Here is a 56,383-nt window from a genome sequence, read left to right as displayed (position 1 = left end):
GTGGGCGCCGGTCAAGCGGTGATGGCACTCAACAACGCCAGCATGATGATTCTGGATGGCGAGCGTGGCCGAGTGACGTCGCAACCTTCCGAGGAGCGCCTACAGCGTGCCGAGCAGCAGTTACTAGACCTCCAGCAGCGCGAAGCCGATGCCTGGGAAAGCCGCTTCGAGGTCGCCCAAACTCACGATGGGCACCGTGTCGAAGTTGCCGCCAACCTGGGCAACACTGCCCACGCCGCTGATGCAGTAGAGCGTGGCGCTGAGGCCGTTGGCCTGCTGCGTACTGAATTCCTGTTCATGGCCCACGCCAGCGCACCAGACTTAGCCACTCAGATTAGCGAGTACCGTCAGGCAATTGACGCCCTGGATGGCCGCCCGCTGGTAGCGCGCACATTAGATGTCGGCGGCGACAAGCCACTCCCCTACTGGCCGGTACCCCAAGAAGACAACCCCTTCCTGGGCCTACGCGGTATTCGCTTAGCGCTGACACAACCCGAAGTGCTCGAGACCCAATTGCGTGCGTTATTGATGGCAGGTAAGGATAGTCCCCTGCGGATTATGCTGCCGATGGTCAAAGATATCGCTGAGTTCCGCGCTGTAAAAGCCATCTACGATCGCCTACTCAAAGAGGTCCCTACTTCCCAGCGCGCCACCGATGTGCAGTTGGGGGTGATGATTGAAATACCCTCTAGCGCGCTGCTGGCACCCAGCCTCGCCGCCGAGGTGGATTTTTTCTCAGTAGGCACTAATGACTTAACCCAGTACACCCTGGCTATCGACCGCGGCCACCCAGAGCTCTCTGCTCAAGCCGATGGCTTACACCCTGCTGTGCTGCGTTTGATTCAGATGACCGTGGCGGCTGCCCATACCCAAGGCAAATGGGTCGGTGTGTGCGGCGAATTGGCTTCAGACGCCGTGGCCATTCCGGTACTGGTAGGCCTTGGCGTGGACGAGCTCTCCGTCAGCGCGCGGCAGATCCCGCTGGTCAAAGCCCGCCTGCGCGAGTTTGACTTCGCTGATGCCCAAGCCAGCGCTCAGTTAGCGCTGAATCAGGCGACTAGCGATGAAGTGCGCGATGCACTGGAGGCGCGCTAATGGCCCGCGTGCTATGCATTACCCTGAACCCGGCACTGGATTTGGCGTTTACTCTTGACGCCTTGGTGCTAGGCAGCGTCAACCGTCCCACCAGCGCGCAGTTAGAAGCGGCAGGCAAAGGCGTTAACGTTGCCCGCGTATTGGCAGGCCTTGGCCACGACGTCACCGTCAGCGGCTTTTTAGGTGCCGATAACGACGCTCCCTTTCAATTGGCATTTACCCAGTACTCCCTGACCGACGCCTTTGTGCGCGTGCCGGGAGAAACCCGTATTAATGCCAAAATTGCGGAACAAAGCGGCCGCGTTACCGATATTAATGGCCCCGGCATGCCCATTGACGCCACGCATTTGCAGGCGCTGATCGACACGCTAAATACCGAGCTTTCCAGCGCGACGCCCCCCCAGGCGGTCGTCGTGGCGGGCAGCCTGCCCCCCGGGCTGTCACTGGTCGATTTCAGCGCGCTGTTAAACCACTTAAACGCCAGCGGCGTACCGCTCTGGGTAGATACCAGTGGCCCGGCACTCAATGCGGCCATAGCGACTCACCCCGCCGGTGTTAAGCCTAATGAAAACGAACTGGCAGAGTGGGCGAGCGAAGATATGACCTCTTCTGATGCTCGCTTGAATGCGGCTAAACGGCTGCATAAAAGCGGCATCGCTCATGCACTGATTTCAGCGGGTGCCGAAGGGGTGCTGTGGGTTAACGCTCAAGGTGCCTGGCACGCTACACCCCCTAAGGTCACCGCGACGAATACCGTTTGCGCCGGCGATACCTTCGTCGCGGGCATGCTCCACGGCCTGCTGACTCATCAGAACGGCCAGCAAGACGCTGAACAGACGCTGCGCTTTGCCACCGCGCTCTCGGCCGAGGCCGTGCGCCACGTTGGCGTGGGCAACCCCCACGCTGCCGATTTCGATTCACTCCAACAACACACCCGGATACGGCGTCTTGACGACACCATCACCGAGGGAGCCACGCTATGAATATTATTCTGATTACCGCCTGCCCCAGCGGCATGGCGACCACCTTCCTCGCGGCTAAGCGCCTGGAACAAGCCGCCCAGCGCCAAGGCTGGTCGGCGCATGTGGAAATGCACGGCGAAGTCGCGCCGCTCCAGGCCGCTACTGCCGAGCAGATCGCCAATGCCGATTTGATCGTGGTCGCCGCCGATCACGTGCCTGCCCCAGAGCGCTTTGAAGGCAAGCGGCTATTCCAAGCGCCGATTGCCAGCGCACTCCCCGACCCCAGCGCTTTTCTAGCCCAGGCTAAGCGTGAAGCGCCGATTTATAGCGCACCTGCCGCCTCTACTACTAGCACATCTACCGCTGCAAACAGCGCGGGTGGCAAGAAAATCGTTGCTGTCACTGCCTGCCCCACCGGCGTGGCGCATACCTTTATGGCCGCCGAAGCACTCGCAGAGGCGGGCAAAGCCATGGGCCACGCCATTCGCGTGGAAACCCAAGGCTCGGTGGGCGCACAAGATAAATTGACCGAAGAAGAGATCGCCGACGCCGACATAGTCGTATTGGCCTGCGATATCGACGTTGATCCGTCGCGGTTCGCTGGTAAGCGCATCTACCGCACTTCTACTGGCAACGCGCTAAAAAAACCACGCCCCACCCTTGAAGCTGCGCTCAGCGAGGCCGCCATAGAGAACGGCAGCAGCAATGCGGGCACAGCAAATAAGAGCGTCAAAGAGAAAGGCGTTTATAAGCACCTGCTCACCGGCGTTTCCTTTATGTTGCCGATGGTCGTAGCGGGCGGCCTGCTAATTGCGCTCTCCTTTGTGTTCGGTATTGAGGCCTTTGAGCAGGAAGGCACCCTGGCCGCCGCGCTGATGCAGATCGGTGGCGGCACCGCCTTTGCACTGATGATTCCAGTGCTGGCAGGTTATATTGCCTACTCCATCGCCGACCGCCCCGGCATCGCACCGGGTATGATTGGTGGCATGCTGGCGGCCAATATCGGCTCCGGCTTTATCGGCGGTATTTTGGCGGGTTTCCTGGCGGGCTACGTGGCGCTGGCGGTTACTCGCTACGTCAAACTGCCCTCTAGCGTTGAATCCCTGAAGCCAATTCTGATCATTCCGCTAGTCGCCAGTTTGGTCACCGGCCTGACCATGATCTATGTGATTGGCGAACCGGTCGCGGCGCTGCTTAATGCTCTGACCAGTTTCCTGGAGTCCATGGGCTCCACTAATGCGGTGCTGCTGGGTATTCTGCTCGGCGCGATGATGTGTTTCGATCTGGGTGGCCCGGTCAACAAAGCGGCTTACACCTTTGGCGTAGGCCTGCTAGCCTCTGAAACTTACGGCCCCATGGCGGCGATTATGGCGGCTGGGATGGTACCTGCCATTGGTATGGGGATTGCCAGCTTTGTAGCGCGCAACAAGTTCTCGGCACCGGAGCGGGAAGCGGGCAAAGCCTCTTTTGTACTGGGTCTCTGTTTTATCAGCGAAGGCGCAATTCCCTTTGCGGCGAAAGATCCCCTACGCGTTATCCCCGCTTGCATGGTGGGCGGCGCACTCACAGGCGCACTCTCGATGCTGGTAGGCGCGCAACTCATGGCTCCTCACGGTGGTATCTTCGTACTGCTGATTCCCAACGCCATTACCCCGGTACTGCTCTACCTTGGCGCTATTGTGGCTGGCTCGTTGGTGACGGGTTTAAGCTATGCGTTTATCAAACGTGATGCGGCCCAGGTAGCACTCGCCACCTAACCGCTGTTACCCAAAAAATGAGGGCAGGCGAACATGCCTGCCCTTTTAAATACGTCGCTTTACGCATTTAATACCTCTTTACGCCACTTATACCCTCTACTCTTTGTCATTTTTTATGTAGTATTTTTACATAACCTACTTTTTGATCACCAATTCACCTATAACAAACGGATCATCCTATGTTTCAGCTCACTCGCAGTGTTACCTGGCAGGCACTTGAACGCTTGCGCGACAAAACCGCAAACGACCGCATTCGTGACTACTTCACCAATGACCCGCAGCGCTTTGAGAAAATGAGTTTACGGGTGGGCGGTCTGTTTCTCGACTACTCCAAGCACCATGTCTCCGATGAAGTGCTTACCAAGCTGATTGAGCTAGCCGACCACTCCGCACTGGTACAGCGCCGGGCACAGATGTTCTCCGGGGATATTATCAACGTTACGGAAAACCGCCCGGTACTGCATACGGCTCTGCGTCACTTAGGCGATGAGCCGGTCTATGTGGACGGCGAAGACGTTATGCCGGAGATAACCCGCACCCGCGAGCAGATCAAGCTGTTCTCGGAAGCGGTGCGCAGCGGTGAATGGAAAGGCTACAACGGCAAACGCATTAAAGATGTGGTCAATATCGGCATTGGTGGCTCGGATCTTGGGCCCAATATGGCGGTTCGCGCGCTGCTCAAATACCGCCACCCGGAGCTCCACTTCCACTTCGTCTCCAATGTGGACGGTACCCATATTCAAAAAGTGCTCTCGCGCCTTGATCCGGCGACTACGCTGTTTATCGTCTCTACCAAGACCTTCTCTACCCAGGAGACACTGCTAAACGCCAAAACCGCGCGGCGCTGGTTCCTGGAGAACGCTGGCGAAGACGCCGACGTAGGCGCGCACTTTATTGCCGCCTCCACCAACCGCAAAGCGGCCATGGAGTTCGGCATTCGCGAAGAGAACGTGTTCGAATTCTGGGCTTGGGTGGGCGGCCGTTACTCCATGTGGTCGTCCATCGGGCTGCCGATTGCGCTGTCGATCGGTTTCGAAGGCTTTATCGAACTGCTGGAAGGTGCTCATGAGATGGATAACCATTTCATCAACGCGCCCTTCTCGCAAAACATGCCCGTGCTAATGGCGCTGATTGGTATTTGGTACATCAACTTTATTGGCGCTGAGACCCAAGCCATCGTGCCTTACGACCAGGCGCTGAACCAACTGCCTTCGTTTTTGCAGCAGCTGGATATGGAGTCAAACGGTAAGTCGGTGGATATTTTCGGCCACCCGGTGAACTATAAAACCGGCCCGATTGTATGGGGCCAAACCGGTTCCAACGGCCAGCACGCCTTCTTTCAGCTACTGCACCAGGGCACCCGCTACGTGCCGATTGATTTTATTGCCTCGCTCAAGCCCGAGCCCGGCGTGGAAGACCACCACTTCGCCCTACTGACCAATATGCTCGCCCAGGCCAACGCCTTTATGGAAGGCAGCCAAGGGGACAGCAAAGAGCTCAGTCAACACGACCCCTACAGTTGCCCCGGCAACCGCCCTTCCAGCACCCTACTGCTGGATGAGCTAACGCCAAAAAACCTGGGCGCGCTAATCGCGCTCTACGAGCACAAGGTGTTTGTGCAAGGGGTGATCTGGAACATCAACTCCTTTGACCAGTGGGGCGTGCAGCTTGGCAAGCGCATCGCCGGTGAAATCAGCGAGCGCATCGACACCAACGCAGCTGACTTCGACACCTCCACTCAAGGTCTGCTGGAACTGGTTCGCGCTCACTTCCCCAATGGCGGCAGCGGCGAAAAGGAAAACGCACCGGACAGTGCCGAGAAGAAGCCATCACGGAAGAAGCGTTGAACGGGTAGGTTAGTAAATCGATAGAAAAGCAATGCCTTGGTTTTAGAGAGCCAAGGCGTTTGTTTTTGCATATTTAGGGCAAGCTACATAACTACAATAAACTAGAGAGTCAGAACGAACTTTTTACCGCTTGTGGTAGACGTACTGATCATTGGATGTCCCAGTACATAATATGCTGAGGCCCCGCAGCCCCTCCCAGGTAGTGCTCACCTGTCTCATGAAAGCCCGCCTTTTGGTAACAGGTGTATGCCGCTGGGTTCTTACAGTTTACGGTTAGATAGATGCGGGGGTAGTTCGCATAGTTTTCTTTTAGATAGGGAAACAGCGCTTTTACCGCCGATGTTCCGAGTCCTCTGCCCTGCTGCTTGGCATCAATGAGAAACGCGCGTAAGCCTATGCTGCCTTCCGTGCAAAAATCATAGTCATCAGCGTAGGCTATATCGATTTTGAAGCACCCTATCACCTGATCATTGTGTTTAATCACATGCAGATGCGTAGATTCATTTTTATCAGCGAGAAAGTCTTTAGCAGTTCCCACAAACTTCACTTGGTCATCGTGCACTGTGATACTGCGCACCATGGCGATATCCGATGCATTAAGTTTTTCTAGCTTGATCATCTAATTATTACAGCCTTACAGGGGGCTTCAGAACGCTCATTTGCATTTTCTTTCGCTAGCTCAATAACCGCATGCCCTAACTGAACCAAGGTGGCGAAATTGGGTGTCGTTTGTGGCTTTAGGGAACGATAGGCGCTGGTACGGCTTTTGATACCTGCTTTGGCAATGACTTGGCTATGCCCAAACTGCCCCACATAAGAGCGAATGGCAGCCTGCAAAATGTCGGGGCGCCCTTCCTGTATAGAGTCCCAAGAAGCTTGCTTAATGACGTCCTCCATTTCCTGCACGTTGAAGCTAAGAGCTGCTGTTTTTTGCACGCCTTTTGTCACTGCACGTAGGGTGCTCGCAGAAAGTTCATTACCGCTCCAGTTGAGAGCCCCATCCGCGGTCAGTGAGGAGTTTTGCTAAAATATGCTGACAAATCAGCAATCCCCTGGAAACCATCGCTAAAAATTAGCTCTAGTTTATATGGCCCAATCAAATCGACATCAATGATCTTTAGCATACGTCACCTAACTTACCTGGGTTTTCACCAGACAAAATAATACTCATCCTTCCACTTCATCCGGAATCAACGCCAGCAGATCGGTGACACCAATATCTACACCGGCTTGGGAGAATAAAGTAGATGCCTGCCCGCGGTGGTGGGTTTGGTGATTGAAGAAGTGAACGATCAGGCTTGAGTAGCGCCGTTTTGAGGCCACTCCTTTTATGTTGTGATAACTCAGCGTGGTACTCAAATCGTCGTCTGTCAGCGCCGATACCCAGTTAATAATCACGGTATCGAGCCATTGGCGATGCGCTTTCAATCCCTTCAAGTCATCAAAGAGAATCTGATCAAGACGCTCTGGCGTAGGTAGTGCCACCATTACTTCAAGCGTCCTTGCGGAAGAAGAGGCGTGTGTTGCAAACCGTTTGAGCCAAATCGTGTCGGCTACCGCGATGTGGTTCAGTGTGCCAAAAATCGAGCCGAAGAACGCGCCACGCTCTTCAGCTAGTTCAGAGGCGCTCAGCTTACCGGCGGCATCATAGAGGTTAGTGTTCATCCACTGGTTATAAGTGGCTAACTGTTCGAAGTGTTGTTGAAGTGTCATGAGTTAAGACCCAAAAGCAGCATCTATTTAGAACGTTTGAAATATGGGGAAGAACAGCATCACCGCCCGCCTGCTACATCAATGAATGACCCCGTTACATAAGAGGCTTCGTCCGAGAGCAACCAAGCGATGGTATTAGCCACTTCTTCAGCGCTACCGCCACGCTGCATAGGAATCTGGGGAGCTAAACGATCAACCCGCCCTGGTTCTCCACCATCGGCATGCATATCAGTGTAGATAAAACCGGGGCGAACGGCGTTAACACGAATCCCCGAGCCAGCAACTTCGCGAGACAACCCCTTGGTTAGGGTATCCATGGCACCTTTCGATGCAGCGTAGTCAACATATTCAAAGGGCGAGCCTGTTTGCGAGGCAAGCGATGAGACATTGACGATTGCACTACCTGCTGGGAAGCGCCTGACGGCTTCTCTGGAGCACAGAAAACAGCTGACCACATTGCTATTAAGCACTTGGTTGAAGCGCTCAAGGTCGATATCGACCAGCTTGGATTGAGTAAACAGAATGCCTGCATTGTTAACCAAATGTGTCACCTTGCCAAAGCGCTCTTCTGCTGCATCAAACAGGCGGATAACGTCAGCTTCACTGCTAACATCCGCTTGACAGGCAAACGCTCGACCACCCGCTCGAATAATGCAATCAGCCACATCATCTGCCAGCTCCCTATTAGCAAGATAGTTCACGCACACTGCATAGCCTTTTGCGCCTAGCAATTTTGCGGTGACCGCTCCGATACCTCGGCTTCCCCCTGTCACGATGACCACTTTCGACATAACGTTTCCTCGCTGGCTCTTTAGTCACAAACCCACCTTGCACATTAAACCCACGATAGTTCTTTGGGTAGCGCCCTTTTAGCTACTGCAAGTTAATTAATTGACTGGCTATTGATTTCTTGCCACCTTACAACTACTGTATATAAAACCATATCAAAAGAGGTGAACCATGACATCTCTTGGAACACCAAGCTCCTATAAGGGTCGCGGGGCAACGTACGATCCGCACAATCGTTTTGCGCCTACCCGCAGCGAGGAGGAAGATGACGGCTGGTGGCGGGAAGAGGCCTCTACGACTATCGCTACCGAAGTGCGTGAGGAGGTGAGCAAAAGTGCTTTGTCGTGGAATCGCTCACCAGATTTACCTTTTGATCGCTCGCTGAACCCATATCGCGGCTGTGAGCACGGCTGCGTTTACTGCTATGCCCGTCCTTCTCACGCCTACTGGGACTTATCCCCAGGGCTGGATTTTGAAACCAAGCTGATTGCCCGCAGCGGCTTGGTAGAGCGGTTATCCGAAGAGCTGTGCCACCCTAATTACGTGTGTCGCCCGATCAACCTTTCCGGCAACACCGACTGTTATCAACCGTTAGAAGCTACCTACAAAACCACTCGCCGCCTGCTGGAGCTGCTACTGGAGTGTCGCCATCCGGTAACGCTGGTGACTAAAAGCACCTTAGTGCTGCGCGATTTGGAACTCCTGGCGGAGATGGCCGAACACCGGCTGGTGCGCGTGTTTGTCAGTTTGACCAGCCTGGATGCCAACTTGAAACGCACATTAGAACCACGGGCGGCATCACCTCAGGCGCGCTTGCGGGCCATTCGTGAACTGAATACCGCAGGTGTTCCAGTTGGTGCGCTCATTTCGCCGGTTATTCCGGGGCTAACCGATCATGAAATCGAAAAGCTCTTGGAAGCCGCCAGCCGTGCAGGGGCGAGAACCGCCGCCTGGATGCTGCTACGTTTACCCTATGAAGTGGCACCGCTGTTTGAAGCGTGGTTAGAAGCGCACTACCCTGAGCGCGCCGCAAAAGTGATGAGCCTAATGCGTCAGTGCCGTGGCGGTAAAGCGTACGATGCCAAGTTTGGTAAGCGCTTTCGCGGTGAAGGGGTATTTGCCGATTTAATTGCACAACGCTTTGCCCGCGCCAGCCGTCAGTGGAACATGCAGGATCGCACCGAGCAGGGCTTGAACACCCGGGATTTTCGCCCACCACGAGCGCAGCAGGATTTATTCATTTAAGCTAAGCAGCACGCGCATAAATCAGCTGCAAAGGAAGCCGAATGCCTGCTCTAAGCAAAACCAAATCGAGTTTTTACCGCCGCTTATACGTCGCCCATTTGATCGAACAAGGTGTCGCCAGTGTGCCGACGTTGATCGAGGCCACCGGTATGCCCCGGCGCACCGCACAGGATACGATTGCATCTCTTGCCGAGCTGGATATCGAGTGCGTATTTACGAAAGATGAGGGCGAGCGTCACAACATCGGCCGCTACCAGATACGTGATTGGGGGGCGATAGATCCACGTTGGGTGGCCACACACGCTGAGCGGCTAAAACAGGCGCTTGGCTATGCTAGTTAGTGTCATTTTCATCCGGTTCTGCCCAGGCCAGTCGTGCAGCGTTGAGGGTAACCGTCAGCGAACTTGCCGCCATGGCGAGTACCGCTACTAGCGGGGGGATCGCCATCAGCACCACCAGCCCGAGTGCCAAGGTATTGTAGAGCGCTGAAAAGAACAGATTCTGAACCATGATGCGTCGCGTACGTTTAGCAATACTGAGCAGTTTCACGACACCACCTATCCCCGGCGTCATTAGCTGCGCGGAAGCGCCCTCCCGGGCAGCTTCGCTGGCACTCAGTGGTGCGATGCCAACATCGGCCGCAGCCAAACTCAAGGTATCGTTTAAGCCATCCCCCACATAGAGCGTTGGCGATGGCAACCCTTGCAAAAGCCGCGCTTTGGCTTCAGGCGAGCGCTGGGCATAGCAAGCTTCACGGGCAAGCCCTATCTGCTCACCTAACCAACTAACTGCCCCCTGCCTATCGCCACTGATCATTGCCACCACACACCCTTCATGCAGCAGGTATTTCATGCTTTTTTCAGCGTCTTCCACCGGCTGATCAGCAAGGTAGAGCGTGGCTAACCAGCCTGTACCATCAGACACCATCACTTGAGAAGCAAAGGCCAGCGTTGTGTCTTCCTCTTGGTCTGGCAGCACAACCTGCTGGTTGGTTAGCCAACTAGCGCTACCGACTATCAGCCACTCACCGCTGTTAAGTTGCACGCGGCGGCCTTCCCCTGGGGTGTCGTTAACCTGCAGACATTTCTCAGGGTGATGATTGTCTTGACGGTTCGACCAGCGCGCTAAAGCTTGTGCCAAGGGATGTTCGCTGCCAGCAACAGCGGCACTGAGCTTGCGCTGCAAAGTGTGCTTATCAATGCCCTCCCTGGCCTGCCAGTACAGCACCGAGTGGCTACCAGTGGTTAAGGTACCGGTTTTATCCAGCGCTACCGAGCGAATGTGTGCCAGGATTTCGAGCGCTGCCGGGTCGCGTAGCGCAACACCCTGCTGCATGGCCTGGCCGCTACCAGCAAGACTTGCCAGCGGCACCGCAAGCCCCACGGCGCAAGGGCAAGCAACCACTAACACCGAAAGTGCGCGCACAAAGGCTTCCTCCCAGCCCAGCCCAAATAGCAACGCAACAGGCAGCGTTAACATCGCTAGCACTAGGGCTAGCGGGCTTAGCCAAGCAGCAAAACGGTCAGCAAGCTTCTGTAATTCGCCTTTTTTAGCCTGATAGCGGCGCATTTCGTCACAAAGCTGATCCAGTCGTCGCTTGCCTACGCCTGCGCTCACCTGCATTACCAGCGGCGTTGTCCCCAGGTAGCGGCAGCCCGCATAGACCTTCTGTCCGGCATAAAAGTGGCGCGGCAGGCTTTCGCCGGTAAGCGAAGCAGTATCGATCCAACCTGAGTCTTCCAGGATCCCATCAAGGGCTATCAACTCACCGGGCGCTAGCTCGACGCGCGTTCCCTTCATCACTTCATCCACAGGAACCGATCCCCAGCGCTCGTTCTGCCAAACGGTTATGTCATCATTTGGAAGCGCCAGAGCATCAAGCGCTTTTAGCCCACGGTGACGGCACAGCGTTTCTACCAGCCGACCAACCAGTAAAAGTACAATCAGCATCACCGCCGTGTCGAAATAGACCTCTGCAGAACCGCGCCATAGTAGCCAAACAGAGACCATCACCGCGCCGATAACACCCAGGCTAACCAAAACATCCATACCGGGGCGCTTGGCGAGCAGCGTTCGCCACCCGGCCCGGTAAAACGGCACGCCTGCGAACAGCACGACAGGTAAGGAGAATGCCCCCGATACCCACGCCACCACCAGTTCAATCCGCTCCGAAGGCAATGCACCCGCATATATCAATAGTGAAGCGAGCATCGTCCACATGCCGAACAGCGAACCGACCATTAACCTCAGCGTCAGGTAGCGGCTCTCCTCTTCTAAACGTCCATGGGCATCTGCCACCGGCTCAAGTTCCGTAAGCCGATAGCCCAAACGTTTAACCTTTGGGGCGAGCGTTGGGAGCTGGACAGCGGCGGGTGTACCGCTGATGCAGAGGGCTGCACTTGGGTAGTGGACGCTAACCTCATGCACGCCTTCGAGCCGCTTTAGAGAGCCCTCCACGGCCAGGGCACAGCTGGTGCACCACATACCGTGGAGGGTATAGAGCTGCTCTTCCTCTTTGTTAAGCGCATCGCTTACAGGCAAGGCGGAATACCAATAATCGGCATTGCAGCAAACACAACGCTTAAGGTAGAGAAAAGATACAGCCCGGCGGAAACAGTGGCATTAAAGCGCAGCCGCCCTTCATGGCGCCTAGCCATGCGGCAACAACCCACTGTTAGCACCGCCAGTAACGCAATCGCCGCGATACTAACCACCAGCAGCATAGCGTTTACCAGGGTGAATACGCCCTGCTCGGGAGCAGGCGGCGCAACTGAGCAGGCTATTGCGTGCCCGCCGTAAACGGCTACGAACCAGATACACCATAGCGTTAAGCCAATGACGAAATGTAAGGGATGGGTAAGATGTAACCGCTGCATCGTGATGGACATTAGCTTAGCTCCCTATCACACGCGGCAACACGGCAAGCGCGCCCACGAGTATCCAGAACGTCACCAGGTTATAGCGCCACCACTGGGCAACCACGGCAGGCTCGAAAGGCGCATGGGCACCCACATAGCCATAACCTACCCGCAGCCCCTGAAGCAGGGTCAGCACCGCGCCTAAACCGCCGTGTAGCAGCGCATAGGCCAGCCCGACCATAATGATCGCATCATGGGAGGTTTCGGTCACCGCCAAGTCTGCACTCAACAGCACCCAAAGCGTTATCGCAACCTGAACAAAGCCTAGGGCACTGATGCAATACATGCCCACAGCCAGCCCCGCATCCTTACCCTGGCGCAAACCGCGCACCAGTTTTTCGAGAATTCCCACGCCAGCAGTTAGCGCCACCCCGGCAAGGATCAGCCCCACCAAGGAGAGCGGTGAGGTCTCAGGCATCCGCCACTCAGGGGACACCGTCCATAGATAGAACCAGCCAAACAGGTAAGAGAGAAAGAACGAACCATTGGCCAGCAGCGTGATCGACATGGCCCATAAGCCTGGACCATCCATGGTGCGCGAGTGCAGCGGTGGATCACCGGGGGCTACCTCTGCATCTGGCGCCGCTTTTGGATGCGCACCATTCTCCCAAGACCAGCGCAGTAGAAATAGTCCGGCCACGACAACGGCTATACCCGCCAGCGGATATAGCCGCGTCAGCAGGCTTAAACACACCACGGCCAATGCCATTGCGGCGAACAGCGGCCACCAGGAGTTACCCGGCAGGTGAATGATTTCACGCACTTTGCCCGTTAATGGGTCGGTGCCCCACATCTCCCGCCGGCCATGGGTAGCCACCGCCAAGCTATGTTGCCCTTCTGCCATGGTGCGCGGTAGATCCGGGTCATCCCATAGTGGGTGGCGCGTATCGATCTTTGGCAGGCTGACAAAGTTATAGGCGCTGGGTGGCATACTGTTGGCCCACTCCAGGGTATCCGCGTTCCAGGGATTATGCTTAGCGGGTTTGCCAAAACGGAAGTGCAGCGCAAAATCCAGCAGCACCATGGCAATCCCCGCCGACATAATAAAGCTACTCATGGATGACAGCAGGTTGAAAATATCCCAGCCCATGCCCGTTTCATAAGAGTAGACCCGCCGCGGCATCCCCAAAAGGCCAGTCCAGTGCATGATCAAGAAAGTGCCATTAAAGCCCAAAAAGGTGAGCCAAAAGCCCCATTTGCCCAGGGTTTCAGAAGGCATTCGCCCTGAAAACAGCGGCAGCCAGTAGTAGAGTCCGGCAATCAGCGGGAAGAACATGCCCCCCACCAACACATAGTGCATATGCGCCACCACAAAGTGGGTATCGTGCACCTGCCAGTTAAAGGGCACCAGCGCCAGCATTACTCCAGTCAAACCTCCACACACGAAGATAATCAGGAAGCCCATGATCCATAGCATTGGAAGCTTCATTTTGGGCTTACCCAGCCATAGCGTAGCCAGCCAGACAAACACCTGAATCGCGGTAGGTACCGCCACCAGCATACTGGCCGCGGAGAAGAATGCTTGAGCCAGTTGCGGAATCCCCACGGTAAACATGTGGTGAACCCATAGTCCGAAACTGATAAAGCCTGTCACGGTAATGGCGAAGACCACCCAGCCGTAACCAACGATCGGACGGCCAGCAAACACTGGTATCAGCGTGGAGACAATGCCCGCCGCAGGCAGGAAAATGATGTAAACCTCGGGATGGCCGAACAGCCAAAATAGGTGCTGCCATAGAATCGGATCACCGCCACCGGTCACTTCAAAAAAGGGCATCCCCACTGCGCGCTCAAGCTCCAGTAGAATACTGCCCAGAATCAGCGGCGGGAAACCGACCACGATCATCAGCGCCATGGCAAGGATATACCAGGCAAACAGCGGCATTTTGTGCAGCGCCATGCCCTGAGTGCGTGTACGCAGTATCGAGACCACCAATTCGACCCCGGCAGACAGCGCGGAGATCTCAACGAAGGTGATCCCTAACAGCCAGAAATCTGAGCCCAAACCCGGTGAATACTCGCTGCCACTAAGCGGGGTATACATAAACCAGCCGCTATTAGGCGCCATCTCCAGAATCAAACTAAACGATAGGATGATACCGCCAAACAGATAGCACCAGTAACCCAGGGATGTTAGCCGTGGGCAGACCAGATCTCGGGCGCCGATCATCTTGGGAATCATATAAATCGCCAACCCTTCCAGCATGGGGATGGCGAACAGAAACATCATCACCGTGCCATGCATGGTGGTGACTTGGCTATAGATATCCGGCGACATAAAGTCTTGATCAGGGAGTGCCAGCTGGGTTCGCACCAGCATGGCTAACAGCCCGCCGAGCAAGAAGAACGCCATCCCGGTCACCATAAAGCGCAGGCCGAGAGTGGTGTGATTCACAATGGTGAGGGCTTTTAAGCCACGCGGATTGCCCCAGATATCGTGCAAGTCACTGTGCAACTGGTTGGGGCCTGCGATGTTATCGCCTTCTGGGGTCGCTTCACGGTTAATGGTGGTCATGGGGTTAGCGTCTCCAGCCAAGCCCCCAGGGACGCCAAGGTGGCCGTCTCAATATCATCGTGGGGCGGCATTTTGTTGCCCGGTTTTAAGCGTTGGTGGTGCTTAAGCCAGTGGGTAACTGCGCCCTCCTTCATGGCTATTATCCCTGCCCCTAGGCTAGTCCGACTGCCAAGATCAGAAAGATCCGGCCCCTCCTCCCCAGAGGATAGTCCCGCTACCCGGTGGCAGCTCGCGCAATGGGTCATAAATGCCTCCCTGGCAGGCTCATGCTGCTGATCGTTTGCAGCTAGCGACGATAATGCTTTCGTTTGACGGGCGGCCAGCCAAGCGTCGTACTCGTCACGCCCGACGGCTTCCACATAGAGTTGCATCTGGGCATGTTGGGCGCCGCAGAACTCTGCGCACTGAGCACCAAATACCGCCGGTTCGTCCGCTTCCAAGCGTATTTTGTTCACTCGCCCTGGGATCATATCGATCTTGCCGCCCAGGCGAGGCACCCAGAAAGCGTGAATAACGTCCGCACCCGTAACGTGAAAATCGACTGGCTCACCAGCGGGCATGATGAGCTGATTTGAAGTCACCACCTCTCCCCCTTCTGCGCCGGGGTAGCGCACTTCCCACCACCACTGGTGGCCAATCACTTCAATTACCTCCGGCGGTTCTGCCAGGGGCAACGGTAAAAGCCGCTGGCCGGTGGGCACACCAAAGGCCAGTAGTGCTGTAATGCTGGCCACCGGCAGCACAATGCCACCGCCAATAATCCAGCGACGCGCTATTTTTCGCTCCTCGGCAGGCGTACGTACGACCTCCTTGCGCTTGAAGGTATACAGCCAAAAAGCAGTCACCAGCACCAATACCACAGTGCCAAAACTCAGCATTACCCACCAAATCATCGCCACGTCTCGCGCGGCTTGGCCTGCCGGGTCTAGAATAGACTTATCCCCCGCGCAACCGGCTAATAGCAGGCTGGCTAGCAGCGCTAGCGGTGTGCCAAGTGAGTTGACCCGCTGCTTGGTTAAGCGTTGAATAATCAGCCTCATCCCTTGAATTCCTTTTTCTGCCCACAGGAAGTGATCATGGCAAAGCCTCGCCAGCGCTCGATTAAAAGCCACGCATCTCTCGCCGGCCATCCGCTTCATCCCGTGATGATTCACTTTCCCGTCGCGGCCCTGATGGCGCTGGTGGCAAGCGATATCGGTTTCCTGCTTAGCGGCGACCCATTCTGGTTGCGCGCCAGCTTGTGGCTGGCCGGTGTCGGCGCATTTGGCGGTTGGATTGCCAGCACGGCAGGCATTATTGACCTGGTCACTGTGCCGCGCATTCGCCGCCTGATTACCGGCTGGAGCCACGCTATCGTCGCGGTGGTGATGCTCTCGTTGGCGTCGCTGAACTGGCTGCTGCGCTTCAACGACCCGAGTGCGATTTTGCCTTGGGGGCTGGCCGTATCGCTGCTCACCGCCGCGTTGATCGCTTTGGCAGGCTGGTTGGGTGGGCAGTTGGTGTATGAGCACGCCGTGGGGGTCGACGTTGAGGATTAAAACTAAGCTGTTAAAAGACACGGCGTTAGCTCCAATCCAGTGGCTTAGCTAACACAAGCCCCAGCACACCTATAATGCCCGCTAACGCAACACATAGCGCCGTCCAGTTGGCGGGTTTTACCCAGCGGTAGTGGCCCATCTCAAGGCGCAAGATTAACCAGCCAAAGCTGCCATGAGCGGCGACCATGGCCACTACGGCACCCAGCTTTAAGATCAGCCAGCCGCCCAACACACCATGGATGAGAAATAGCAGCGTGCCCGAGGCAATAGCCACTAAAGCGGCCGGGGTAGCGACTGAGTTATAAAAAAACCGCGGCATGGGCGGTGTGCCCTGAGCGAAGCCCGCGTCTTTGCGAAGCTGCAGTGCCTGGCTAAGCAAGGCGGGCAGATAAAGCAGTGAGCCGCACCAGATCACTAGCGCGGCAATGTGAAGCAGTTTAAGCCAAGGCATCGGGGCTTCCTTGCGTTGCGTAAGGCGGGGGCAGATCACCCCTAACCTTAGTCAAAGCCCCCCTTTATGGCTAGCCGTTCAACTTACCTGGATCTCATAACCAGTGAATTTGCGGAGATTAATGACCCCACTATCAAGGATCAAATACTGCCCTTTGACGCCTTGCAGCACGCCTTCGACCAGCGGCTGTTTATCAAAGTTATGCGACACCACTTTTTTGGGAAAAACGCTGACGGGGTAGTGAAAATGTTGCGCTGGCTGTTCCAACAAGCGAATGGCGTCCGCACCATGGGTTTCGCGCAGTTGGTGCAACCCATCGGCTAGCAGGGTTAGCAAACGGTCACGCTCGGCACTTAAATCCATGGTTTCGACGTCGCCCTTGAGCATCGCACGCCAATTGGTGCGGTCGGCCACCTGCTCTTTAAACAGCATTTCGACAAAACCGGACTGCTGACGAGTATCCACTTCAAGAATCGGCAGCGCCTGGATCGCGCCTTGATCCAGCCAGCGGGTAGGCATTTGGGTTTTGCGAGTGATGCCGACTTTAAGCCCCGACGAGTTAGCCAAATAGACGATATGGGGCTGGAAGCAGTGCCGCTCGCCCCACTCCGGCTCACGGCAAGTGCCTTGGAAAAAGTGGCAGGTTTCCGGCTTCATAATGCAGGTATCGCACTGGGCTAGCCGCTTGAAGCAGGGGTAACAGTGGCCTTGGGCAAAGCTCTTCTTGGTTGCTCGCCCGCAGTGGGTACAGGCAATTGCTCCCGTCCAACGCAGGCTGAGCGGTTCACCGATACGCTCGTTAAGCGCAACACGGTGCTCACCCGCGCGCAAGTGGTAAACCACCGGTTGCTCTTGGTGGCCAGGTAGCGCTGCCGCCATTTTGCTTAAACAGCCCTGTACTGAAAAGCCCGGTACTGCCGCTTCAATCACGCGTGGCATCCCGTGCCAAACCCGCCATTTCAGGCGTTACGCCAGCACCGCTAGCCGCTGCACCGCAGGTACGCTGCTCTAAATACCCTACGCGACTCTCTTCCGGCACATTGTTCTCCACCTCAAAGCGCATGACGGCTTCCAAGCAGAGTTCGGTCTGTTCCGGCGTTAAGCGGCGACCGTCGGGCCATTTGCGCAGCGATACCGCCTGTTTAAGGCTTTCGTAAATCGCTGGGGTCATCTGGTTGATCATTTTTTCGAACGTCATTTCGCTCATTGCAGGCCTCTTAACGGTTTTTCAAACGGCGGGATGAATAATACCAGCCTGTGACAAGCCCCACGAGTAGACCGCCCAAATGTGCTTCATTAGCGACATTGCCAAAACCAACGCTGCCCGCCATATCAGTCATGGTGAACACCATCCAGCCGAGCATAAAGACCACCAGCATTTGCGGTACAAAGAAGCCGCTTTGGGGCACCCTGCGTGACATCAACCAAACGTGAGCCAGTAAGGCATATACCACCCCGGACATGCCACCGAATAGCACGGTGCCGGTCGCGTACTGCGCCACATTCGCGCCAACGCCCGCCACAATCAGCAGCAGTAACATGGTACGGCTGCCTTGGAGTGCTTCAATCTGACGTCCGAAGTACCACACCCACATCAGGTTAAATATTAAATGCATCCAGCCAAAGTGCAGAAAAGCAGGCGATAAAAAGCGCCATACTTGTCCTGACGTAAGCGTTTGAGACAGATTACCGAAGACCAGCTCACCCCCTGAAATACCTATCGGCACGATGGTTAGAGTGACAATCAACTGGTCACCAAAAACACCAATCAGGGCAAATACCACCAGACTAATGACAATCATCAGCGCCGTTACCGGCACTTGCTTTAGCGATGCCAAGAAGTTGGTCATGGTGCGCGGGCGCTGAGCAGCCTGATGAAGCACCAGGGGTTCGCCCCGCTGCCAGCGCTCTAGCAGTGCTTTAAGTTCGCCAAGCTGGCGTGGGTCGGCTATCCATAGCAGTTGGCCGTCCGCTTCATCGGTAATGCGGTGACCAATGCGGTGGCGCCAGAGTGCTTGGCGAAGTTCACTGGTATCCGCGTGATCGGGCAGAAGCATCACTGGATGCATGACATCCCTCTAATCAAAGCGCTTGCGGCATGCTGACCGCAGCGGGTAGCTATTGAAGACAACTACTGAATGAACCACACGGTTGCCAACAAACAGGCAAAAAAAACCGGCGGTGGGAACCGCCGGAGAATAAAAGCAAGGGATCATTCAAGGGAACACTTACTCAGATGGCCAGCGGCAGGGTTAGTTCAGCCGTTTTGAAAAAAATATGTAATTTTATGTAATAAAATGAAACAACTGTTAATCAAAGTCGATTTCCCAGGGTTTGGGCAGCGCCCTTTCCTCTTTTGGTACCTTAATCCACACAAAATGGTCGGCATTTAATACTCTCTCACCACTCCAGCGATAAGCCACTAAACGCCCATATTTCACGGCACTGTAATCTAGGCAGGCAATATTATGTGTCGGCAGTGCCGGTATGCCTTCACACCAGTAGTGGCCGATAAACAACGGCGGCTGCTCTGGCCCGTAGTAGCTAAGTTTCTGGCGCTCTTCGTGGGTCAATGCGCGCGTTTCAAGGTCGCCGGGCAAGTTATCCGGTTGAAAGACGACATCACCCCACTGCTGAGGTGCCTGGGCCCAAAAGTGGGCGCGAAAGCTTTGTCTTGTAAAGCCATCGCCAGAGTGTATCGCAATACCTTTGGGTAGTGAGACATGAGGGCCCCGGGTGAGGCGGTCTAAAATTCGAAACGCCTGGGTTTGGGAGTTGGTGGACTCAATCAGAAACTGTGTGTCCATGCAGTAATCAGGGCGGCGCTGTTTCAGCTCTTCAATCAGCGCCTCATCCCAGCAGGCATGCACCACGCGGATACCATCGATTTCCAAGCACAAAGGGATGGTTTTAAACCACGCCAGGGTGTCTTCCCACTCGTTGGTGTAGTCGCGATACTGCTCTAGGGTGTCCTGAATAATACGATTATGCCGCGGCGTATGTTCGCGCAACCAGCGTTTGTGGCTACCTGCAGGCCCAGGATGGGTATACGCCAGGGCGTTATACTCGTGATTACCCATGACGATATACGCTTCGCCCTGCTCGACCATTCGCCGGGCAATGGTCACTGCCAGGCGAATTCTCGGGCCACGATCAATCAAATCACCGAGGAAAATCACTTTGCGACGCGGGTGGCGATAGACGCCGTTGCGCTGGTGGTAACCCAATTTTTCCAGTAGTGAGGCCAGCGTAGCACCGCAGCCGTGGACATCGCCAATGAGGTCGTATCCCTCCATACTCAATCCCCCAACCGATGGCTCCAGCCTAATTTGCTGCGCAGCACTTCGTAAAAATTATGCCCGATGGGGTGCACCAGCTGGATACGCTCAGGCTTGCGGGTAATCACCAGCACATCGTTGGGCTTGGCTACCGCTCGAGTTTGTCCATCGCAGCTGATATGCGGGTAGGACTGGTTGGTTTCGCCAATGTGAATACGTATTTCACTAGCGGCATCGATCACAATGGGGCGACTCGACAGCGTATGCGGGAACATCGGCACCAGCGTCACAACATCCAGTTTGGGGTGCATGATCGGCCCGCCGCCAGAGAGCGCATAGGCCGTAGAACCGGTGGGAGTGGCAACGATCAAGCCATCGCTGCGCTGGCTATACACAAACTGACCATCGATAAACAGCTCAAACTCTATCATGCGCACCGCTTTACCGGGGTGCAGCACGACTTCGTTCAAGGCATCGCCATTACCTACGGCAACGCCATTACGGTAGAGCACAGTATCGAGCAAAAAACGCTGTTCAACCTCAAACTCCCCCGCCAGCACTTCACTGACGCGGGTTTCCAACTCATCTGGGGAGATATCGGTAAGAAACCCCAAGCGGCCCCGATTAACGCCTAAAATCAGCGTACCGCTGCGGCATAGCGCACGCGCCGCGCCCAATAGACTGCCATCGCCCCCTACCACAATCACCAAGTCACACAGCTCGCCCAGCATGCGGCGGCTGGCTTCCGGCTGACCATGGTGCGGTATGACAGTAGCGGTGCGATCTTCCACTAATACCGAGTAGTCATGGGCGACTAGGTAGGTTACCAACCGCTGAAGGGAGTCGACCACTTTGTCACTCCCCAGCCGACCAATCAGCCCAATAGTTTTAAAGGTTCTGCTTGATTGATCGCTGGAGGGCGCTGACTTAGCGTCTGCTGATAAGGTGTTGCTCATGGGCCGACTCTCGCTAACATAAGTCGCCATTATGGGGACACCTCAGCTATCGGGCAAATAGGCTTAGCTAACGGCTACCCGACGACGCTGGCACCACCAGTGATTGAGCCATAGGGAGGCGGCCATGATAAGTGCCCCCAACAGCAAACGCGGAATATCCGCATCGCGGTTCCAAATCACTAGATTGACGATTAGCCCCGCCGGCACCAGCGCATTATTCATAATCGCTAAAGTGCCTGCATCTACTTTGGTGGCGCCCTGGTTCCAGGCAAAATAGCCCACGCCAGAAGCCACTAGGCCCAACCATGCGAGCACGCCCCACTGTAGTGACGTGGTAGGCAGTGCTGCGCTGTTACCAAAGAGTAAATAAGCAGGCAGGGCCACGACCATCGCGCCAATAAAGAACCAACCAAACACGTTGTGCCACGCCAGGGTAGGTGGCAAATCAGCGGCTAAACGGCGATAGCCTACCTGACCAAGCGCGAAACAGAGGTTGGCCCCCTGCACAACTAAAAAGCCTGCCCAGAAACCGCTATCAACGCCGTCATAGCGAATCACCCCCGCCCCAACGACGGCGAGCAGTGCAGTCACGATATAAATCGGCGTAAAACGCCCAAACAGCAGATCATCCAGTAGCGCGATATAAATAGGCGTGAAGATAGTAAACAGCAGCACTTCAGGTACCGACAGCAGCAGAAAGGATTGATAGAAGAAGGTGTACATTACTCCCAGCTGTATAGCACCTAAGCCCATAAGCGCCAGCCGGTGCTTACCCCGCAGAAGGCTGGGTCTTAAAAAAGGCAGGAAGACCAGGGTAGCAAGCGTTACCCGCAAAAGTACTGCAAAGTAGCTGTCGACCTGGCCCGCCAAGTAGACGCCTATCAGCGAAAATGAGAACGCCCATAGCGCCGTGACGCCTATCAAATAACCCATCGTAAACCCCGACTTGTAAATTAGTTTACCGGGATTATACGCACCTAGATCAGGCTGCCAAGTAGTTAACGTCTGCAAGGGTCTTTAGTTAACGCTGCTGCAACCACCAAAAAGCATACACGACACCGGGCAGCCAGCCCGCTAGGGTTAGCAACACAGCTACCCCTACTCGCTTACGACCACCATCAGTTAGCCCTACCGCCAGCGGCGGCAATAGTAACGCAAGAGCATAGTAGGCGAATTTTAACGCTCCAGGCTCTGGGACAGTTTGTTCCGCTTGCTCTAAGGGCGTCGCTTTAGGCGGCGTGGCTTTGGCAGACGCGGCTTCGGCAGGCGCTGGATCAACGTTAGGCGTCGGAGTGAAGTGCTCCACTGAGCTGGAGGCTGGTTCAGCCGCGGCCTTAGCTGCCCGCTCCTGGGCAAGTCGGTGGGCTTCTTTATCAATTTTTTGCTCTAGGGTTTCAGCCCCTTCTGCCAGGTCATCGTGATAACGCTCCCAATCCTCCCAGTCGTGAGGCGTCCCCGATTTTGGCCGCTGGTGACCGGAACCCCGCGCACGCTCCCAGGCCTTCTCTTCCAAGGTATTTGGCCGGTCAGGGTCGCGGTCGAGCCCTACCCCTTTGCGGTTTAAGTACTCACGTGCATCCATGAGTAGCTCCTTATTTCGTTAACTTGCAGGTCATTTGAGCAGTTAGAAAATTAACAGCTTAGAAAATTCAGTACTTATAGCGTTGAAAAAACACGGCTTGCAGTTAGAACACAGCGGCTTAAATCGCCTACAGTGAAAGTGTTGAAGCTACTTTAGCACTTAGCGACGACTTATCAGTTCGCATAATTTGCGATACCCGATTTGCCATAGCGCTGAATACGATGAGCGAGGAGCGCCCACCATGAATAGAGCAACCCCTAGCATCGTCCGCGATATCATGTCCCGTGATTGCTACCGCGTTTCACCCAACGCCTCGATAACAACCTTGGCCAAGGGGCTGGCACTGCATCGCCTGCCTGGCGCACCGGTTGTGGATGAGAGTGATCGTTTAATCGGCTTTATTTCGGAGCAGGATGTCATGGGACGTGTGCTGGACAGCATTTATCATGACGATGAAGCGCCCCTGGTGAAAGAGATGATGCGCCACGAAGTGCTCAGCGTCTCTCCCAATAAAAGCATTACCGACCTAGCCCAGGAGATGCTAGGCCCTAAACCCAAAGTCTACCCAGTAGTGGAACAGCAGCGTCTAATAGGAATTGTGACACGACGTGATATCCTGGTAGCGCTGCTGGCTATACGTCGCCACTAGCAGAGTGCTTAACGGTTTCAAATCAGGTGTCGAAGAACAGTTGAGCTTTAGACAAAAAAAAGCCGCTACTCAAGAAGTAGCGGAAGCAAGGGATCAAAACAAAGAGCCAGGACAACAACTTTAGCGACTGCTATCGCGATGCTGCCTGTACATACTCAGACACGCTATGAAGTAAAAGTTCGCAAAAAAGTAAAATTTTCGACCCTAGCGGCGCCAAGCGTATAATAACGTAGCTATTTATTAACGGACGACGCCCAGGAGCAGAGCGAATGGCGCTGTATTTATTAGTGTTTGGAGTCTGCTTACTCGTGATTGGTGCGGTAATGCTGGTGCTGATGACGTCAAGCACCCCACGTTACCGTACTGAGCCTAAAGATTTACTGGCGCTGTTTGATAAAGCGCTCAGCAGCCAAGTGAGCGAAACCGAGTGGAACGCGATAATCGGTTACCCTATTCGGCACAACGAGTACTTGGACGGCATCAGACGCCGTGCCGCACACCTGATGGAACAGCACGGCCGCCGCTGGATGGTTGCCCAGGGCAAGCCGTTGCTCAATCAAGAGGGACAGGCAGAGCTTCAGGCCCTTCGCGACCATTTATCCGCCCACACTGCCCTTCGCCAGCAGTAGCTGTTGTGTTTTGAAGGCGTATTGCGGTTCAGGAGACCTAATGCAATTCAGGAGAACTGCATGCCCAGTACCATTCGACAAATACCTCTAGCTAGCGCTACACATCACCACACACATGATTTTCATCAGATTGTGATTACGCTATGCGGCTCTTCAGAATTTGAAATTGAAGGCTTGGGTGGGCGAGTAAATGCATTCTCGGGCTGTATCGTGCCCGCTAACCACGAGCACTACTACTCAGGTTACGGCCATAACCGGCAGTTAATTTTCGATCTTCCCGAAGACGCCCCTGCGCTAACCGGTGAGAACCGCGAACTGGTAGCACTATTCGATGCCCCACGCTTTTTTGGCCTGGATAACGCACTACGCCACTACCTAGCGTTTATGCAGAGCGAACTTGCTCAAGGGTTGGATACATCGACAAACTCCTTTCAGCAAGACCGTTTAGCCGCCACGCTTTTGGGTTCACTAAAAGCGCGCCTAGGTACTACCGCCAACAGTACGCAGCAGCGCTTGGATTTGACGCGTATTAACCGCTTTATTCGTCAACATCTCGCCGAAGACCTGCGCGTCGCCGATTTAGCGCGGCTAGCTTGTCTAAGCGAAGCGCATTTTTCCGACTGCTTCCGCGCTCAAACGGGGCTTTCGCCCTGGCAGTACGTCAAGCGCCAACGTCTACATGCGGCCCGTCAACTGATCCTGCAAAGCCGCTTGCCCCTCACCGATATTGCGATTCAAACCGGCTTTGCCAACCAAAGCGCGCTCTCTCATGCATTTCGCCGCAGTTACGGATTATCGCCGCGGAAATTACGCCAGACAGATGTACCACCGATCTCGATTAACCCATCAAACGCTGCTTTAGGGTCAGTAGCAGGCCAGTAAAAACTCTACTAAAGTCGTATAAAGGCTACTCTTGCCGCGGAATTGACACGTTTTGCCCTGAAATCAACATACACCAAAGGTAGCTGCACTCTACATTCGCTTATTTGCTTGGGCGAAATGCCCTGTTACCCATTTGTTCTGTTCAGACTTTCGGGGGCTTCAATGCTCAATGCCAACCACATGCGTGACCCTGCCATCTGGCAAACCGATCTCGACACCCTCATGGCGCGCGTTAGCGACCACTACCTAGTGGACGAAAATAGTTACGTCAGTGAACTGATCGAGGTGCTGAATGCCAACCGCGAAGATTTCGCCCGCATTGAAGCCAATACCGCTGCGCTGGTTGAGGACGTCCGTAAGATGGACACGGCTGTCGATACCATCGACGAACTGTTACAGCAGTACAGCCTGGATACCCATGAAGGCCTGATGCTGATGTGCCTTGCGGAAGCTATGCTGCGCATCCCCGATAAAGCCACCGCCGACGCCTTGATCGAGGACAAACTCGGCCCCGCCGATTGGCAGTCTCACCTAGGTAAGAGCGAATCCTGGATGGTCAATGCCTCTACCTGGGGCTTATTGATGACTGGACGTGTGCTGAAAATGGATCACCCCAAAGAGGGTCAGCCCGCCAGCTTTATTAATCGCATGGTCAATCGCATGGGCGAGCCGGTTATTCGCCGCGCCATGTACGAAGCGATGAAGATCATGGGCAAGCAGTTTGTGCTGGGCCGCGATATCAATGAAGCCCTCAAGCGCTCCAAGCCACTGTTCAATAAAGGCTACACCTACTCTTACGATATGCTGGGTGAAGCTGCGCGCACCCAGGACGACGCGCAGCGCTATTTTGACGACTACGCACGCGCGATCGAACAAGTGGGAAAAACCTGCAAAACCTTAAGCGATAAGACCCCGGCGCCGTCGGTCTCCATCAAGCTCTCTGCGCTCCACCCCCGTTATGAGTTTGGCCGCCGCGAGCAGGTGCTAGCCGAGCTGGTCGACACCATTATCAAGCTAGTGAGCAAGGCGCGCGAGCTGGATGTGGCCGTTACGATTGACGCTGAAGAGGTTGATCGCCTTGAGATTTCCCTAGAGGTCTTCCGCGCGGTTTACGAAAGCGCAGCCGCCAAAGGCTGGGGGCACTTTGGCTTGGTCGTCCAGGCTTACTCCAAGCGCGCCCTGCCGGTGCTGCACTACATCAATCGTTTGGCCGACCAGCAGGGGGATGAGATTCCGCTACGCTTGGTCAAAGGCGCCTATTGGGATACTGAAATCAAAGAGTCCCAGCAGCTCGGGGTTGACGGCTACCCAGTGTTTACCCGTAAAGCGGGCACCGATGTTGCCTACCTCGCCTGTGCACAGTTCCTGCTTTCTAACGATACCCGTGGGCGTATTTTCCCTCAGTTCGCGACCCACAACGCTCACACGGTGACGACGATCCTGGAGTTCGCCAACCGCGACAGCCGTCCATTCGAATTTCAACGCCTACACGGCATGGGTGAAGCCCTTTATGACGCCGCGCTTGAGCGCGCACCGAAAGGCACCTACTGCCGCATTTATGCCCCGGTGGGAGCACATAAAGACCTGCTGCCCTACCTGGTTCGTCGCCTGCTTGAGAACGGTGCCAACTCATCGTTTGTTCACCAGTTGGTCGACCCGGATGTACCGGTCAAGTCACTGTGTCAGCACCCGATTGAGACCCTGCGCCAGCAGAAAAACCTGGCCAATGCGAACATTCCACTGCCCAAGGATATTTACGGCCCTAAACGACGCAACTCTCGCGGGGTCAACCTGAACATTCGCAGCCACTACTACCCGCTGATGGAGAAGATGGCCGCGTTTATGGGCAAGCAGTACCCGGCCAAGCCGCTGCTGGCCTTTGAAGTCGCAGACGACACAGCTAATACCCATAGCGTCACCAGCCCTTATGACCGCCGCAAAACTGTGGGCAGCGTGCAGTGGACCAGCAAAGAGCAGGCAACCCAGGCCCTGGATGCTGCCTGGGCCGCCTTCCCCCGCTGGGATGCTACGCCCGTGGCTGAACGTGCCGCTATCGTGCGTCGCTTGGGCGATTTGATGGAAGAGCATATGGCGGAACTAATGGCACTCTGCTCCCGGGAAGGTGGCAAGCTACTTACCGATGGCGTCGATGAGATCAGAGAAGCCGTCGACTTCTGCCGCTTCTATGCCATGCGCGCAGAAGAGGACTTTGGCGAAGCGATTGTGCTGCCCGGCCCCACCGGCGAATCCAACCGCTTGATGATGGGCGGCAAAGGCGTATTCGCGGCGATTAGCCCCTGGAACTTTCCAGTGGCAATTTTCTGTGGCCAGGTAGTGGCCGCGGCAGTGGCGGGTAACACCGTACTGGCCAAACCGGCGGAGCAGACCTCCATTATTGCCCACCGGGTCATAGAGCTGCTCTACGAAGCCGGTATGCCCCGGGATGTGGTTCAGCTACTGCCCGGCGATGGCCCGACGGTAGGCAGCGTGTTGACCTCCGACTCGCGGATTACCGGCGTGGTCTTTACGGGTGGCACTGACACCGCACAAATTATCAACCGCGCCCTGGCGGCAAGGGAGAACGCCCCGCTGCCCACGTTAATCGCCGAAACCGGCGGCATGAACGCCATGATTGTCGACTCCACTGCCCTGCCCGAGCAGGTCGTGGTGGATGTGGTTCAGTCAGCCTTCCAGAGCGCCGGCCAGCGCTGTTCGGCACTGCGCGTACTGTATCTGCAAGACGATGTTGCCGACCGAGTGATCGAGATTCTCAAAGGCGCCATGAACGAGCTACACATTGGCGACCCCCGCGAACTGGGAACCGATGTTGGTCCTGTCATCGACGAAGACGCCCGCAAAGGCCTGCTGGAGCATATCGAAAAACTTAAGGCTGAAAATCGCCTTGTCGCTGAAACGCCAATGGCCGCTGAGCATACCCAGGAGGGTACTTTCGTGGCCCCCGTCGCTTTCATTATCGACAGCATCGATGCGCTGACCCGCGAGCAGTTCGGGCCAATCCTGCATATCGTGCGCTACAAATCTAGCCAGCTTGATAAGGTCATCAACGACATCAACGGTCGCAACTACGGCCTGACGTTTGGCGTGCACAGCCGCAACGAATCGTTTGCCGCTGAAGTCGCCCAGAAAATGCGCGTGGGTAACGTGTACATCAACCGTAATATCATCGGTGCAGTGGTGGGCGTGCAGCCGTTTGGTGGTCAAGGCCTTTCAGGCACTGGCCCAAAAGCCGGTGGCCCTCACTATCTGCAGCGCTTTGTCACCGAGAAAACGATTACGAATAACACCGCCGCCTTAGGCGGGAATGCGTCGCTGTTGGCGCTAGGCGATGAGTGAGCTACTCATCAACATCACTAACCTGAACTCCTGAACAGGAAACTATCTCATGGTCGAAAATAATATAGGGATCGTTACATACAAAGGCACCACAGACCTTTCTGTCTTCATCTATAGCGGGCTCACCAGGGCCAATAACATGGATATGAAAAGGGGCTAACAACAACAAGACTGCGCCACTACCGTACTCTTCTCGGTATGCGCACTAACCTGTCGGAGCTAGCTCCGTCCTGAATAATTGGAGAAGTTACATGGCTATAGGTGTTTGGATCAGTCTCATTGCGTACTTTGCGCTAATGGTTGCCATCGGTATTTATGCGATGCGCAAATCCACCTCTTCCTCTGAAGATTACATGCTGGGTGGTCGTACCCTCAGCCCAAAAGTAGCGGCCCTGTCGGCCGGTGCGTCAGATATGAGCGGCTGGTTGCTGCTGGGCTTGCCCGGTGCAATGTTCGTCTCGGGTTTAGGCTCGGCGTGGATCGGTATTGGTTTGCTCGTGGGGGCGTTATTCAACTGGATTCTAGTCGCCCCTCGTCTACGTGAACAGACGGTTCACTACGGCAACGCGATCACCATTCCGGCTTTCCTGGCAAACCGCTTCCCAACGCGGTCAATGTCACTGCGGACAGTCTCCGCTGTCGTCATCGTGATCTTTTTCGCAGTCTATACCGCGTCAGGCCTAGTGGCAGGCGGCAAGCTGTTTGAAAGCGCGTTTACTGGCATTTACAACTTCGGCGATATGAGCAACTACGCCATGGGGGTCATGATCACCCTGGGCGTGGTGCTTATTTATACGGTTGTCGGCGGCTTCCTGGCAGTGAGCATGACGGACTTCGTGCAAGGCTGCATCATGATGCTAGCGTTGGTGATCATGCCAGCGGTGGTGCTGTTTGGCGAAGGTGGCGGCGGCTTATCGCAGGCAACACAGACCCTGAATGAAGTCGATCCCACCCTGCTTTCCTGGACGTCGGGGCTGACCTTCATCGGGTGGCTGTCGGCTGTGACCTGGGGCCTGGGTTATTTCGGTCAGCCGCACATCATTGTGCGCTTCATGGCGATCCGCACACTCAAGGATGTGCCCATTGCCCGCAACATTGGCATGGGCTGGATGCTCATCTCGCTGATTGGTGCCGTTTCTTTGGGCATCTTCGGCCGGGCCTATGCGATCCGCAACGGTATTGATGTCCAAGATCCGGAAACGATCTTTATCATCCTGGCAGACCTACTGTTCCATCCGTTGATTACCGGCTTCCTCTATGCGGCGTTGCTTGCAGCGGTTATGAGCACCGTTTCAAGCCAGCTTCTGGTGGCCTCTTCGTCACTAACCGAAGACTTCTATCGCCTGTTCCTGCACAAGAACGCAACGGAAGCGCAGTGTGTCGCCGTAGGCCGTGTCTGTGTAGTACTTGTGGGTATTGTGGCAGCGGTTATTGCCTCTGACGAAAACTCCCAGGTTCTGGGGCTGGTCAGTAACGCTTGGGCAGGCTTCGGCGCCGCGTTTGGCCCGTTGATTATCTTGTCGTTGATGTGGTCACGCACCAATGGCAATGGCGCCATCGCAGGCATGGTCGTGGGTGCTCTCACCGTTATGATCTGGATCTCACTGGGCTGGAACGGTGAATTCCTGGGTGGTCCTGGCGTGTACGAGATTATTCCTGGCTTCATCGCGTCCTTCATCGCCATCATCGTAGTCAGCAATGCGACTGACGATGCCGGTGAATATCAGCATATCGAACGCAAGTAAGCGCTCAGCCACATTGAGCGTATCAAGAGGGCTCCCGCGGGAGCCCTCTTTAGGTTAGTTATTTTGTGTTGACTGCAAAAAGTATGACTACACCCTAACCGACGCAGCAACGCCTTAGTGTCGGCTAGCAAGGAGAGACCCTGTATGAACGACCATCTGCATAGCGACGTGAGTGATCTACGCTCACGCATTCGCACCAACTACGACGCCAACGAGGCAGATGTGCTGCACGGGCTGGTCGAGCGTATCAAGCTGTCGGAGGATGACCGCAAGAAGGTCGCCGCCGTTGGCGCCAACTACGTGGAGCGTGTGCGCAAGGAAAGGTCGCCCTCGATGATGGAGGCGTTCCTTGCCGAGTACGGGCTCTCGACCACTGAGGGCGTTGGCCTGATGTGTCTGGCAGAAGCGCTACTGCGCGTGCCCGATGCAGAAACCATCGACGACCTGATCCACGACAAGATCGAGCCCTCCGACTGGGGCGCCCACCTGGGTAAGTCCTCGTCATCAATGGTCAATGCCTCTACCTGGGCACTGCTGCTGACCGGTAAGGTGTTGGAAGAAGACCCCAAGGGCCCGACCCGAGCGCTGCGCGGCCTGGTGCGCCGGATGGGCGAGCCGGTGGTACGCAAGGCGGTTGGCCAGTCGATGAAGATTCTCGGCCGCCAGTTCGTGCTTGGCCAGACCATCGAAGAAGGCATGAAGAATGCCCGCGAACTGGAGAAACAGGGCTATACCTACTCCTACGATATGCTGGGTGAAGCGGCACGCACCGACGAAGATGCCGTCCGCTATCACCAAGCTTATTCAGAGGCGATCACCGCGATTGCCGAGCAGGCCAAGGGCGACGTGCGCGGAAGCCCCGGCATCTCAGTAAAGCTCTCGGCGCTGCACCCGCGCTATGAATACACCCACCGCGACACGGTGATGGCAGAACTGGTACCGCGCGCCAAGGAACTAGTGCAGCAGGCAGCCAAGGCCAATATCGGTTTCAATATCGATGCCGAAGAACAGGATCGGTTGGATCTCTCCCTCGACGTGATTGAGGCTCTAATGGCCGACCCCAGTCTTGATGGATGGGACGGCTTCGGGGTGGTCGTGCAAGCCTACGGGCGCCGCGCCGCGCCGATGATAGAGACACTCTACGAGCTGGCCGAGCGGTTTAACCGCAAGATTATGGTGCGGCTGGTTAAGGGCGCCTACTGGGATACCGAGATCAAGCTCTCCCAGGAGATGGGGGTGAAGACCTTCCCGGTCTTCACCCGCAAGGTCAACACCGATGTCAGCTACATGGCCTGCGCGCAAATGCTGCTCGACCGGCGCGACCGTATTTATCCTCAGTTCGCTACCCACAATGCTCATACCTGTGCCGCTGTAGCGGAGATGGCGGGCGACGATAAGGACAGCTACGAGTTCCAGCGCCTGCATGGCATGGGCGAATCGCTGCACCACATCGTTAAAGAGTCAGAGGGCACGCACTGTCGCATCTACGCCCCGGTCGGCGCGCACCGCGACCTGCTGGCCTATCTGGTACGCCGCCTGCTGGAGAACGGCGCAAACTCCTCGTTCGTCAACCAGGTGGTGGATAGCTCGATTCCGCCCAGCGAGGTCTCAAAAGATCCCATTGAAGGGTTTAAGCAACTCGGCAACGACGTTTCAAGCCCGTTGATCCGCCAGCCCAGCGAGCTGTTTGAGCCCGACCGCAAGAATTCCAAGGGCTACCGCATCAACGAACCCGCTTCGATTTTGCCGCTGCTCAATGCCCGCGAAGCATTTGCCGACGCCACCTGGACCGCAGGCCCCATGCTGGTGGGCAGCCCCGCTCCCCAGGGCCCGGCGCGCGATGCCGTCTCCCCCGCCGACGGCTCTCGGGTGATCGGCAAGGTGCATGAAACCACCCCGGAAGAGGTCGCCACTGCCCTCGACGCCGCCGAGCAAGGCTTCAAAGAGTGGTCGGCGCGCCCGGCCGCCGAACGCGCCGCGGTACTCCGACGCACCGCCGACCTCTACGAGGAACACATTGCCGAGCTGACCGTGATCGCCACCCGCGAAGCGGGCAAGATGATGTTCGATGGTATTGCCGAAGTGCGCGAAGCGGTGGATTTCCTGCGTTATTACGCCAACGAGGGCGAGCGGCTGGAAGCGGAAGAGCCCGGCAGCGCCCGCGGCATCTTCGTCTGCATCAGCCCGTGGAACTTTCCCCTGGCCATCACCACCGGCCAGATCGCTGCCGCCTTGGTTGCTGGCAACGCGGTGCTCGCCAAGCCCGCCGAGCAGACGCCCCTGATCGCCGCCCGCGCCGTCGAGCTGATGCGTGAGGCTGGCCTACCGGAAGCGGCACTACAGTTGCTTCCTGGCGACGGCCCAACGGTGGGCGGCCCGCTAACCAGCGATCCACGTATCGCTGGCGTCTGCTTCACCGGCTCGACCCCGGTGGCACAGATCATCCACAAGGCTCTGGCGGACAACGCAGGCCCCGACGCCGTACTGATCGCCGAGACCGGTGGTCTGAACTCCATGATCGTGGACTCCACGGCGCTGACCGAGCAAGCGGTGCGCGATATCCTGATCTCCTCCTTCCAGTCGGCTGGCCAGCGCTGTTCGGCACTGCGCATGCTGTATGTCCAGGAAGAGGCCCGCGACCGGTTGCTCAACATGCTCTATGGCGCCATGGACGCGCTCACCATTGGCGACCCCTGGAACACCGATACCGACGTCTCGCCAGTGATCGACGCCGATGCCCAACAGGAAATCAGCGACTACGTGGCGTCGAATGAGAAAGCTGGCAAAGTGCTGAAGAAACTGTCTGCACCGGACACCGGTACCTTTGTCACCCCGGCGGTGATCGAGGTTGGAGGCATTGAAGATCTCGAACGTGAAATCTTCGGTCCGGTGCTGCACGTGGCCACCTTCAAGGCGCGGGATATCGACAAGGTCGTCGACGACATCAATGGCAAGGGCTACGGGCTGACCTTCGGCCTGCATACCCGCATCGACGACCGCGTGCAGCAGATCGTCGAGCGCATCCATGTCGGCAACGTCTACGTCAACCGTAACCAGATCGGTGCCATCGTTGGCTCTCAGCCGTTCGGCGGCGAGGGCCTCTCAGGTACCGGGCCTAAGGCTGGCGGCCCGCTCTACGTCAATCGCTTCCGCCGCACCGCTGACGCCGAGCGCCACGAGACGCCGGAGGGAAAAGCCGTATCACTCGGCGATCTCCAATCGACCATAGACGGGCTGGATGCGCGTAACTGGGCGGTACGACCCAATCGCATCGAGGTACTGCGCAAGGCGCTCTCCGGCAAAGGCGGCGTGATCCGCAAGGCACTTGCCGAAACAGCAGCGTTGGACATGACTCCACAGACACTGCCGGGACCGACAGGTGAAAGCAACCGCCTGGCAATGTACCCCAAGGGAGTGGTTCTGTGCCTAGGGCCGACGCTGGATATCGCTGTTGCTCAAGCAGCACAGGCCCTAGGCGCGGGCTGTGCCGCTGTCGTAGTCGCATCAGGTGCCGAGCAAGCCGTGAAGCCACTGACCGATGCCGGCGCACCGGTGGCTGGGCTTGATAGAAGCGTTTCAGCCGAGACACTGAGCGAAGTCAAAGGCATTGCAGCGGTCGCCGCCGCTGGCGCCAGCGACTGGACTCGTGAACTGCGGATGGCGCTGGCCAAGCGCGACGGTGCCATCGTATCGCTCGAGACCCAGACCATCTCGCCGGATCGCTACGTGGTGGAACGCCATCTGTGCATAGACACAACCGCGGCGGGTGGCAACGCCAGCCTGCTGGCAACGGCTGAATAGGTCGGCGCTAAATGGTAGGCGCTTAGGGATCGGTGCTTAGGAGGCGAGCGACTCATTGAGCTCGCTCGCCCTCCTCCCAGACTGTCTCAGTAATCAATAGTTAGCCACTACTCGTTAGTGGCTTTTTTTATCTAACGAACGGTTTTTTTGGCAATAGCGGCTGGTGATGCATTATTCGTAGTGGCTCCAGAGCCGAAGAACTTTTACCACTCGCTCGTCCTCAAGCACTTGGTAGACTAGGCGATGCTGGATATTGATCCGGCGTGAGTAGGCGCCAGCAAGATCACCAATGAGCTTCTCAAACGGAGGCGGCTTACGGTAGGGGTCTTCTGCAATCAGTACCAGTAAATCCTGGGCTTTTGGCTTGAGGCCGCTGGAGGCCAGTTTCTTCGCATCTTTTTGGGCTTGTTTGGTGTAAACCAACTTCCATGTCACCAGTCCAGCTCCTCACCGCATTCATCTAGGGGGGTGTTCATCCCCTCACGAATAGACTCCCGCATACCTGGCACGGAGAGCAGGTAAAGTGTTTCCTGAATCGCCGACCAGTCTTCCTCGGATACCAAGACAGCTTTGTTCCGCTTGCCCATGATGACGATGGGCTGGTGAGACTCGGCAGTTTCGTCGATCAACCGATAAAGATTGCTGCGCGCCTCAGTTGCTGTGATTCCGGTCATGACGCCCTCTTGCTCATTCAATTTTCTAACAATGTACGCCTTTGGGTACGTACGTCAAGACGAACGTTGCGCATAACATCGTCAGAATACGTCTTTCGCGTGTATGGCCCTGATACTCATTGAGCCTTTTCTCCCGGTTTCGTGGTAGCGGCCTTGTAACATGTTGCCCCAAATAAGGCCTCATAGACCTCATCGATAGAACTGAAATTTTTAAACCAACCTTTTGGCAAAACCCTTATATTAGGGCGTTCGGCTTTAAATCCGCCCTGGTCGCCCTTGGTATGTTTTGCAACCTTAAGCCCGTCAAGGCTAGGCAATTTCTCGCCTGGAAGAGAGCCAAAGAAGAGGAATGGCCCCAGCTCCAAGGTATCTTCGTTGAAATAAATCCAAATAACACACCCAGAGGGCTTTTCGGAAAGCCTCGTATGAACTTTCTGGCTGGCTGTTTTGCCGCCAACGTATGAAGCTTTAAGCTGTATATGCCTCACGACCCCATTATCTTCCGCTATTAGATCATAGCCAGCGTTATCAACTTCTGGACTCGCCACCTCTAGCGTGCAGCCAAATTCCTTCCAGGAAAGCTTTAGCAGTTCGCCAATGAAAAGATGCTCAACGAGCTTTTCTCTAAAAGACGAGTGTTCGCTATGGTTCAACACCTTCTCTCCACGTAACGCCTTAATCCCAAGCTTGTTGCGTACATTGCTTTAGCCTCTTGCTTCTGACAAGTAGCCTTTTGCAAGCTCGCCTACGAAACGACGCCCAGGATTAGAGCCGTTTATCCAATCATCAGGCGCAAATAGTTCAAACAGTCCTACCTTGATCAGTGTCGGCACCGCCAGCTCAAGCTCTTTCTCTACTTGCCCGCGCTCGCCTGAATTGTATAGATTAATGTTGTGGAGCATGGTTGCGACAGTGCCCGTCTGTACCTTGCTACCATCTTTAAGTCGAACAGAAGGAAGAACCTGACCTTCTGAAACAATTTTTTGGTTGGCCTCAGCCAACTGGTCTGAGTTTTCAATACTGTTGCTCATTGCAATTATTCCTCTTTAAAGCAGCTCAAGACAGCCATCAGCGTGGGCAAACGCAGCGAAGGGGTTGGCATCCGGTGCACGGCCTAAATGGGCTGTTTCAGGCGGCAACAAGCTTCTTAGCGTTTGCGCTAGAGTCCATCAGTTCAAAATGAACGAGCAACTGACTCTGCTCGGCTACAGTTTTGATGATGGTGCTCTTGTCCTTGAACTGATGGTCTTGGGCTCACACGAAAATTTCTACCACGATCTCAAACGGTAGCAATGACGTTATAACTCCCGGTACAAGCTGCGCTTTGGAGCAGCGGAAAAGCGCTCACCGTGATGCCGCTTGTTATGGTTTCTGCTCACTAAGCTCAACCTTTCTGCCATCAGGATCTTGGACGACATAAACATGCTTTCCGCCAAACTTATACTGGTCCACTAATTCTAAGTCAGGGATGATATTGCCCAGACCTTCCACTGAAAATCCTAGTCGCGTGTTGTCTACTGATTCGCTGCTAACCAATGGATACAACTCGAATACAAACCCCGCATTTTCTGACGAGTAATGCACTGGCCCACAGCCATGCTGCTCTTCCACGAAGCTGAAACCGAGCTGCTCATAGAACTGCTTGCTGGCCCGCAAATCGCTGCACCGTAGTACGAACAAATCAAGTTTCATAATTCACCAAAATGACATAACGCTGCAACGTGCGCGGCTTTGTAATAAAGGCGCAGCCGCAACGTACAAGCAGTCGCTGTACCTGCGGCTATTATCCATTTGCCGAAATTACAGTTATGTTAAACCCTTCATCAGGTGTGGGCGCAACAAAGTACTTTGTAATCTGCTCAAACATCTCTTCAGTATCCGTTGCCGCTCTCTGCGGTTGTTCTGCACGCCTTTTGGCTATCTGCTCTAAGCAGGTATCATTTGGCTGGTCAATGTAAATTAGCTCATGGGGAGCCTGAATCTCTGAAAAGACACTTCTAAGCCATTTTCGTTGCGGAATCGTATTTGCAGGAAAGTCCATTACCACATTAGTGCCTGACGCCAAGATCGACTGAGCCAGCTTCTTCATTTGAGGCTTGAGCCGTCCAGCATATTTTACGTAATCTTCCAGTGTCTTAATGCTATCGGGATAAACCGACGCAAGCCACTCGTCTTCTGAAAGCAGTACGGCGTTTCGTTCTTGGGAAACTTCAAGAGACTTTGTAGTTTTCCCTGCCCCCATTTTCCCGCAGAAAAATGTCAACACTCCTTTCTTCATTTCTTGCCTCGTATTGCATAGCAGTTTATTTCTGCGCATACGTATTTTCCTAGAAAGCGTAACACCATAAAAAAACTCCAATGTGTTAATAGTAATGGGCAAATTACCAACTCCCATTCAAATGCTCGCTAGAAAAATGCGCATGCTCATTCCTGACCATCTTTTCGCATTGCCTATAAACACGAGCAGATGTTTTACAACTCGCTGTTTTAATTTATTTTTATAAACAATATTCTGGCAATATTTGATCATACCTCTTGCTGAGCGTATCAGAAAAACACGCATTACAGACTAAAAATACTTCATATCACTGCGCATGCATCCATACAAATGGGCAAGCCAAATGGCTAGCAGCCCGCTTCTGAATTAGGTCTCTCCAGCCGCCCCTCCCCCTAACCCCCCCATGTCTAATAACTCTTGCCCTGGATCAATAATCCACTCCCTGGGTCTCGTTACACTGGTTTCATCGTTAAGCGGCTATCGGAAAGCCGTCTAATCTTACTATCTGCGTTAACACCTGGAGTGATCCCATGCGTAAAGCCGCCCTGCCTACATTATTCGTCACCACTGTTGCCGCTGCGGCAATGATGACCAGCAGCCAGGCATTCGCCTACGGCGCTGGCGATTTCTTCACCCGCGTGGGTGTGGCCAAAGTCGCCCCCACCAGCGACAACGGCTCACTGGCCAACGGTGCGCTATCAGTGGATGTACAGGATAAAACCGATTTCGCGTTCACCTTGGGCTATCGCTTCCACGATAAAGTCGGCGTGGAACTACTGGCGGCGCTGCCGTTTGAACACGACATCCATTTAAACGGCGATAACATTGCCTCAACCAAGCACCTGCCGCCGACCCTAACACTGCAGTACTACCCGCTGGGCGGCACTCAGTCACGCGTACAGCCCTATGTCGGCGCCGGTATTAACTACACCTTTTTCTCCGATGAGGAGCTGACGATTGGTGATTTAGACCTGGATGACTCCTGGGGAGCGGCAGGCCAGGTAGGTGTTGATCTATTAGTTGATGACCATTGGGCGCTGAACGCCGCTGCTTGGTACATCGATATCGATACCGATGCGAGCGTTAACGGTGCGGCGGCAGGTACCGTTGAGATCGATCCTCTCGTGGTCATGGCAGGCCTCAGTTACCGCTTCTAAGCCACTTGCAAAACCGCTAGCGGATGTTATCCACAAAGCCTGCCTCACGGTGGGCTTTGTGCGTTTAGTAGCATGCCGCTTTAAGCGCTTTCAGTGACGATCTGGTCGACCTTCTCTACCGCCCGCACGATGAGCAGCTGGTGGTGGGCGGGTGTTTTCTCCTGCTGTAAATAGGCCGCCACGGCGGGAGCCACCTCGCACTTTGCGGGCATGGCTGCACGGGCATCCATCAAAGCGTTCAAGCGGGCAATAAACACAAAGCGTACCCATTGAGGCAGCGACATCGTGTCGATGCAAAATGGCTGCTGGCTGGCAAACGCCTCTGCATCGGGTGTTGGCATGCGCCATAGATCGGCGGCTTTCATCGACGCCTCAAGCTCTAGAAGTGCTGTCTGCAGCGGTTGATAAGTACTCATAAAGACGTGTGTCACTACCTCGGAAAATGAAAAGTGTGTCGTCTGCCCATTATCCCCACTCAGCGAGTGCCTTGCCACCTATCAACGCTTGCGGGAAGTTATCCATAGACTCACAGAAAACCTGCACGAGCCTGTGGATAAACTATGGAAAGGTGTCGCAACGCTTGCTCTCATGGGGCTTTCGCACAGTTGATTAATTTTTAACCGCATTGTCATTAATGCTAATGCCTTAAGGCACTGTCATTAACACCATGTTTTATCAGTCTCTGCGGCTGACAGTGTCACATCAGCAAGGTAGAGTGCAGGCTTGCAACGCGGAAGGATGTCATGCAACCAATTCAAACCCTTGATGAGTTTTTTACCCGCAGCGGTGGCGAGGTTTCCCTTTACCATATGGGGCGCCATGTCGTCTCCTGCCCGCGGGAGTCACTTGCCGCCTTTGAAGGTGGCGAAATGGCCTGGCCAGAACCCTGGCAAGGCCAAGCGCGCTTAGCCATTGTGTTTCGCCTTGGCGATATGCCCGAACCGGCTATTTGGTTCTTAGCCTTGCCACTGGACGAGCAGGGAATGATTGCCCCCGCCCAGCGCGATGCGTTTTTAAACCGGCTGCTGGAAACACTGGGGCGCGCGGTTTCTAACGTGGGTCGTGAAGAAACAGCGGACGTGGATCACTTAATGAAGGATAATCCCCTCGCCTTCACGCCTAACGTCACCTTCCAAGCCATGCTCAATGCACGCGCCACCCATGCGCGTGGGCTACCCGCCAGCCAGCATTTTGAGCCGGTTGATGCCTACTTGAGCGGCCAGCAAGCGATCGATTGGCAGGCATTGGGGTTACAAGGGATTGCCGATTACGTCGTGAGAATGGAAACACTTGACGCTGAATCGCTCGCGCAGCGGTTGCCTGAACTGCCTACCGCCGTTATCCACTCCTTGTGCTACTGTTTAGAGCACCAGCCATTGCCACAGGCGTTAGTCGCGGCACTGCAGCGTCGTGGCGAAGCCGCTGCACAAGCGGGCGACATCGAAACGCTGTGTGCCTGTCTGCGCGCAGTGGGCAATACGGATGCATCAGAGGTGGGTAATTGGTACACGGCCTTACTTAACAACTCAGCGGCCTGTGGGCCGGATGTGCTCGCGGCAATAGCCGGGCGCGGCTGGGGCTATCTTGAAGACGCGCAGCGCCTGCCACTTTTTCTGCAACGCTTAGCAGAAGATGAGCGTAGCGATTTTGCCGCCGTAGTGCGTGATATTGCGTTAATACCACGACTACGCTTACCGGTCATGATGGCACTGCGGGATGCGCCTGCTGGCTCCGCAACCCAACGCCGTTTGACACTGATGATGTCACAGAGGAACGCTTGATCCGATGTCACTTTTAATTGCAAGGAGTGAGCCGTGAAGGAATTACCCTATCAGGCCAAAGCGGTCATTGGCCGCCGCGAGATGGTGACGCTACCTGAACTAGGGCTTCACCTATGCTGTAAAGCTGACACTGGCGCGCGAACATCTGCTCTGCATGCAGAAGAGATAGAGACCGATGAAGATGACCATGGTCAACTGTGGGTTAGCTTTATCACCCATAGCGGAGGGCCAGACACGCCAGCGCATCGCTTCCGATTGCACCTGCATGATCGACGCCGGGTCACCAGTTCCAACGGTCATAGCGAGTGGCGCTATGTTATACGTACCCCGATGCAGATGGGCGACTTGAATTTCCCCATTGAACTGACCCTTACTGACCGCAGCAATATGCGCCACCCGATGCTACTAGGCCGTAGCGCCATGCGCCGCCTCCTGGTGGCCCCCGGTGCCGCATTCTTGCACGGTGAGCCTTAACCCCTTATTAGTCGCTTCAATCTCAGCTCGGAGTCTCCTACATGCATATCGCTCTGCTGTCACGCAATCGCAATTTGTACTCTACCCGCCGCCTGGTTGAAGCCGCAGAGCAGCGTGGGCATACCGCCCGCGTGGTGGACACGCTGCGTTGCTATATGAGCATTACCTCGCACCACCCTTCGATCCACTATAAAGGCCAAGAGATTGAGCCTTTCGATGCGGTGATCCCGCGCATTGGTTCATCGGTCACCTTTTACGGCTGTGCGGTGCTGCGCCAGTTTGAAATGATGGGCACCTACGTTATCAACGATAACGTCTCGATTACCCGTTCGCGGGATAAATTACGCTCACTGCAACTGCTGTCGCGTAAGGGGTTGGGGCTGCCAATTACCGGCTTTGCCCACTCCCCCGATGACATTCCCGACCTGATCACCATGGTCAAAGGTGCGCCGCTGGTCATTAAGCTGCTCGAAGGCACCCAGGGGATTGGTGTGGTATTGGCGGAAACCAATCAGGCCGCTGAATCCGTCATTCAAGCGTTCATGGGCATGAAAGCCAATATCATGGTGCAGGAGTACATCAAAGAGGCGCGTGGCGCCGATATTCGCTGCTTCGTGATTGGCGATAAAGTGGTCGCTTCAATGAAGCGCCAGGCGGCGGACGGTGAGTTTCGCTCGAATCTACACCGCGGCGGCACCGCCACCGTGATCCGCATCACCCCTGAAGAACGTTCAACGGCGATCCGTGCAGCCAAAGCCATGGGCCTGCGCGTTGCCGGTGTCGATTTGCTACGCTCCAATCACGGCCCGGTGATTATGGAGGTTAACTCTTCGCCTGGTTTGCAGGGCATTGAGAACGCCACCGGCAAAGATATTGCGGGAATGATCATTGAGCACATTGAAAGAAACGCTTCACCAGCCCGTAAAGCACCGCCCAAGCCTAAAGGCTAAGGCAAAATATTAAAATAATCCGTTTCGGGGGTGGCAAATAGTCGCTGTCACCCCCACAATCTGCGTCACCGAAGGAGGTAGACGCTCATGTTTCTCGATAATCGCCAAGTGGCGATGGACAGCGTATTGGAAGCGCTGGCCGATAGCATTGATTATTTCCAAGACAATATTGAACGCCTGCGCCCGTCGCTGCGTGACGCTTTAAAGCCGCATTATGCTGCGCGGCTCAAGCAGATGCGCCAGCTGCAGGATCTGGCCCGTGCGCATTTAAAAATGCTGCCCCGGGATGCAGACGTTGAGCGCGATGATTTTTTATGGCTGTGGAGCCGTCTAAAAAGCTTTGTCGGCAACGATAGCCAAGTACTCATCAATGAGCTATTGGAGCAAGAGCGTGTATTAATGCAGGCGCTCTCCTCGCTGTATACCCACCCGTTACCCGATCCGATTGAACCGGTGGTAGAAGAGTGCATGCAGGGGTGCCGTAAGCTTATCCGCGAGCTGTATGCGCTGCAAAAGCGCAAAACCCACCGCTAACGCCCTATAGACACGCTGCTAGGGGCTTGAAACTATCTATGGCAAGGGCTAATAAAAGAGCTATGGAGGGCTAAAGCGCTCGTTTAGTGATGGCAGAATAAGGTCTATGGGCGTCCGCCTGGGTAATTCGATGGGCTCAGGCGTACCGAGAAAATAGGGCTCCCTCCCCCATACATAGAGATCACCCAGGGTGGCTACGCGTGCTGCCCACTCGCGCAGCTTTAAACGCCACCCCACTGCTACGGTAGGATCATCCGCCACACAGCCAGTGACATCGATACCTAGCGCACGACCAATAAATACCGCGCGGGGAAGATGCCAGCTCTGGGTGATCAGCAGGGCTTTATCCAGCTGAAAAACGTCTCGGGCACGCGCTAGCGTGTCGTAGGTGCTAAAACCAGCAAAATCCATGGTCAGCTGTTCAGACGCGACACCGCGTCGATACAGCTCGCGCCACATTGCGCGCGGCTCGTTATACGCCTGGGTACGATTATCCCCAGAGAGCAAAAGATGCTCGACCTGAGCCTGCTCAATTAAAGTAGCAGCGGTTCGCATGCGCGCATGGAAGTGCGGGTTTCTCACCCCACTACGCGTCCAGTGAGACGTACCGAAGACAATCCCCACCCCTGCTGGACGACACTGCTGCGGCTGACGCTCAATGTAAGCGGCGGTCGTCGCGAGCACCCAAAAATTGCCGCCTATAAACAGCAATGTCGCCAGCAGCGACAGTGCTCCTAGCGACATTAATAAACGCTTTAGCCATTTCAACAAAAGGTTATGCATCCAGCTCCCCAGCCGGGGTTAGAACATGCCGAGTTCAAGCTTGGCCTCGTCACTCATCATGTCACGGCTCCAGGGCGGGCTGAAGACTATTTCGGTGTGAACCTTGCTGATCTGCGGCGCACCGAGGATCTTATTGCGCGCATCCGCCGCGATTACATCGCCCATCCCACACCCAGGGGCGGTCAGCGTCATGCGGATAGTTACCATACGCTCACCACTGATAAGGCGCTCGATACGGCAGCCGTAGACAAGCCCTAAGTCAACGATATTGACCGGTATCTCCGGGTCAAAGCAGGTGCGCAGTTGATCCCACACGAACTGCTCAATCTCTTCCTCGGTAGCCGTTTCGGGCAGCGTAGGACGCGGGAGCGACTCAAGCCCCAGGGCATCCAGGTTTTGCCCCTCAATCAAATAGAGGCGCCCCTCAAAACCGACGCTTACCGTACTGCCTTTCGCCTGCATAACGCTAACAACGCTATCTTCAGCCAGTGTTTCCGTACTGCCAAACGGAATGGCAATGGCTTCCACATCGCGCTGGAGCGGTAACTGTTGGCCACGTTCGAGGCTGGCAACTTGCTCAAGATCCATAACTGTCCTTAAATGACGATTCCTAAAGAATCGACCTTAACGCACCATACCAATGACACGTTGGAGTGCTTCTACAAAGCGATCCACTTCATCGAGGGTATTATACGCCGCAAATGAAGCACGGCACGTCGCGTCGACCCCAAAATGATGCAACAAGGGCTGTGCGCAATGGTGGCCGGTACGAATAGCGACGCCGAGCTGATCGATCAGCAGGCCGATATCTTGCGAATGCGCCCCTTCCACAATAAAGGAAAGAACGGCCGCTTTATCCGGCGCAGTGCCTAAAATACGTAGACCATCGATTTGACCGACCGCCTGGGTAGCGTGATCGAGCAGTTGGCCTTCCCAGGCGCCGATGGCATCTATGCCAATGCTCTCCATCCACTCAAGCGCTCGACCCAGGGCAATGACCTCCGCAACAGCGGGCGTGCCCGCTTCAAACTTATGCGGAATAGCGGCAAAAGTGGTACCCACATCAAAGGAGACCGTGCTGATCATCTCCCCGCCCCCCTGCCAGGGCGGCATCGCTTCAAGCAGCGCCTGCTTGCCGTAGAGCACGCCAACGCCTGTCGGCCCATACACTTTGTGGCCAGAGAAGGCATAGAAGTCAGCATCGATTGCCTGCACATCGACCACTTGGTGAGGTGCTGCCTGAGCACCATCAATCAGAATCAGCGCACCCTGCTGATGGGCAAGGGTTGCCATCTCTTGCACCGGGTTAATGGTTCCCAGGGCATTAGAGACATGGTTCACCGCCACCAGCTTAGTGCGCTCACTCAGCAGCGAGCGATAGGTAGCCATATCCAGCGCGCCGTTGGCCTCAACGGGAATCACCTTAATGGTAAAACCAATCTCGGCGGCCAACAGCTGCCAGGGAACAATATTGGAGTGGTGCTCCAACATCGAAATCAACACCTCATCGCCAGGCGCAAGATTTGCACGCCCCCAGCTATGCACGACCAGATTAATCGCTTCCGTGGTGCCACGGGTAAAGATGATCTGACGCGCATCTTCCGCATTAAGGAACGCCTTAACCCAGTGGCGCGTGCCTTCAAACGCCGCCGTCGCCTCATCGGCGAGAGTATGCAGCCCGCGGTGAATATTGGCATTATAGCGCGAGTAGTAATCGCTAAACACGTCAATCACCTGCTGAGGCGTTTGGCTAGTGGCCGCATTATCTAAATAGATCAGCGGCTTGCCGTGCACCTCACGGGCCAGCACCGGAAAGTCCTGGCGCAGGCGCATAACATCAAAGGTCGCTTGCGCAGGGCTTGTTTGCACAGTGCCTGTTTGAGAAGGGCTAGACGTTGGCTCAATAACGGAATGTGGCATCAGACGCTCCTGATTGGGTAGTGGCGCTAGTCGTTAAGTGAAACCGCCGCTTCGACAAGCCCGGCAAGGTTGAAGCGCTCTGGCAGCTTACCGGCGACCGCTAACTCAACGCGCTCGGCAATCGCATCCAGGGTGACTTTGTCCAACACCTCGCCAGCGAAAGCGAGCGTTAGCAGACCGCGAGCGGTGGCTTCATCGATACCGCGGGTACGCAGCGCATAAATCGCCTCTTCGTCTAGCTGGCCTGTAGTCGTGCCGTGTGAGCACTTAACGTCATCGGCGTAGATTTCAAGCTCAGGCTTGGCATCAATGTGGGCACGATCCGATAGCAGTAGGTTTTGGTTACTCTGAAAACCTTCGATCTTCTGGCTATCGCGCTTGACGTAGACCTTGCCGTTAAACACCCCGTGGGCGCGATCATCCAGAATGCCCTTGTAGTTCTCATTGGAGAACGTCAGCGGCGCATTGTGGTTGACCTTGGTATGGTTGTCGACGTGTTGGCGACCCTGACCAAAGAACAGACCCAGGAAGTTGGTTTCAGCGCCCTGGCCGTTCAAGTCACTGATCAGATCGTTGCGCACCAGCGCACCGCCCAGGCTCAGGTTATAGGAGGTATAGCGCGTATCGCGGCCCTGCTCTACGTGAATGCTCGCCACGTGCAAATCACCCAGCGGCGCTTCTTGCAGCTTGTAGTGGGCCAGGATCGCGCCACGGTCAAGCATCAGCTCGCCAACCACATTGGTGAAGTTAGCCGCTTCGCTTTCGCCGGTGTAATGCTCGATCAGCGTGGCCTCACTGCGGCCTCCCGCTTCCACTAGCACCCGCGGGTGGCACATTACCGGCTGACCAGCACGGGACAAAAACTGCAACAGGATGGGTTTCTCAACCACTGTTCCCGGTGCAATGCGAACCACTGCGCCCTCTTCCATAAACGCCGTGTTTAAGGCAGCAAAGGGCGAAAAATCCACCCCGATTAAGCGCCCAAGCGGGCCACCCACGGCTTCATGGTTCTCTGCGAGCGCCTTGGAAAGCGGTAACACCTGAACGCTTGACGGCAGTGAATCCAAATCAGAGAGCGCCGATGAGAAAACACCATCCACGAAGGTCAGCCGGTAGGCATCAATCGGCAGCGTTAGCGCCGCAGCGGTGGCCGGAGAGAACTCAGCGTTGTCAGCTATCGCAAAGTTGCCCTGGGCAATCGAACGTACGTCGGTGTACTTCCACTCTTCATCGCGACGCGTAGGAAAACCCAGCGCCTCAAAACGTGCAGCACCCGCCTGGCGACGAGCAGCAATCCAGGTCGGTTCCGCTGTGTAGTTCGAGCTGCGCGCCTTCAGCGTGTCTAAAAAGGTTTGCGTATCGCTCATGCCACAGACTCCTCGATACCTTCGTACCCATTGGCTTCCAGCTGTTTGGCCAGCTCGGCATCACCGGTTTTGACAATACGGCCATCGACCAAGACGTGAACCTGGTCTGGCACGATGTAATCCAGCAGACGCTGGTAGTGGGTGACCAGTAGAATGGCGCGGTCTTCAGCGCGCAGGCTGTTGACACCATCGGCGACCACTTTCATGGCGTCGATATCCAGGCCGGAATCGATCTCATCGAGCATCGCAAGCTTCGGCTGAAGCACCAGCATTTGCAGGATCTCGTTGCGTTTTTTCTCACCGCCAGAGAAGCCTTCGTTCACGGCACGCTGTAGGAAGCTAGCGTCCATTTTCATGTAACCAAGCTTCTCTTTCACCAGCTTCATAAACTCTGGCGCCGGCATTTCGCCTTCGCCGCGGGCTACGCGCTGGGCATTAAGCGCAGACTTCAGCAGGTAAATGTTTTTAACCCCTGGAATCTCGACCGGGTACTGGAAACCCAACAGCAAGCCAGCCTGGGCGCGCTCTTCAATTTCCATTTCGAGCACATCCTTGCCATCGAAGGTAACCGTGCCCTGGGTGACTTCATAGCCATCTTTACCGGCAATCACCGCGGATAGCGTCGATTTACCCGCGCCGTTCGGCCCCATGATGGCGTGCACTTCACCCGCATTGATGGTCAGGGTGAGGCCTTTGAGGATTTCATTGCCTTCGACGGTGACGTGTAAATCTTTCACTTGCAACATATTGAATACCTTCTGATTCTGGCGAGTCGCCACGGCGACACTGATAAAATTGGGTGAACTGGACAACCAGCGATTAACCTACCGCGCCTTCCAGGGTGACGTTGAGCAGTGCTTCGGCTTCAACGGCAAACTCCATCGGCAGTTCCTGGAAGACATCCTTGCAGAAACCGTTAACGATCATGCTGACCGCGTCTTCTTCAGAAATACCGCGGCTCTGGCAGTAGAACAGCTGGTCTTCACCGATTTTCGAGGTGGTCGCTTCGTGCTCAATGGTCGCGGTACTATTGCCAATTTCCTGATAAGGAAAAGTGTGCGCGCCGCACTTATCGCCAATCAGCAGAGAGTCACACTGGGTAAAGTTACGCGCCCCTTTGGCCCGCGGGCCAATTTTCACCAGGCCGCGATAGGATTGGTCACTCCTGCCCGCTGAGATACCTTTAGCCACGATATAGGAACGCGTGCCTTCACCGATGTGAATCATTTTGGTGCCGGTATCGGCCTGCTGACGGCCGTTCGTGACCGCGACAGAGTAGAACTCGCCTATGCTGTCTTTGCCGCGCAGTACGCAGGAGGGGTATTTCCAGGTAATCGCCGAGCCGGTTTCTACCTGCGTCCAGCTAATCCGTGAACGGTCACCACGGCAGTCACCGCGCTTGGTGACGAAGTTATAGATACCGCCTACGCCATTTTCATCACCGGGGTACCAGTTCTGCACGGTGGAGTATTTGATATAGGCGTCGTCCAGAGCGACAAGCTCGACCACCGCGGCGTGCAGCTGGTTCTCATCGCGCATTGGAGCCGTACAGCCTTCCAGGTAAGAGACCTGGGCACGGCTTTCGCAAATAATCAGCGTGCGCTCAAACTGGCCAGTGTTGGCCGCGTTAATGCGGAAGTACGTAGACAGCTCCATCGGGCAAGTCACGCCTTCTGGCACAAACACAAAGGAGCCATCGGTAAACACCGCTGAGTTCAGCGCCGCAAAGTAGTTGTCCGCCACGGGAACCACGGTGCCCAAATACTGCTTGATCAGCTCTGGGTAGTCACGGATAGCTTCAGAGATAGAGCAGAAAATAACCCCTGCTTCGCCAAGCTGCTTTTTGAAGGTGGTGGCGACCGAAACGGAGTCAAACACCGCATCGACGGCAACACCTGCCAGCGCGGCGCGTTCGTGCAACGGAATACCCAGTTTCTCATAGGTTTCCAGCAGTTTGGGATCCACTTCATCCAGGCTTTGCGGGCGGTCTTCCGGGCGTTTCGGCGCACTGAAATAGGAGATCGATTGGTAATCAATCGGCGGATAGTCTAGATGCGCCCAGGAAGGGGCTTCCATCTTCAGCCACTGGCGGTAGGCATCCAGACGCCACTCCAGCATCCACTCCGGCTCGCCCTTCTTTTTGGAGATAAAGGCGATGGTGTTTTCATCCAGGCCAGGTGGCAGGGTGTCGCTCTCAATATCGGTTACAAAGCCATCTTTGTATTCGCGACGAACCAACTGTTCCATTTCTTCGCTTGCCATGGTGATACCCTCCGGGCAGTTGGGTGGCGAGGTCATCGCCTTTAAATAATAAATTAGGCCTGCTGTACTCGCGCCGCCGTTAGGCCGACGCCGCCGACAGGCTGATCGTTTGAATAGGCAGTTGTACTGGCAGCTTAATCGGCGCTGTATCAGCCAGATGCGCCAGGGTCACGCTCTCTAGCAGAGTACGCATGGCCAAGGAAACCCGCTGCCAGTTGTCTGCCACACCGCAGGTAGCCACAAGCTCACAATCGCCTTCTGCTTGGCTGCACTCGGTCATGGCGACGGGGCCTTCAATCGCCGCAATAATATCGGCGGCAGTAATCTGCGATGCAGGCCGGGCCAGGCGGTAACCGCCTTGGGCGCCACGCTGAGAAACCAGCAGCCCTGCCCGCACTAGCATTTTGAGCGTTTTACTCACCGTCGGATGGGGCAACTGCACGGCCTCTGCTAACTCTGCCGCTGCATGCGACGCCTGGGAATGGCGGGCAATTTGCGCCATGACCACCGCGGCATAGTCTGTCAGCCGAGAAAGCTTAAGCATGTCGACTCCCTTTATGTCATCAGTACGCAGCAAATCAAATGGTCGCCACGTCAATTGAGTACCATTTTAGTCCTGTATAAATTTGATGTGAAGCCCCTGAGCAAAATGGATAGCAATTTACGCAAAATATCGGCACGTTCGGCGCTGATAGCATCAAAAACAACAATCATTATCATTTAGAAAAGCTATTACTTCTGTATCTGCTGCTTTGCATTGAGTAGCCGATTCTGATAGCGTCAGAACGTATTAGATGCCCCTACTGTATGAGGCATCCCAATATTTGTAGGAGGCAGACTATGGATGTAGCAGTTAACAACATGGTAAATGCAACGCTGGATATGAGGCAGGCGCAAGCGATCCAACAGGCTCAGTTCGGTGTTTTTAAAGAGGCATTAGACGGCCAGGCAGCGCAAATCACCGCCCTGATGGATAGCGTTGCTTTAGATCCACAGTTGGCTACCAGCGGCAGCGTAGGTACGCAGATTAATACGACTGCGTAATAAACGTTAGGCTAGATAAATCAATAGCCCCCTGGCCAACGCCAGGGGGCTATTTTTTTAATGATCGGTTTTAACGCTAGGCTTTCTTAACAAATTCGGATTTAAGCTTCATCGGGCCGATACCGTCAATTTTACAGTCGATATCGTGGTCGCCTTCAACTAAGCGAATGCTTTTCACTTTAGTGCCCACTTTAACCACCAGTGAACTGCCCTTAACCTTCAAGTCCTTGATCACCGTTACGCTATCACCGTCGGCTAGCATATTGCCGTTGGCATCGCGCACGCCTGAAGCGTCATCAGCGCCCTCTTCTTCTGCCACTTTTGACCACTCATGGCCGCACTCTGGGCAGACATATTGAAGACCATCATCGTAGCTAAACTCAGAGGCACAGGCAGGACAGTTAGGCAGGTCACTCATCAGACGGCTCCATCACCACAGTTAGAAAGCGATGGAGCCTACACGGGTTACGCAAAATGTCCAGCCAAAGGCTAGATCAATCGCGCTGGTAAGTACCCACCAAACGGTTCATTCCCAGCAGGTGAGGCTCTACTTCTTTGAGCAGTTCAGCCAGCGTGAGCCCTTCAGGGAGCGAGGTTTGATGATCCAGCGCCAGCACCCAGAAATAATAAAGATGCTTGCCGTGCCCTTCTGGCGGCATCGGGCCACAATAGCCAGTACCACCTTTATCATTTGCGCCGACGGTGCCCGCCGCCGTCTTTTCAGTTAATTCCTGAATATCGCCGGGTAGGTTATAGAGCACCCAGTGGACAAAGCCATAGCTACCGTCTTTGACCAACGGCGCGTCCGGGTCATGACAGATCACTGCAAACCCTTGGGTTCCCTCGGGAGCGTCTTGCCAAGCAAGCGCTGGCGAAACATCTTCGCCCTCCCCTGTGTGCTTAGCAGGGATCGCTTGATGGTCAGCAAATGCCAAGCTGGTAACCTTCATTGATGAAAGTGCAAATGCCATGCTTCTCTCCTTGGTTTATCGGGTGTGTCTTTCGTACACAGTCTAGCAATTCCACCGGCCTTGTTTCTTCAGGCGGCGCTTCACCCAGACATCATAAAGCGACCGCAAGCCCGATTTAATGCCTGGGAGACCAATGATCCAGGCAGTTGGCGCCAACAAGGGGATACGCTTCATTAATAAACGGTAAGCATCGATCCCCTCCACCAATTGCCCAGATGCCGTTTCGATATGCAGAGAGCGCAGCGCCATGTCGGGATCGACGCCCTTTTGCTGTAGCACCTGATGATGTTCACTCACATCAAGCCACGCGATATCAGCGGCATGCCGCCCCGACCAGCGCTCATAGCGACGCCGCTCTTTACGACACAGCGGGCACTGCGCATCGTAAAAGACATTGATAGAGGTATTCTTGGGCATATAGCCTCTCTAGTTAACGTCACTAAAGCAGTGTGGCATTTTCAGTACTAGTCGCAAACCTTTACATTTTCACTGCTGATTTAGGCTACTGCCATGACATCTGAGTTCAAAAAACAGCTATTAATTGTTGCCCATGCCCCTTCGGCAAATACGCGCCTACTGCGCGATGCGGCCTTCCAGGGAGCTAGCCATCCCGACCTTGAACAGATGCACTGCGTGGTAAAAGCGCCCCTGGAAGCAGGCCCAGACGACGTGCTGGCCTGCGATGCGATTCTGCTCGGCACCACGGAAAACCTGGGCTATATGAGCGGTGCGCTCAAGGATTTTTTTGATCGCAGCTACTATCCTGTCATTGAAAAGAAACAGGGATTACCCTGCGCGCTCTATATTCGCGCGGGGCACGATGGCACGGGCACCCAACGAGCAGTAGAGAGCATCACCACTGGCTTACGCTGGCGATGGGTACAGGCACCGCTCATTTTACGCGGCGAGTGGCAGCCCTCATTTGCAGATCAGGTAGAAGAGCTCAGCATGACCCTAGCGTTTAGTGTTGAGAGTGGCATTGTCTGAGAGCGGCATCGTTTGAGAGTGATATTGTATAACCTCGACTAGCCTGCCTTACTGTAGATAAGCATTTCGTGCCCATTGTGCGATTAAAGGGCTGCAGTAACTTGCTGGAATTTACTGCTGTGACCTATCGCACGCACATTAGGTAGCCATTATGCATAAAGTCATTGCTTTCTATGATGATCGGGTGCTCGCTCACGAGCCCAATATTGACGCCGACTTTCTACCGCAACGAATCGATAAGCGCATTCGACATCTGCTTGCAGGGCTTCCTGTGCCATGGAAATACCCCGAGCACCCCGGCCGCTTGAAAGCTATTCAGCACCTGCTTGAGAAAGCGCCCATTGCGGGCCTACACATTGAAGGTGGCAAAGCAGCCACCCATGATCAACTCGCCAGAGTGCATACCACTTCCTATCTAAGCGATATTTTTAGCCTACGCGGGAAAAATGCCTGGCTGGATGTGGATACCACAGCGGTCTCACCGGGAAGCGTAGATGCCGCCGAAGTCGCCGCCGGAACGGCCATTGCCGCAGTAGAAGCCGTAATGGAGAAGCGCGCTAAAAGCGCCTTTGCACTTGTGCGCCCGCCTGGACACCACGCAGAGCCCGTTCGCGCCCGCGGATTTTGTTTATTCAACAATGTGGCAGTCGCCGCAGCCCATGCGCGCAGCGCACTGGGTTGCGAAAGAGTGCTGATTGTTGATTGGGATGCCCATCACGGTAACGGCACCCAGGATATTTTCTGGGCAGAACCGGACGTAATGTTTTTCGATATTCACCGCGCAGCACCCTTCTATCCCGGCTCAGGCCATCTGGAAGAAGTGGGCGCCGGTTTAGCTGAAGGCACCACGATTAATGTTCCGTTACCGGCTGGCGCTGGCGACGAAGCGTACCTCAAGGCGTTTCGCGATATTCTTGCCCCGGCCGCAGCGTGGTTTAAGCCCGACATCATTTTAGTCTCGGCAGGATTTGACCCCCACTGGCACGATTTGGCCTTAAACGTTTCCTATGAAGGTTTTGGCGCACTGACCGGTTTCATGCAACAACTGGCCGAACAACACTGCGATGGCCGTTTGGTGTTCGTATTAGAGGGCGGCTACAACCTGGAGTCACTGTCCAACGGCACTAGAGCCGTACTTGCAGTATTAGCGGGCAACACCGTGCCTGTGCCCGATAACTGCGGCATTGCGGAAGTCCAAGCCGCGGCGGATTTCCACCGCACGGCTTTTCAAGCCGAATAGCATTTTCTGAATAGGAGCTTTGCAAATAAAAACGGCACCTCGCAATGAACTGCCCCCCAAAAGTTGGACGCTCATCCAACGATTGGGGTGTTTTTCATGACGAAACATAATGAAGCGTTCAAGTTACTAGTAGTGCAACGCTACGCAGAAGGACAGCAGGGTTACAAGAGTCTGGCCAGACAGTACGGTCTTGGCCCTACAACCGTCAGGCGTTGGGTTAAACACTTTGAACAGCATGGTCTAAGTGGCTTGCAGAAAAAGTTTACCCACTACAGCGCTGAGTTCAAATTAGCGGTGTTGCAACAGATGAGGCAAGAGGAGCTATCAGCCTTACAAGCGACGACTCTGTTCGATATTCGAGGTGGTACGAGCGTCGTACGGCAGTGGGAAAGCCAGTATCATGAAGGAGGCTTCCAAGCGTTGGAGCCTAAAGCCCGAGGACGTCCGACGAAGATGCCTACAACAGAGCCCCCAAAGCCCCCACTTCCACTGACGGATAAGAGCTCGCTGGAGCAGCTGCTCCAAGAGAATGAGTACTTGCGTGCTGAGGTGGCCTACCTAAAAAAGTTGAGGGCCTTGCGTCAGGCAAAAGAACAAGCCGCGCAGAAAAAGCGCAGATAGTCCTTGAGCTGAAGCAAGGCCACCCTTTGGCGGTGCTGCTAAAAGTAGCAGAATTGTCGCGTAGTACGTTCTATTATCAGGCAAGGGCTCAGCAGTTGGAAGATCGGCATGCTGGTCTGAAGCGACGCATTCACGTCCTCTACGAGCATCACAAAGGCCGCTACGGTTATCGCCGAATCACAGCAGCGTTGCGTCAGTCGGGCGAGCAGGTCAACCATAAGACAGTCCAGCGCCTAATGCAGCATCTAGGCTTGAAGTCGCTGGTACGCCCGAAGAAATACCGCTCCTATCGTGGACAACAGGCCAGTGTTCCCAATCTTCTTGCCCGCCAGTTTCATGCTGAACGACCCAACCAAAAGTGGGTAACCGACGTCACGGAGTTTAATATCCGAGGCGAAAAGCTGTACTTGTCGCCTGTGATGGATCTCTACAACGGGGAAATCGTGTCCTACTCAATGCAGAAACAGCCGCAGTACTCGCTGGTAGGGGGGATGCTCAAGAAAGCCTTGGCTAAGTTGGCCGACCAAGACGCGCCTTTACTGCATTCTGATCAAGGCTGGCAATATCAGATGTCAGCTTACCGGCGTAAGCTCAGCGAGCATGGCGTGATTCAGAGCATGTCACGTAAAGGCAATTGCCTGGATAATGCCGCAATGGAGAGCTTCTTTGGTACGCTGAAGTCAGAATATTTTTACCTGAACCGCTTTGACACCATTGAGCAATTACAGGCGGGCATTCGGCACTATATCCATTACTACAATCACGAGCGGATTAAGACCAAATTAAAAGGCCTGAGTCCGGTGCAGTACCGAAATCAGGCCTTGGCTGCTTAGTTTTTCACTGTCCAAGTTTATGGGGTCAGTTCATCGCGGTGCCGTTTTGCAATGCCGATTGCCGATTTAAAGCAATAAAAAGCTAGGTGATTATTTCAAGCGTTCAAACACCGTCGCTACACCTTGCCCCATACCAATACACATGGTTGCCAAGCCCAGGGTGGTATCGCGCTGCTGCATAACGTTCAACAGCGTTGTGCAGATACGTGAACCCGAGCAGCCTAGCGGATGCCCCAGAGCGATTGCACCGCCATTGAGGTTAACCTTGTCGTCCATCGCATCCAGGAAGCCAAGATCTTTCAGCACCGGAATACCCTGCGCCGCGAAGGCTTCGTTGAGTTCAACGGTTTGGATATCCGCCGCGGAAAGACCGGCGATTTTCAGCGCTTTCTTAGACGCGGGTACCGGGCCGTAGCCCATGATCGACGCATCACAACCCGCGACGCCTGTAGAGAGCACCTTCGCAATAGGCTCTAAGCCCAGCGCTTGAGCTCGCTCGTAGCTCATCACTGCCATTGCCGAGGCACCCACGGAGAGCGCCGAGGAGGTACCCGCCGTGACCGTACCGTTGCGCGGGTCAAACACCGGCTTCAGATTCGCCATAGACTCCAGGCTAGCGTCACCGCGAATCACTTCATCACGCTGAACCATGACTCTAAAGCCGCGTTGATCGTGGCCTTCGACGCCGATAATTTCGTTATCGAAGTAGCCCTTCTCCATGGCCGCCTGGGCGCGCTGGTGAGAGCGTACGCCGAATTTATCCTGATCTTCCCGAGAAACGCCGTGCATTTTACCCAGCAGCTCCGCGGTTAGGCCCATCATCATCGCCGCTTTAGCAGCGTATTTGCTGGCGGCGGGGTTAACGTCAACGCCGTGAGCCATGGGTACGTGCTCCATGTGCTCAACGCCGCCAATGATAAAGAAGTCGCCCATACCCGCTTTGATATTGGCGGCGGCGATATGCAGCGCCGTCATTGAAGAGCCACACAAACGGTTAACGGTTTGCGCGGGCACCGAGCGCGGAATACCGGTCATAATCGCCGCATTACGAGCAATGTTCATCGACTGCTCGAGTGTCTGGTTCACACAGCCCCAGATCACATCATCCACTTCAGAAGGATCTAGATTAGGATTGCGGGTAAACAGCGCCTGCATAGCCGCAGCAGAGAGATTCTCTGCGCGAACATTACGAAAAGCACCATTTTTGGCTTTCGCCATGGCGGTACGAACACCGTCTACCACCACAATGTCTCTCGGATTCAAACTCATCTTATATCTCCTGTGCGTGGTGGTTAGGCTTGGTTGGCAGAACTGGCAGCGCTGTCACTGGAATAGAATTGCTCGTTGTTCTGAGCCATCTGACGCAGCTTGTCAGTGGGTGCATAAAGCGGCCCCAGCTCGTCGGCCAAGCCTTCTGCCAGCTTGACGAACTCTGCAACGCCCATGGCGTCGATGTAGCGCAGCGCACCACCACGGAAAGGCGGGAAGCCGATGCCATAGATCAACGCCATATCGGCTTCGGCTGGCGTGGCCACAATGCCATCTTCCAGGCAGCGCACGGTTTCCAAGCAGAGTGGTACCATCATGCGAGCGATAATATCCTCGTCGGAAAACTCTTTATGCTCTTTCACCACCTCTTTAACTAAAGCGTAAGCCGCTTCGTCGGTGACTTTCTTCGGCTTACCCTTCTTGTCCTCTTCGTAGGCGTAAAAACCCTTGTCGTTCTTCTGGCCTAAACGGTCGTTGTCGTACATGACCTGAATGGCGGTTTTACCGTCGCGAGCCATACGATCAGGGAAGCCTTCCGCCATTACTTCATTGGCGTGAACGGCGGTATCCAGGCCGACCACGTCCAGCAGGTAGGCCGGACCCATGGGCCAGCCGAACTTCTCCATCACCTTATCAACGTGCTGGAAGTCAGCACCCTGCTCAACCAGGAAGCTAAAGCCGCCAAAGTAGGGGAAAAGCACCCGGTTGACCAAGAAGCCTGGGCAGTCGTTAACCACAATCGGCGTTTTACCCATTGCCCGGGCGTAGGCCACGGTGGCAGCAACGGCGGCATCCGAGGTCTTCTCACCACGGATGACTTCTACCAGCGGCATGCGGTGCACGGGGTTGAAGAAGTGCATGCCGCAGAAGTTTTCAGGCCGCTTTAGGTTTTGCGCCAAGCGGTTGATGGAAATCGTCGATGTGTTCGAGGTGAGAATGGTATTTTCGCTCACCATACCTTCCACTTCGGTAAGCACGGCGTCTTTGACTTTGGGATTTTCAACCACCGCTTCGACGACGAGATCGACGTTGCCAAAATCTCCGTAGGAGAGCGTCGGGCGAATATTAGTCAGCTTCTCCGCCATCTGCTCGGTGGTCAGCTTTTTGCGCTCCACCTGTTTGGCAAATAGCTTACGGGCTTCTTTCAGGCCCAGTTCAATGGCGTCATCCTTGATATCTTTCATCAGAATCGGCGTGCCTTTAGAGGCACTCTGATAAGCGATACCACCACCCATGATACCCGCACCCAGCACGGCCGTTTGCTTCACCGGCTGCGCCTGCTTCTCATACTTGCTGGCTTTTTTCTTGACCACTTGGTCGTTCAAGAACAGACCCACCAAGTTGAACGCCACGCTGCTGAGTGCCAGCTTGGCGAAGGCTTTGGCTTCAATCGCCTGGGCACGGCCACGCTCTTCGCCAGCGCCTTTCTGAATCACTTTGATCGCTTCTACCGGCGCCGGATAATGAGGCCCCGCTTTACCGGCGACATAGCCTTTCGCCGTTTCAAACGCCATCATCTGCTCAATCGGGTT

At 55.2% G+C, this 56,383-nt stretch carries 57 protein-coding genes and 1 pseudogene (2 of these 58 running past the window's edge); 23 read left to right on the top strand and 35 right to left on the bottom strand.

Annotation, left to right across the window (positions count from 1 at the left end):
* The 4 genes from ptsP to pgi form a co-directional block, all read left to right on the top strand.
* Positions 1–1,095, top strand: partial view of a phosphoenolpyruvate--protein phosphotransferase gene (gene ptsP / locus HZS52_RS14485; protein WP_190373025.1) — the 3' portion only. Its footprint begins 1,776 nt before the window's first position; the window shows 1,095 of its 2,871 coding nt (coding positions 1,777–2,871); its start codon lies off the left edge, out of view; the stop codon is at positions 1,093–1,095.
* Positions 1,095–2,078 carry a 1-phosphofructokinase gene (gene pfkB / locus HZS52_RS14480; RefSeq protein WP_041158635.1) on the top strand — a complete coding sequence of 328 codons (984 nt, stop codon included), beginning with the start codon at positions 1,095–1,097 and terminating at the stop codon, positions 2,076–2,078. The genes ptsP and pfkB overlap by 1 nt, the downstream gene beginning before the upstream one ends.
* Entirely contained in the window at positions 2,075–3,814 is a 1,740-nt protein-coding gene (locus HZS52_RS14475) for a PTS fructose-like transporter subunit IIB (RefSeq protein ID WP_022523008.1), read from the top strand. Before pfkB ends, HZS52_RS14475 begins: the two co-directional genes overlap by 4 nt.
* A 179-nt stretch (positions 3,815–3,993) precedes the next feature.
* Positions 3,994–5,661 carry a glucose-6-phosphate isomerase gene (gene pgi, locus HZS52_RS14470; RefSeq protein ID WP_027958687.1) on the top strand — a complete coding sequence of 556 codons (1,668 nt, stop codon included), beginning with the start codon at positions 3,994–3,996 and terminating at the stop codon, positions 5,659–5,661.
* Between the two features lie 148 nt (positions 5,662–5,809).
* Here the strand turns inward: pgi and HZS52_RS14465 are convergent, their stop codons facing one another.
* The 4 genes from HZS52_RS14465 to HZS52_RS14450 form a co-directional block, all read right to left on the bottom strand.
* The gene (locus HZS52_RS14465; protein ID WP_027958686.1) at positions 5,810–6,280 is read right to left on the bottom strand and encodes a GNAT family N-acetyltransferase; all 471 of its coding nucleotides are present in this window, start codon (positions 6,278–6,280) and stop codon (positions 5,810–5,812) included.
* Complete coding sequence (locus HZS52_RS14460; RefSeq protein WP_223827932.1) at positions 6,277–6,609, bottom strand: helix-turn-helix domain-containing transcriptional regulator; 333 nt, start codon at positions 6,607–6,609, stop codon at positions 6,277–6,279. The genes HZS52_RS14465 and HZS52_RS14460 overlap by 4 nt, the downstream gene beginning before the upstream one ends.
* 219 nt (positions 6,610–6,828) lie before the next feature.
* On the bottom strand, positions 6,829–7,374 hold the full coding sequence (locus tag HZS52_RS14455; RefSeq protein ID WP_190373024.1) for a DinB family protein: 546 nt from the start codon (positions 7,372–7,374) through the stop codon (positions 6,829–6,831).
* A gap of 59 nt (positions 7,375–7,433) precedes the next feature.
* Positions 7,434–8,165 (bottom strand): SDR family oxidoreductase, encoded by a 732-nt coding sequence (locus tag HZS52_RS14450; protein ID WP_190373023.1) that lies wholly within the window; start codon positions 8,163–8,165, stop codon positions 7,434–7,436.
* Positions 8,166–8,334: 169 nt separating this feature from the next.
* On the opposite strand from HZS52_RS14450, the gene HZS52_RS14445 reads away from it, so the two are divergent.
* Both HZS52_RS14445 and HZS52_RS14440 read left to right on the top strand, forming a co-directional pair.
* Entirely contained in the window at positions 8,335–9,408 is a 1,074-nt protein-coding gene (locus HZS52_RS14445) for a PA0069 family radical SAM protein (RefSeq protein ID WP_009287094.1), read from the top strand.
* 41 nt (positions 9,409–9,449) lie between these two features.
* Positions 9,450–9,749 (top strand): winged helix-turn-helix domain-containing protein, encoded by a 300-nt coding sequence (locus HZS52_RS14440; protein ID WP_159176967.1) that lies wholly within the window; start codon positions 9,450–9,452, stop codon positions 9,747–9,749.
* Here HZS52_RS14440 and HZS52_RS14435 read toward each other — a convergent pair.
* Genes HZS52_RS14435 through coxB form a run of 4 tightly spaced genes read right to left on the bottom strand, consistent with a single transcriptional unit; the run spans position 9,742 to position 15,881 of the window.
* Positions 9,742–11,892, bottom strand: a complete 2,151-nt coding sequence (locus HZS52_RS14435) for a heavy metal translocating P-type ATPase (RefSeq protein WP_190374922.1) — start codon at positions 11,890–11,892, stop codon at positions 9,742–9,744. The genes HZS52_RS14440 and HZS52_RS14435 overlap by 8 nt on opposite strands.
* A gap of 47 nt (positions 11,893–11,939) precedes the next feature.
* The gene (locus HZS52_RS14430) at positions 11,940–12,296 is read right to left on the bottom strand and encodes a hypothetical protein (protein WP_051051983.1); all 357 of its coding nucleotides are present in this window, start codon (positions 12,294–12,296) and stop codon (positions 11,940–11,942) included.
* Between the two features lie 4 nt (positions 12,297–12,300).
* The gene (ctaD, locus tag HZS52_RS14425; RefSeq protein ID WP_039859206.1) at positions 12,301–14,841 is read right to left on the bottom strand and encodes a cytochrome c oxidase subunit I; all 2,541 of its coding nucleotides are present in this window, start codon (positions 14,839–14,841) and stop codon (positions 12,301–12,303) included.
* Complete coding sequence (coxB, locus tag HZS52_RS14420; protein ID WP_039859207.1) at positions 14,838–15,881, bottom strand: cytochrome c oxidase subunit II; 1,044 nt, start codon at positions 15,879–15,881, stop codon at positions 14,838–14,840. The genes ctaD and coxB overlap by 4 nt, the downstream gene beginning before the upstream one ends.
* 36 nt (positions 15,882–15,917) lie before the next feature.
* Here coxB and HZS52_RS14415 point away from each other — a divergent pair, with 36 nt between their 5' ends.
* Positions 15,918–16,379 carry a DUF2231 domain-containing protein gene (locus tag HZS52_RS14415; protein ID WP_022522999.1) on the top strand — a complete coding sequence of 154 codons (462 nt, stop codon included), beginning with the start codon at positions 15,918–15,920 and terminating at the stop codon, positions 16,377–16,379.
* Between the two features lie 25 nt (positions 16,380–16,404).
* Here HZS52_RS14415 and HZS52_RS14410 read toward each other — a convergent pair whose 3' ends face one another.
* From HZS52_RS14410 to HZS52_RS14375, 8 genes are all read right to left on the bottom strand, one after another.
* Positions 16,405–16,830, bottom strand: coding sequence for a CopD family protein (locus tag HZS52_RS14410; protein ID WP_022522998.1), 426 nt, complete (start codon positions 16,828–16,830; stop codon positions 16,405–16,407).
* Positions 16,831–16,908: 78 nt separating this feature from the next.
* Positions 16,909–17,769: a DUF2797 domain-containing protein gene (locus HZS52_RS14405; RefSeq protein ID WP_051051985.1), complete on the bottom strand. Its 861-nt coding sequence runs from the start codon at positions 17,767–17,769 to the stop codon at positions 16,909–16,911.
* On the bottom strand, positions 17,753–18,037 hold the full coding sequence (locus HZS52_RS14400) for a YeaC family protein (protein ID WP_022522996.1): 285 nt from the start codon (positions 18,035–18,037) through the stop codon (positions 17,753–17,755). Before HZS52_RS14400 ends, HZS52_RS14405 begins: the two co-directional genes overlap by 17 nt.
* A 10-nt stretch (positions 18,038–18,047) precedes the next feature.
* Positions 18,048–18,899: a rhomboid family intramembrane serine protease gene (locus HZS52_RS14395; RefSeq protein WP_009287098.1), complete on the bottom strand. Its 852-nt coding sequence runs from the start codon at positions 18,897–18,899 to the stop codon at positions 18,048–18,050.
* Positions 18,900–19,139: 240 nt separating this feature from the next.
* A complete protein-coding gene (locus HZS52_RS14390; protein ID WP_190373022.1) occupies positions 19,140–20,126 on the bottom strand; it encodes a metallophosphoesterase in 987 nt (328 codons plus the stop codon).
* A 2-nt stretch (positions 20,127–20,128) separates the two neighbouring features.
* Positions 20,129–21,064: an NAD(+) kinase gene (locus tag HZS52_RS14385; protein ID WP_039859209.1), complete on the bottom strand. Its 936-nt coding sequence runs from the start codon at positions 21,062–21,064 to the stop codon at positions 20,129–20,131.
* Between the two features lie 63 nt (positions 21,065–21,127).
* Complete coding sequence (locus HZS52_RS14380; protein ID WP_190373021.1) at positions 21,128–21,997, bottom strand: carboxylate/amino acid/amine transporter; 870 nt, start codon at positions 21,995–21,997, stop codon at positions 21,128–21,130.
* Positions 21,998–22,085: 88 nt separating this feature from the next.
* Positions 22,086–22,646 (bottom strand): YqaE/Pmp3 family membrane protein, encoded by a 561-nt coding sequence (locus tag HZS52_RS14375; protein ID WP_009287102.1) that lies wholly within the window; start codon positions 22,644–22,646, stop codon positions 22,086–22,088.
* 241 nt (positions 22,647–22,887) lie between these two features.
* Here HZS52_RS14375 and HZS52_RS14370 point away from each other — a divergent pair, with 241 nt between their 5' ends.
* The 6 genes from HZS52_RS14370 (at position 22,888) to putA (HZS52_RS14345) (ending at position 33,706) form a co-directional block, all read left to right on the top strand.
* Complete coding sequence (locus tag HZS52_RS14370) at positions 22,888–23,295, top strand: CBS domain-containing protein (protein WP_022522993.1); 408 nt, start codon at positions 22,888–22,890, stop codon at positions 23,293–23,295.
* Positions 23,296–23,564: 269 nt separating this feature from the next.
* A complete protein-coding gene (locus tag HZS52_RS14365; protein WP_022522992.1) occupies positions 23,565–23,924 on the top strand; it encodes a hypothetical protein in 360 nt (119 codons plus the stop codon).
* A 60-nt stretch (positions 23,925–23,984) separates the two neighbouring features.
* Complete coding sequence (locus tag HZS52_RS14360) at positions 23,985–24,806, top strand: AraC family transcriptional regulator (RefSeq protein WP_039859210.1); 822 nt, start codon at positions 23,985–23,987, stop codon at positions 24,804–24,806.
* A gap of 162 nt (positions 24,807–24,968) precedes the next feature.
* On the top strand, positions 24,969–28,160 hold the full coding sequence (putA, locus tag HZS52_RS14355) for a bifunctional proline dehydrogenase/L-glutamate gamma-semialdehyde dehydrogenase PutA (protein ID WP_190373020.1): 3,192 nt from the start codon (positions 24,969–24,971) through the stop codon (positions 28,158–28,160).
* A gap of 251 nt (positions 28,161–28,411) precedes the next feature.
* The gene (gene putP, locus HZS52_RS14350) at positions 28,412–29,905 is read left to right on the top strand and encodes a sodium/proline symporter PutP (RefSeq protein WP_009287104.1); all 1,494 of its coding nucleotides are present in this window, start codon (positions 28,412–28,414) and stop codon (positions 29,903–29,905) included.
* Positions 29,906–30,049: 144 nt separating this feature from the next.
* Positions 30,050–33,706, top strand: a complete 3,657-nt coding sequence (putA, locus tag HZS52_RS14345) for a bifunctional proline dehydrogenase/L-glutamate gamma-semialdehyde dehydrogenase PutA (protein ID WP_190373019.1) — start codon at positions 30,050–30,052, stop codon at positions 33,704–33,706.
* Between the two features lie 171 nt (positions 33,707–33,877).
* On the opposite strand, the gene HZS52_RS14340 is transcribed toward putA (HZS52_RS14345), so the two are convergent.
* The 4 genes from HZS52_RS14340 to HZS52_RS14325 all read right to left on the bottom strand — a co-directional run bounded on the left by HZS52_RS14340 (position 33,878) and on the right by HZS52_RS14325 (position 35,411).
* A complete protein-coding gene (locus tag HZS52_RS14340) occupies positions 33,878–34,141 on the bottom strand; it encodes a Txe/YoeB family addiction module toxin (RefSeq protein WP_039859212.1) in 264 nt (87 codons plus the stop codon).
* Complete coding sequence (locus tag HZS52_RS14335) at positions 34,138–34,380, bottom strand: type II toxin-antitoxin system Phd/YefM family antitoxin (RefSeq protein WP_138800842.1); 243 nt, start codon at positions 34,378–34,380, stop codon at positions 34,138–34,140. The genes HZS52_RS14340 and HZS52_RS14335 overlap by 4 nt, the downstream gene beginning before the upstream one ends.
* Before the next feature lie 116 nt (positions 34,381–34,496).
* A complete protein-coding gene (locus HZS52_RS14330; RefSeq protein ID WP_190373018.1) occupies positions 34,497–35,036 on the bottom strand; it encodes a PDDEXK-like family protein in 540 nt (179 codons plus the stop codon).
* 48 nt (positions 35,037–35,084) lie between these two features.
* A complete protein-coding gene (locus HZS52_RS14325; RefSeq protein WP_027958672.1) occupies positions 35,085–35,411 on the bottom strand; it encodes a DUF7709 family protein in 327 nt (108 codons plus the stop codon).
* A gap of 130 nt (positions 35,412–35,541) precedes the next feature.
* Here HZS52_RS14325 and HZS52_RS14320 point away from each other — a divergent pair.
* Positions 35,542–35,670 (top strand): annotated as a pseudogene (locus tag HZS52_RS14320) (type II toxin-antitoxin system RelE/ParE family toxin); the annotation flags it as partial.
* 72 nt (positions 35,671–35,742) lie between these two features.
* Here HZS52_RS14320 and HZS52_RS14315 read toward each other — a convergent pair.
* Together HZS52_RS14315 and HZS52_RS14310 are read right to left on the bottom strand one after the other, a co-directional pair.
* Positions 35,743–36,072: a VOC family protein gene (locus tag HZS52_RS14315; protein ID WP_035538312.1), complete on the bottom strand. Its 330-nt coding sequence runs from the start codon at positions 36,070–36,072 to the stop codon at positions 35,743–35,745.
* A gap of 91 nt (positions 36,073–36,163) precedes the next feature.
* Positions 36,164–36,697, bottom strand: a complete 534-nt coding sequence (locus tag HZS52_RS14310) for a P-loop nucleotide/nucleoside kinase family protein (RefSeq protein ID WP_223827931.1) — start codon at positions 36,695–36,697, stop codon at positions 36,164–36,166.
* A 491-nt stretch (positions 36,698–37,188) separates the two neighbouring features.
* Between HZS52_RS14310 and HZS52_RS14305 the strand changes: the two genes are divergently transcribed.
* Complete coding sequence (locus HZS52_RS14305; protein ID WP_009287107.1) at positions 37,189–37,815, top strand: OmpW/AlkL family protein; 627 nt, start codon at positions 37,189–37,191, stop codon at positions 37,813–37,815.
* Between the two features lie 80 nt (positions 37,816–37,895).
* Here the strand turns inward: HZS52_RS14305 and HZS52_RS14300 are convergent, their stop codons facing one another.
* On the bottom strand, positions 37,896–38,231 hold the full coding sequence (locus HZS52_RS14300; RefSeq protein ID WP_027958669.1) for a YqcC family protein: 336 nt from the start codon (positions 38,229–38,231) through the stop codon (positions 37,896–37,898).
* 327 nt (positions 38,232–38,558) lie between these two features.
* On the opposite strand from HZS52_RS14300, the gene HZS52_RS14295 reads away from it, so the two are divergent.
* From HZS52_RS14295 to HZS52_RS14280, 4 genes are all read left to right on the top strand, one after another.
* The gene (locus HZS52_RS14295) at positions 38,559–39,596 is read left to right on the top strand and encodes a DUF3549 family protein (RefSeq protein WP_009287109.1); all 1,038 of its coding nucleotides are present in this window, start codon (positions 38,559–38,561) and stop codon (positions 39,594–39,596) included.
* A 33-nt stretch (positions 39,597–39,629) separates the two neighbouring features.
* Positions 39,630–40,070, top strand: coding sequence for an ATP-dependent zinc protease family protein (locus tag HZS52_RS14290; RefSeq protein WP_009287110.1), 441 nt, complete (start codon positions 39,630–39,632; stop codon positions 40,068–40,070).
* Between the two features lie 41 nt (positions 40,071–40,111).
* Positions 40,112–41,020, top strand: a complete 909-nt coding sequence (gene rimK, locus HZS52_RS14285) for a 30S ribosomal protein S6--L-glutamate ligase (RefSeq protein WP_009287111.1) — start codon at positions 40,112–40,114, stop codon at positions 41,018–41,020.
* Between the two features lie 87 nt (positions 41,021–41,107).
* On the top strand, positions 41,108–41,554 hold the full coding sequence (locus tag HZS52_RS14280) for a hypothetical protein (RefSeq protein WP_009287112.1): 447 nt from the start codon (positions 41,108–41,110) through the stop codon (positions 41,552–41,554).
* A gap of 60 nt (positions 41,555–41,614) precedes the next feature.
* Here HZS52_RS14280 and HZS52_RS14275 read toward each other — a convergent pair whose 3' ends face one another.
* The 7 genes from HZS52_RS14275 to HZS52_RS14245 form a co-directional block, all read right to left on the bottom strand.
* The gene (locus tag HZS52_RS14275) at positions 41,615–42,337 is read right to left on the bottom strand and encodes a SanA/YdcF family protein (RefSeq protein WP_190373017.1); all 723 of its coding nucleotides are present in this window, start codon (positions 42,335–42,337) and stop codon (positions 41,615–41,617) included.
* 18 nt (positions 42,338–42,355) lie between these two features.
* Positions 42,356–42,925, bottom strand: coding sequence for a putative Fe-S cluster assembly protein SufT (sufT, locus tag HZS52_RS14270; RefSeq protein WP_009287114.1), 570 nt, complete (start codon positions 42,923–42,925; stop codon positions 42,356–42,358).
* Between the two features lie 36 nt (positions 42,926–42,961).
* Positions 42,962–44,257, bottom strand: coding sequence for a cysteine desulfurase (locus tag HZS52_RS14265; protein ID WP_190373016.1), 1,296 nt, complete (start codon positions 44,255–44,257; stop codon positions 42,962–42,964).
* A 26-nt stretch (positions 44,258–44,283) separates the two neighbouring features.
* Positions 44,284–45,624 (bottom strand): Fe-S cluster assembly protein SufD, encoded by a 1,341-nt coding sequence (gene sufD, locus HZS52_RS14260; protein WP_009287116.1) that lies wholly within the window; start codon positions 45,622–45,624, stop codon positions 44,284–44,286.
* On the bottom strand, positions 45,621–46,370 hold the full coding sequence (gene sufC / locus HZS52_RS14255; protein ID WP_027958666.1) for a Fe-S cluster assembly ATPase SufC: 750 nt from the start codon (positions 46,368–46,370) through the stop codon (positions 45,621–45,623). The genes sufD and sufC overlap by 4 nt, the downstream gene beginning before the upstream one ends.
* A gap of 73 nt (positions 46,371–46,443) precedes the next feature.
* A complete protein-coding gene (gene sufB / locus HZS52_RS14250; protein WP_022522975.1) occupies positions 46,444–47,886 on the bottom strand; it encodes a Fe-S cluster assembly protein SufB in 1,443 nt (480 codons plus the stop codon).
* Between the two features lie 79 nt (positions 47,887–47,965).
* On the bottom strand, positions 47,966–48,430 hold the full coding sequence (locus tag HZS52_RS14245) for an SUF system Fe-S cluster assembly regulator (protein WP_022522974.1): 465 nt from the start codon (positions 48,428–48,430) through the stop codon (positions 47,966–47,968).
* Between the two features lie 296 nt (positions 48,431–48,726).
* Between HZS52_RS14245 and HZS52_RS14240 the strand changes: the two genes are divergently transcribed.
* Positions 48,727–48,930: a putative motility protein gene (locus HZS52_RS14240; protein WP_022522973.1), complete on the top strand. Its 204-nt coding sequence runs from the start codon at positions 48,727–48,729 to the stop codon at positions 48,928–48,930.
* Positions 48,931–49,006: 76 nt separating this feature from the next.
* On the opposite strand, the gene HZS52_RS14235 is transcribed toward HZS52_RS14240, so the two are convergent.
* The 3 genes from HZS52_RS14235 to HZS52_RS14225 form a co-directional block, all read right to left on the bottom strand.
* Positions 49,007–49,348: a zinc ribbon domain-containing protein YjdM gene (locus HZS52_RS14235; RefSeq protein WP_022522972.1), complete on the bottom strand. Its 342-nt coding sequence runs from the start codon at positions 49,346–49,348 to the stop codon at positions 49,007–49,009.
* Positions 49,349–49,424: 76 nt separating this feature from the next.
* Positions 49,425–49,901, bottom strand: coding sequence for a YbhB/YbcL family Raf kinase inhibitor-like protein (locus tag HZS52_RS14230; RefSeq protein ID WP_190373015.1), 477 nt, complete (start codon positions 49,899–49,901; stop codon positions 49,425–49,427).
* Between the two features lie 42 nt (positions 49,902–49,943).
* Positions 49,944–50,318 carry a thiol-disulfide oxidoreductase DCC family protein gene (locus HZS52_RS14225; RefSeq protein WP_190373014.1) on the bottom strand — a complete coding sequence of 125 codons (375 nt, stop codon included), beginning with the start codon at positions 50,316–50,318 and terminating at the stop codon, positions 49,944–49,946.
* Positions 50,319–50,411: 93 nt separating this feature from the next.
* Here HZS52_RS14225 and HZS52_RS14220 point away from each other — a divergent pair, with 93 nt between their 5' ends.
* The 3 genes from HZS52_RS14220 (at position 50,412) to HZS52_RS14210 (ending at position 53,582) form a co-directional block, all read left to right on the top strand.
* Positions 50,412–50,888, top strand: a complete 477-nt coding sequence (locus HZS52_RS14220; RefSeq protein WP_190373013.1) for a flavodoxin family protein — start codon at positions 50,412–50,414, stop codon at positions 50,886–50,888.
* A gap of 151 nt (positions 50,889–51,039) precedes the next feature.
* Complete coding sequence (locus HZS52_RS14215; protein ID WP_190373012.1) at positions 51,040–52,128, top strand: histone deacetylase family protein; 1,089 nt, start codon at positions 51,040–51,042, stop codon at positions 52,126–52,128.
* Between the two features lie 96 nt (positions 52,129–52,224).
* A protein-coding gene (locus tag HZS52_RS14210; protein ID WP_223827930.1) for an IS3 family transposase occupies positions 52,225–53,582 on the top strand; the annotation gives its coding sequence in 2 pieces (ribosomal slippage) (positions 52,225–52,704 and positions 52,707–53,582; 1,356 coding nt in all).
* Positions 53,583–53,672: 90 nt separating this feature from the next.
* Here HZS52_RS14210 and fadA read toward each other — a convergent pair.
* The gene (gene fadA, locus HZS52_RS14205; RefSeq protein ID WP_009288645.1) at positions 53,673–54,851 is read right to left on the bottom strand and encodes an acetyl-CoA C-acyltransferase FadA; all 1,179 of its coding nucleotides are present in this window, start codon (positions 54,849–54,851) and stop codon (positions 53,673–53,675) included.
* 23 nt (positions 54,852–54,874) lie between these two features.
* A protein-coding gene (fadB, locus tag HZS52_RS14200) for a fatty acid oxidation complex subunit alpha FadB (RefSeq protein WP_190373011.1) crosses the window boundary here: on the bottom strand, positions 54,875–56,383 show its 3' portion. It continues 687 nt past the right edge of the window; the window shows 1,509 of its 2,196 coding nt (coding positions 688–2,196); its start codon lies off the right edge, out of view; its stop codon occupies positions 54,875–54,877.

The organism is Vreelandella titanicae (assembly GCF_014697095.1).
GTDB lineage: Bacteria > Pseudomonadota > Gammaproteobacteria > Pseudomonadales > Halomonadaceae > Vreelandella > Vreelandella titanicae.
Note: the sequence above shows the minus strand (reverse complement) of the source record. Positions and strands in the feature narration are given on the sequence as shown.

Coding starts and splice junctions, on each gene's coding strand:
- HZS52_RS14265 (WP_190373016.1), bottom strand. CDS start 44,257: ATGCCACATTCCGTTATTGAGCCAACGTCTAGCCCTTCTCAAACAGGC.
- HZS52_RS14335 (WP_138800842.1), bottom strand. CDS start 34,380: ATGACCGGAATCACAGCAACTGAGGCGCGCAGCAATCTTTATCGGTTG.
- sufB (WP_022522975.1), bottom strand. CDS start 47,886: ATGGCAAGCGAAGAAATGGAACAGTTGGTTCGTCGCGAATACAAAGAT.
- sufT (WP_009287114.1), bottom strand. CDS start 42,925: ATGGATCTTGAGCAAGTTGCCAGCCTCGAACGTGGCCAACAGTTACCG.
- coxB (WP_039859207.1), bottom strand. CDS start 15,881: ATGAGGCTGATTATTCAACGCTTAACCAAGCAGCGGGTCAACTCACTT.
- HZS52_RS14365 (WP_022522992.1), top strand. CDS start 23,565: ATGGCGCTGTATTTATTAGTGTTTGGAGTCTGCTTACTCGTGATTGGT.
- ctaD (WP_039859206.1), bottom strand. CDS start 14,841: ATGACCACCATTAACCGTGAAGCGACCCCAGAAGGCGATAACATCGCA.
- pfkB (WP_041158635.1), top strand. CDS start 1,095: ATGGCCCGCGTGCTATGCATTACCCTGAACCCGGCACTGGATTTGGCG.
- HZS52_RS14240 (WP_022522973.1), top strand. CDS start 48,727: ATGGATGTAGCAGTTAACAACATGGTAAATGCAACGCTGGATATGAGG.
- HZS52_RS14280 (WP_009287112.1), top strand. CDS start 41,108: ATGTTTCTCGATAATCGCCAAGTGGCGATGGACAGCGTATTGGAAGCG.
- HZS52_RS14450 (WP_190373023.1), bottom strand. CDS start 8,165: ATGTCGAAAGTGGTCATCGTGACAGGGGGAAGCCGAGGTATCGGAGCG.
- putA (WP_190373019.1), top strand. CDS start 30,050: ATGAACGACCATCTGCATAGCGACGTGAGTGATCTACGCTCACGCATT.
- HZS52_RS14385 (WP_039859209.1), bottom strand. CDS start 21,064: ATGAGCAACACCTTATCAGCAGACGCTAAGTCAGCGCCCTCCAGCGAT.
- HZS52_RS14370 (WP_022522993.1), top strand. CDS start 22,888: ATGAATAGAGCAACCCCTAGCATCGTCCGCGATATCATGTCCCGTGAT.
- HZS52_RS14430 (WP_051051983.1), bottom strand. CDS start 12,296: ATGTCCATCACGATGCAGCGGTTACATCTTACCCATCCCTTACATTTC.
- HZS52_RS14435 (WP_190374922.1), bottom strand. CDS start 11,892: ATGTGGTGCACCAGCTGTGCCCTGGCCGTGGAGGGCTCTCTAAAGCGG.
- sufC (WP_027958666.1), bottom strand. CDS start 46,370: ATGTTGCAAGTGAAAGATTTACACGTCACCGTCGAAGGCAATGAAATC.
- HZS52_RS14410 (WP_022522998.1), bottom strand. CDS start 16,830: ATGCCTTGGCTTAAACTGCTTCACATTGCCGCGCTAGTGATCTGGTGC.
- HZS52_RS14305 (WP_009287107.1), top strand. CDS start 37,189: ATGCGTAAAGCCGCCCTGCCTACATTATTCGTCACCACTGTTGCCGCT.
- HZS52_RS14310 (WP_223827931.1), bottom strand. CDS start 36,697: ATGCGCAGAAATAAACTGCTATGCAATACGAGGCAAGAAATGAAGAAA.
- HZS52_RS14455 (WP_190373024.1), bottom strand. CDS start 7,374: ATGACACTTCAACAACACTTCGAACAGTTAGCCACTTATAACCAGTGG.
- HZS52_RS14465 (WP_027958686.1), bottom strand. CDS start 6,280: ATGATCAAGCTAGAAAAACTTAATGCATCGGATATCGCCATGGTGCGC.
- HZS52_RS14230 (WP_190373015.1), bottom strand. CDS start 49,901: ATGGCATTTGCACTTTCATCAATGAAGGTTACCAGCTTGGCATTTGCT.
- HZS52_RS14400 (WP_022522996.1), bottom strand. CDS start 18,037: ATGAGCGAAATGACGTTCGAAAAAATGATCAACCAGATGACCCCAGCG.
- HZS52_RS14395 (WP_009287098.1), bottom strand. CDS start 18,899: ATGCATCCAGTGATGCTTCTGCCCGATCACGCGGATACCAGTGAACTT.
- HZS52_RS14375 (WP_009287102.1), bottom strand. CDS start 22,646: ATGGATGCACGTGAGTACTTAAACCGCAAAGGGGTAGGGCTCGACCGC.
- HZS52_RS14275 (WP_190373017.1), bottom strand. CDS start 42,337: ATGCATAACCTTTTGTTGAAATGGCTAAAGCGTTTATTAATGTCGCTA.
- HZS52_RS14445 (WP_009287094.1), top strand. CDS start 8,335: ATGACATCTCTTGGAACACCAAGCTCCTATAAGGGTCGCGGGGCAACG.
- HZS52_RS14245 (WP_022522974.1), bottom strand. CDS start 48,430: ATGCTTAAGCTTTCTCGGCTGACAGACTATGCCGCGGTGGTCATGGCG.
- HZS52_RS14360 (WP_039859210.1), top strand. CDS start 23,985: ATGCCCAGTACCATTCGACAAATACCTCTAGCTAGCGCTACACATCAC.
- HZS52_RS14380 (WP_190373021.1), bottom strand. CDS start 21,997: ATGGGTTATTTGATAGGCGTCACGGCGCTATGGGCGTTCTCATTTTCG.
- HZS52_RS14235 (WP_022522972.1), bottom strand. CDS start 49,348: ATGAGTGACCTGCCTAACTGTCCTGCCTGTGCCTCTGAGTTTAGCTAC.
- HZS52_RS14475 (WP_022523008.1), top strand. CDS start 2,075: ATGAATATTATTCTGATTACCGCCTGCCCCAGCGGCATGGCGACCACC.
- HZS52_RS14405 (WP_051051985.1), bottom strand. CDS start 17,769: ATGCCACGCGTGATTGAAGCGGCAGTACCGGGCTTTTCAGTACAGGGC.
- putP (WP_009287104.1), top strand. CDS start 28,412: ATGGCTATAGGTGTTTGGATCAGTCTCATTGCGTACTTTGCGCTAATG.
- rimK (WP_009287111.1), top strand. CDS start 40,112: ATGCATATCGCTCTGCTGTCACGCAATCGCAATTTGTACTCTACCCGC.
- HZS52_RS14415 (WP_022522999.1), top strand. CDS start 15,918: ATGGCAAAGCCTCGCCAGCGCTCGATTAAAAGCCACGCATCTCTCGCC.
- HZS52_RS14325 (WP_027958672.1), bottom strand. CDS start 35,411: ATGAGCAACAGTATTGAAAACTCAGACCAGTTGGCTGAGGCCAACCAA.
- HZS52_RS14225 (WP_190373014.1), bottom strand. CDS start 50,318: ATGCCCAAGAATACCTCTATCAATGTCTTTTACGATGCGCAGTGCCCG.
- HZS52_RS14315 (WP_035538312.1), bottom strand. CDS start 36,072: ATGAAACTTGATTTGTTCGTACTACGGTGCAGCGATTTGCGGGCCAGC.
- pgi (WP_027958687.1), top strand. CDS start 3,994: ATGTTTCAGCTCACTCGCAGTGTTACCTGGCAGGCACTTGAACGCTTG.
- fadA (WP_009288645.1), bottom strand. CDS start 54,851: ATGAGTTTGAATCCGAGAGACATTGTGGTGGTAGACGGTGTTCGTACC.
- HZS52_RS14220 (WP_190373013.1), top strand. CDS start 50,412: ATGACATCTGAGTTCAAAAAACAGCTATTAATTGTTGCCCATGCCCCT.
- HZS52_RS14295 (WP_009287109.1), top strand. CDS start 38,559: ATGCAACCAATTCAAACCCTTGATGAGTTTTTTACCCGCAGCGGTGGC.
- HZS52_RS14390 (WP_190373022.1), bottom strand. CDS start 20,126: ATGGAGGGATACGACCTCATTGGCGATGTCCACGGCTGCGGTGCTACG.
- putA (WP_190373020.1), top strand. CDS start 24,969: ATGCTCAATGCCAACCACATGCGTGACCCTGCCATCTGGCAAACCGAT.
- HZS52_RS14215 (WP_190373012.1), top strand. CDS start 51,040: ATGCATAAAGTCATTGCTTTCTATGATGATCGGGTGCTCGCTCACGAG.
- sufD (WP_009287116.1), bottom strand. CDS start 45,624: ATGAGCGATACGCAAACCTTTTTAGACACGCTGAAGGCGCGCAGCTCG.
- HZS52_RS14440 (WP_159176967.1), top strand. CDS start 9,450: ATGCCTGCTCTAAGCAAAACCAAATCGAGTTTTTACCGCCGCTTATAC.
- HZS52_RS14300 (WP_027958669.1), bottom strand. CDS start 38,231: ATGAGTACTTATCAACCGCTGCAGACAGCACTTCTAGAGCTTGAGGCG.